The organism is Flexivirga sp. (assembly GCF_035551235.1).
Lineage (GTDB): Bacteria > Actinomycetota > Actinomycetes > Actinomycetales > Dermatophilaceae > Flexivirga.
On record NZ_DASZNO010000037.1, the window covers coordinates 1 to 47,964 of the forward strand.

Below are 47,964 nucleotides of genomic sequence, written 5' to 3' on the forward strand. Positions count from 1 at the left end.
GGCCGGGTCCTACGGCAAGGACACCCGCGGCATCATCCGGGTCCACCAGTTCCACAAGGTCGAGATGTTCACCTACTGCCGCGTCGAGGACGCGGCCTCGGAGCACCAGCGGCTGCTCGGCTGGGAGAAGGAGATGCTGGCCAAGGTTGAGGTGCCGTACCGCGTGATCGACACCGCGGCCGGCGACCTGGGTGGTCCGGCAGCGCGCAAGTACGACTGCGAGGCGTGGGTGCCGACGCAGGGCAAGTACCGCGAACTGACGTCGACCTCGAACTGCACGACCTACCAGGCCCGCCGGCTGAACATCCGGCAGCGGGTCGAGGGCGGCAAGACCGAGTTCGTCGCGACGCTGAACGGCACCATGCTCACCGACACCCGGCCGATCGTCGCGCTGCTGGAGAACCACCAGCAGGCCGACGGGTCCGTCCACGTGCCGGCCGCGCTGCAGCCGTTCGTCGGCACGGACGTCATACGCCCCGCCTGAGCTGCCCACCACCCCCCAGATGCCGAATGACGGCTTCTTCGCCGAGTGACGGTGCAATACGGCCGTCACTCGCCGAAGAAGCCGTCATTCGGCATGTATGACGAACCTCAGTCGCGCAGCGAGTAGGTGAGTATGGCGTTGCCGCTGGACGTGATCTGCGAGTCGACCAGCCGCAGGCGGGTCAGCGGCACAGTCTCGTCGAAGAGTCGCGCGCCGTCCGGAGTGACCACCGGGTGTGTGGTCAGCGTCAGCGCATCCACGACCCCCGCGGTGAAGAGTGACCGGATCGTATTGATGCCGCCGCCGATCGAGATGTCGCCCTCCTCGCCGTTGTCGCGCAACGCCTTCACGTAGTCGACCGGGTCGCCGTCGACCAGCGTGCTGTTCCACGGGAGGTCGCCCGACAGCGTCGAGGAGACGACGTGCTTGCGCAGCGGGTTGATGAAACTCCCGAACGGGTCGTCGTTGCCCGGCCAGTACTGTGACCACTCCTCCCACAGCACGCGGCCGAGCACCATGTCGGTGACCGGCGCGATCGACTTGCCCATTGCTTCGCCCTCCTCCTGCCCGAACGAGTCGAACTGGAAGAGATTGGGTGCCTCGACCACGCCGTTGACCGAGTGGAAGAGATGCGCGGTGACCTTGCGGCTCATGATGAACTCCTGAATAGGTGTGTTTGTCAAAGGGGCGTCGAAGGGTTGGACCACGCAGAGCCCCGGAACTGAGCGCTGTGCGGGCAGATTGCCGGCAGCGAGCCTACAAACGATCTCCGTCCCGCGACGGAGGTAGCACGCCGAACCGCTGGCTACTCTCGCCAGTGTGCGCGACACGTGGCGTCATACCCTCACCGTCGACGACAGCTGGGTGCGCCCGCTGCCGGCGCGCTGGTGGCGTGTCGACGGCCTGGTCGCGCTGCTGTGGTTCGTGGTCGCGGTGGCCAGCACGGAGGGCTACCGGTCGCTCGGCGCGCTCCGGCAGGATCACACCGCGGTCTGGCTGCAGTACCTCTTCCTCGTGGTGCCGTGCGTGGCGCTGGTCCTCCGCCGGCGGTTCCCGCTGTCGACCGTCACGTTCACCACGGCGGCGTGGGTGGTCACGGGCCAGATCGACGCCAAGCTGACGCTGACGCTCGGCATCCAATTCGTCTACATCTTCGCGATCTACTCGGCGACCGCCTGGTGCCGCACCCGCGTCCGCGGCGCCTGGGTCATCGGTGGCTGCCTGCTGGTGCTCTTCGGCTGGGTCGCCTACACCCTGCTCTTCGAGCGGTATGACGCCCCGCCGGTCCCGAACGCCATACCCGAGTGGCTCGGCGCGACCATCGTCACGATCCTGACCAACGTCATCTACCTGGGCGGCGTGGTGCTGCTGGGCATCCTCGAATGGCGCAACCTGCGTCGCCGCAGCCACTTGGAGGACCAGGCGCGCACCATCGACGTCCAGGCCGCCGAGCTGCGCCGTCAGGCGGTCGACGCCGAGCGGCTGCGGATCGCTCGCGAACTGCACGACGTCGTCGCACACCACGTGTCCGTGATCGGCGTGCAGGCCGGCGCGGCCCGCCGGGTGCTGGACAAGCAGCCGGAGGCCGCCCGCGATGCGCTCGCGGGCATCGAGCGGTCGTCGCGCTCGGCGGTGTCCGAGATGCGTGCGCTGCTCGGCAGCCTGCGGCCCACCAACGAACCGGACCGGGCGCCGACGCCGGGCCTGGCCGACATGGGCGCGCTGATCGCCGACTACCGATCCGCAGGTCTCACAGTCGATCTCGACACCGTCGACGGTCTCCCGCCGACCGCGTCCGACGTCCCGCCCGGCGTCGGGCTGGCGATCTACCGGACCGTGCAGGAGGCGCTGGCGAATGTGCAGCGGCACAGCACGGCGACGGCCGCGTCGGTGGTGACCCGCTTCGGCCGGCACGCGGACCGCGGCTGGGCCGAGGTCGAGATCCTCGACAACGGCAGTGCCCGGCCGGCCGGCGCCGGTACCGGGCTCGGCCTGATCGGCATGCGCGAACGGGTCGCGGTGCTCGGCGGTGAGGCCGAGATCGGGCCACGGGAGGCCGGCGGGTTCCGTGTGCGCGTCCGGCTGCCGTTCGACTGATCGCGCCGTGCACGGCCGCGCGCGTGGCTAGAGTTGCCGGACGACGAAACCGTCAGCGTCGCGGTCGTGAATCGGAAATAACGCAGGTTTGCGCGCACAGGGGAGATGAACATGTCGGACAACTCATACAACCCGTATGGCCAGCAGCCGCAGGGGAATCCGCAGCAGCCCCGGTATGGCGCCCGACACCCGCAGTTCCCGGGCGGGCCGCCGCAGCAGTTCGGCCAGCCGCCACACGCGCAGCAGCCCTACCAACAACAGCCGTACGGGCAACAACCGTATGGCGCACCCGCCGCCACCGGCCCCTCGTCGCGGTCGAAGCTCGTCGGCTGGCTGATGGCGCTCTTCGCGGTCATCGCGATCGCATGCTGCTTCGGGCCGTGGGCAGAGGCGAAGGTCTCCAGCACCATGATGCCGATCAGCGCGTCGATGTCGGTCAACGCCTTCAACCACACTTCGTGCTCGGGCCCGGGCGACGCGTGTGACGAGTCGGATTCGGACAGCAGCTCCACCTCGGCCACAGGCATCTCGTCCGACGACGAGGACGGCTCCATCTGGGAGGGCTGGGTGATCGCGGTGATCGGCGCCGCCGTCATCGTGCTCGGTGTGTTGCGCGGCCTCGGCAAGCGGGCGCTGTCGATACCGGCCGCGGTGGCCGGAGCCGTCGGCGGACTCGTCGTGGTCGGCGTGACGGTCTACCGCTGGAGCTGGATCCACGACAAGGCCGGCGAGGCCAATGACGAGCTGAACGCGTCCGGCGGGATGGCCGGCAGCATCGACTTCCACTTCGGCAGTGGCTGGGGCCTGTGGCTGACGCTGGTCGCCGGCGTGCTGCTCCTGCTCGCCGGGGTCGGCGGACTGGTCAAGCGGCAATGACGGTCCAACCGCAGTCGAGCGTTCCGACCCGGGTGGTCGTCGTCGACGACCAGCGACTGGTGCGCAGCAGTTTCGCGATGATGCTGTCGGTCGAGGACGACATCGACGTGGTCGGTGACGCCGCCGACGGCGCGCAGGCGATCGAGGTGGTGCGCCGCGAGCGGCCCGACCTGGTGCTGATGGATGTGCAGATGCCGACCATGGACGGTATCGCGGCGACCGAGCAGATCGTCGCCGACGGCCTGGCGAAGGTCGTGTTGCTCACCACCTTCGATCGCGACGACTACCTCTTCGACGGCCTGCGCGCGGGTGCGAGCGGCTTCCTGCTGAAGAACACCGAGCCGGAGGACCTCGTCGACGCGATCCGGTCGGTCGCGCGCGGACACGCGTTGCTGGCTCCCGAGGTCACCCTCCGGGTGATCGAGCGTATGACGACAACCCCCGACGCACCTCCGGTGGACACGCGTGGCGCCGCTGCCGTGGAGCGACTCACGCCGCGGGAGCGGGAGGTGCTCGAGCTGGTCGGCCGCGGTATGGCGAACGCCGAGATCGCCCGGCAGCTGTTCCTCGGCGAGGCCACCGTGAAGACGCACGTCTCCAGCTGCCTGGCCAAGCTGCACCTGCGCGACCGCGTGCAGGCTGTGGTCTTCGCCTACGAGACGGGGATCCTCCGGCCGGGTGATTGACGCGCCGCGGATCTCCGTCGCGCGCGGGATCCGCTGCGGCGGCGCACGCCATACGGTCGAGGCATGTTGCAGATCGACCGGCTCACCCGCAGGTTCGGCGAAGTGGTCGCCGTCGACGGTGTCAGCTTCGAGGTGGGGGACGGGCAGCTCGTGGGATTCGTCGGTGGAAACGGCGCCGGCAAGACCACGACCATGCGGATGATCATGGGCGTGCTCGCACCCAGCGCAGGCGAGGTGCGCTGGAACGACGCTCCCGTGACGGCGCTGGACCGCCGCGAGTTCGGCTACATGCCCGAGGAACGCGGCCTCTACCCGAAGCAGCCGGTGCTGGAGCAGGTCGCCTATCTTGCGCAACTGCACGGGGTTTCGGCTCGCGACGCACGCGAGCGCGGCCTCGAACTGCTCGACCGGTTCGGGCTCGCCGGGCGCGCCAAGGACAAGCTGGAGTCGTTGTCGCTCGGCAACCAGCAGCGCGTGCAGATCATCACCGCGGTCATCGCACGACCCAGAATGCTGGTGCTCGACGAGCCGTTCTCCGGTCTCGACCCGGGTGCCGTCGACGACATGGTGGGGTTACTGCGCGAATTCACCGCCGGCGGCACCCCGGTGCTCTTCTCCTCCCACCAACTGGACCTCGTCGAGCGGTTGTGCGACCGGATCGTGATCCTCGCGAACGGTCGGGTCGTCGCCAACGGCATCGCCGACGAGCTGCGTCGCAGCGGCCCGATCCGGCACCGGCTGGTCACCGGCGGAGACGTCGGGTGGGTGCGCGACCTCGGCTGGCTGGAGGTGATCGACGTCGCCGGCAACACGGCCGTCATACAGCTGGCCGCCGAGGCGGACACCGACCGGCTGCTGGCCGAATCCATGCGGCGCGGCTCCGTGCGCGAGCTCGCCGAGATCGTCCCGTCCGTCGCCGACATCTACCGTGAGGTCACCTCGTGAGTGCTGAAAACTCAGCAATCTCAACCCGTTCCGTATGGCGCCTCGTCGCCGCCCGGGAGGTGTCGGTCAAGCTGCGCGATCGCAACTTCCTGGTCTCGACGGCGCTGATGCTGGTGCTGGTCGTTGCGGCGATCGCCATACAGTTCATCGCTGCGGGGCACCAGGAGACCAAGCAGATCGCGGTGCAGGACACTGCCGGAACGCAACTGGTGCACTCCGCGGATCGGATGGCGGACGCCGCCGGCGCGAAGGTGAAACTGCAGGCGGTGCAGGTCGATTCGGCCCGGGCGGTCACCACGCAGGTGTCGTCGGGCGGCGTGGACGCCGGGCTGGTGCGTGCGGGGGACGGCTGGCGGCTGGTCGGCAAATCCAGCCGCAACACCGAGCTGGCGAACTACCTCGGCCGTGCCGTCCAGCAGAAGGTGGTGCAGCGCAACGCCGAGCGGGCCGGCGCCACGCTGGCCGAGTTGCAGCAGGGCGCGCAGCTCTCCTACGACCTGTTGTCGCCGAGCGAGGACGACGAGGGCGCCGCCCGCGTCGGTGGTGTCGTCTTCGGCATGCTCTTCTACCTGGCCGCGCTGCTCTTCGGTATGGCGATCGCAAACAGCGTCGTCGAGGAGAAGCAGAACCGCATCGTCGAGATCATCGCGTCGGCGATCCCGTTGCGGCAGTTGCTGATCGGCAAGATCGCCGGCAACACCGTCCTGGCGCTGGCGCAGGTCGTGCTGCTGGCGCTGGTCGGTGTCGGCGGGTTGCTGGTGACCGACAACGCAGACCTGCTGGACCAACTGGCCCCGGGTATGGGCTGGTTCGTGCCGTTCTTCCTGCTCGGTTTCCTGGCGCTCGCCGCCCTGTGGGCCGTGGTCGGCGCGCTCGCGACCCGTTCCGAGGACGTCCAGTCGACGTCCGCGCCGATGACCGCGCTGGTCGCGATCGTCTTCTTCGGCGGCATCCTCGTGTCCGGGACGATGCAGACGGTGCTGTCCTACGTGCCGATCTTCTCGACGATCGCGATGCCGGCGCGGATCCTGACCGGCGCCGCGTCCTGGTGGGAACCGTTGGTGTCGTTGGCGATTGCTCTCGCCGGCGCGTATGCGATCCTGCGGCTGGCCGAGCGGATGTATCGCACGGCCCTGCTGCAGACCTCCCACAAGCTGAGTTTCCGCCAAGCCCTGCGATCGACGCGGGTTGAAAACTGAAGCGGGTTGAGTAGCGGAGGAGCGCAGCGGGGGAGCGTATCGAAACCCCTAGGCTGAAGCCGTGCGAAAGAAACTCGTGGCACTGGACATCGACGGCACCCTGCTGCACTACGACGGCCGGCTGGACGACGCGGTGCGCGATGCCGTGCGTGCCGTGGCCGACGCGGGGCATCATGTGGTGATCGCGACCGGGCGCAGCATCCTCGGTGCCGCGCCCGTGATCGAACTGCTTTCACTCACCGACGGATTCGCGGTCACCTCCAACGGCGCGGTCACGGCGCGACTGCACGGCACCGCATGGGAGATCGTCGACAAGGTCACCTTCGATGCGACACCCGTGCTGGCCGTGCTCAAGGACTCCTGGCCGGACGCCGTCGTCGGTGTCGAGGAGCCCGGGGTCGGCACCAAGGTCAGTGCGCCGTTCCCCGAGGACGAGATCGTCGGGCCGACGAAACTGATGGCCTGGGACGAGCTCGGTGCCGAGCCGACCACCCGGCTCACCTTCCGCTCGCCCAGCGGAACCGCGGAGGACTTCGTCGAGTTGGTCGACCGCCTCGGGCTGCACGGCGTCAACTACGCGGTCGGTTACACCGCGTGGCTCGACATCAATCCGGAGGGAGTGTCGAAAGCGTCCGCGCTGGAGCAGGTTCGCCGTGAGCTGCAGGTCGAGCCGGCCGACACGCTCGCGATCGGCGACCACACCAACGACCTCGAGATGTTGCACTGGGCGGCGCGTGGTGTCGCCATGGGCCAGGCGCCGGACGAGGTGAAGTCCGTCGCCGACGAGGTGACACTCTCGATCGACGAGGCGGGCGCGGCCGTCATACTCCGACAGTTGGTTTGAGATGGCCGAGCACACGATCACCTCGGCCGCCAACCCGCGGCTGAAGGCGCTGGTCGGCCTGCGTCGCCGGCGCCGGCGGGAGGAGGCCGGCCACACACTTCTCGAGGGGTATGACGAACTTGCCCTCGCCCTGGACGCGGGAGTGCGGCCGCTCGAGCTCTACACGTGCGACGACCTGATGGCCGACCCGCGGGTGCAGCACGACGTCGTGCGCCGGGCACGGGACACGGGCGCCGACGTGATCCGGTTGAGCCGCCAGGCTTTCGAGAAGGTCGCCTATCGCGAGGGAGCCGATGGGTTTCTCGCGGTCGTGCCGTCGGTCGGTGCGACGCCACGGGAGCTCCAATTGCCCGACCGCCCGCTCGTGCTGATCGCCGAAGGTGTCGAGAAGCCGGGCAACCTCGGTGCGATGCTACGGACCGCGGACGCGGCCGGTGTCGACGCGGTCGTCGCCTCGAATCCGGTGACGGACTGGGGCAATCCGAATGTCGTGCGCAGTTCGAAGGGGACGGTCTTCTCGGTGCCGGTGGCGACGGCGACAACCGCCGAAACCTTCGCGTGGGCGAGGGAGCGCGGCATCAGGGTCGTGGCCGCGACGCCGGCGGCGACCAGCCTGCACACCGACGTCGATCTCACCGGCCCGGTGGCGATCGCGGTCGGCACCGAGAAGGAGGGCCTGACCGACGAAGCGCTCGACGCGGCGGACGTGCTCATCCGAATCCCTATGAGTGGCAAGGCGAATTCGCTCAACGTCGCGACGTCCGCGGCCATCGTTCTCTACGAAGCGGTACGCCAGCGCTGAGGTCCACGACCGGAGTTCGGTGCTGCGTCATACCCGCCGGTAGTTTTTTGCGGTGGAAGCCGGGTCACGGACCCGCTGCACACGCACACAACACAGGGTGGCACCATCGGTTCATGCGAGTTGATCACCTGGTTTTTGCCGCAGAGCCCGACGGAATGATCGCGACCGCCAAGCGTCTCGGGGCACAGCTGGGGGTGGAGCCGGTCGACGGCGGGTTGCACCCGCGCTTCGGCACGCGCAACTCGATCATCCCGCTGACCGACCGGCGGTTCATCGAGGTCGTCGAGGTGCTCGACCACCCGGCTTCCGACAAGGCACCCTTCGGACAGGCGGTCCGCGCCTGCTCCGCAGCGGGCGGCGGTTGGCTCGGCTGGGTCGTCGAGGTCGAGGACATGTCGATCGCCGAGCGCCTGCTCGGCCGCAGCGCCGTCCCCGGTAATCGGCACCGCCCGGATGGCGTCGAGATCTGCTGGAAGCAGATCGGCATACGTGGCCTGATGGCCGACCCGCAGGTCCCGTTCTTCATCGAATGGCCCGAGGGTCAGGACCACCCGTCGACCGAGGGCGTGTCGACCACCGCGCTGACCGGCCTGCAGATCGCCGGGTCCCCCGATCGCGTTCGCGAGTGGCTCGGCCTCGTCGGCGAGCCGGGTGTGGACCGCGAGGAGTGGGAGCCGGAGATCAAGTTCGATTTCGCGGCGCCGCACGGCACGCCGGGCCTGATGTCGGTGCAGTTCCAGGGCGCCGCCGGCCCGATCACTATCTGATCGGTCAGCGCACCAACTCGTAACCCGCTTCGTCGACCGCGTCGGCGATCGCCTGCGGGTCGAGGTCCGCCTCGCTGGTGATGTGCACCGGTGAGTCGCCGCCCTCGTGCAGGTCGATCTGCACGTCGCTCACACCGTCGATCGTCTTGAGTTCCTCGGTGACTGCGGCAACGCAGTGCCCGCAGGTCATCCCGTGCACGGTGATGTCGGTCTGGGTCATGGTTCTCTCCTCTGTGTCGGTTCGCCGGCCGGTGGGTGTCGGTCGGTAGGTGTCGGTCGGTATGTCGGCCGCGGTCGCGTCAGCTGCGGACCAGGCGCGCGATGGCGTCGGACGCCTCACGCACCTTCGCCTCGGCCGCCTCGTCGGACTCGCGCGCGGCGTCGACTACGCAATGGCCGACGTGATCCTCGAGCAGCCCGAGACTGACCGTCTGCAACGCCTTGGTGATCGCACTGACCTGGGTCAGCACGTCTATGCAGTAGGTGTCCTCCTCGACCATGCGCTGGATGCCGCGCACCTGTCCCTCGATGCGCCGCAACCGCTTGAGGTAGTCGTCCTTGCTGCCGGTGTAGCCCGCCATACCTGCCTCCTGGTGGTGCTGCCGTGTATCCGCTCAACTCAACACCATACCCCACGGGGGTATCGCGCCACCAACGCCACGCCACCGCCCAAGACGCGAATGACGGCTCCCTCGGTGAGTGACGGTCCGATCGGACCGTCACTCACCGAAGAAGCCGTCATTCGGTGGGGTGGTGCGGGTCAGTTGACGGTGAGCTTGCAGAACGAGGCGTAGTCGTCCGCGGTGTAGTACCAGGCGGCGGGGTTGGTCAGCGTGCCGCCACCGGTCACGATCCGGCGCGAGCCGCGGGTCGAGTCGCCCGGGGTCGGCACGGTGTAGAGGTGGTAGTAGCCGGTGTCCTCGGCCGGCAGGATCGCCTCGCGGTTCTCGTAGACGGTGCCGTCCTGGGAGTAGGGGAACGGCCCGTCGTCCTTGATCAGCTGCTCGGTGTCGGCGACCTCGTTCGGCACCGAGGCCGCATCGCAGTCCGCGACGCCACCATCGCCGCCACCGTCGACGCCGGTGATCTTGCAGAACGAGGCGTAGTGGTCGCCGGTGTAATACCAGTTCGGCGGGCTGGTCAGCGGCGTGCCACCGGTGACGATGCGGCGCGTGCCGCGGTCCGGCGAACCCGGTGTGATCACGGTGTATTCGTGGTAGTAGTCGCTCGCCTCCGCGGGCAGGATGCCCTCGCGGTTGGTGAAGACGACGCCGTCGTTGTCCGGGTAGGGGAACGGCCCGCCCTGCTTGATCAGGTTGGCGGTGTCGGTCGCCTCCGGCGGCAGGGACGACAGCGCACAATCGGGTATGGCGGCCGCCGACTGCGCGAGCGAGACGGCATACGTCGGCGAAGCGTGCGCCGTGGTCGGTATGGCGGTGACACCGACGCCGGTTGCCAGGGTGGCGGCAGCGGCGAGGTATCCGAGACGTGGGGTAAGGATTCTCATGCCGCGAGCCTGCCAACGGCACGGAATCCTGCAGGTGACCGCTCGGTCAGGGTTTCGTCAGAAGTTGGTCAAGCAGGGGGTCCAGCGAGGGACGTCGGCCACTGAGTGGATCGCGAATGACGGCTTCTTCGGCGAGTGACGGCCGGATCGCACCGTCACTCGCCGAAGAAGCCGTCACTCGCCGGAGGGGGTGGGGACTCAGTCCTGCAGGAACTTCACCAGCTGCGGAGCCAGACCGACATACGTCGCGGGAGTCATCGTCAGGAAGCGCTGCTCCACCTCGGCCGGCAGGCCGAGCCCACGGACGAACTCGCGCAGGTCGGCCTCGCTGATCCGGCGGCCACGCGTGAGCTCCTTGAGCCGCTCGTAGGGCTGCTCCATCCCGGGCACGCCCTGAGCGCCCAGCGCGCGCATCGCGGACTGGATCGGCTCGCCGAGCACCTCCCAGTTGGCGTCGAGGTCGGCCGCCATCTTCTCCGGCGCCGCGTCGAGCCCGGCGAGGCCGCGGGCGACGTTGTCGATCGCCAGCAGCGAGTGTCCGTATGCCGTGCCGATGTTGCGCTGCATCGAGGAGTCGGTCAGGTCCCGCTGCATCCGCGAGGTGACCAGCGTGCGCGCGAGCACGTCGAGCAGGCCGTTGCTGACCTCGAGGTTGGCCTCGGCGTTCTCGAAGCGGATCGGGTTGACCTTGTGCGGCATCGTGCTCGAGCCGACGGTTCCCTGGCCGCGGGACTGGGCGAAGTAGCCCATCGAGATGTAGGTCCACACGTCGGTGGCGAGGTTGTGCAGGATCGAGTTGAAGCGGGCGATGTCGCTGTAGACCTCGGCCTGCCAGTCGTGGCTCTCGATCTGCGTGGTCAGCGGATTCCACTGCAGCCCAAGGGATTCGACGAAGGACCGGGACAGCGAGACCCAGTCCGTGTCCGGCACGGCGGCGACGTGTGCGCCATACGTGCCGGTCGCGCCGTTGATCTTGCCGAGGTATTCCGCGCCGGCGATCCGGCGCAGCTGGCGTCGCAGCCGGTGGGCGAGGACCGCCAGCTCCTTGCCCATCGTGGTCGGCGTCGCGGGCTGCCCGTGCGTGTGCGCGAGCAGCGGCACATCGGCGAGTTCGGTTGCCATGGCGGCGATCTGGTCGACCAGAGCACTCGCCTTGGGGGACCACACCTGCTGCGTCGCCCCCTGCACCATCAGCGCGTAGGACAGGTTGTTGATGTCCTCGCTGGTGCAGCCGAAGTGCACCAGCTCGGCCAGCCCGGCCGCGTCGTCGGTGCCGACGATCTGCGGCAGCCGGCGCTTCAGGTAGTACTCAACGGCCTTGACGTCGTGCACCGTCTCGCGCTCGATGTCGGCCAGCTCGGCGATGTCCGCGGTGTCGAACTGCGCCGGTATGTCGCGCAACTCGGCGATCTCGCGATCGGTCAGGCCGCGGACCCCGGGAACGGCGTTGTTCGAGGTGAGGTGGATCAGCCACTCGATCTCGACGTGCACCCGCTGCCTGTTCAGCGCGGCCTCGGAGAGGTGGTCGACGAGCGGGGCGACGGCGGCCCGGTAACGCCCGTCCAGGGCGCCGAGCGCGATGGGCGGGTTGGCATCAGCAAGCGAACGCATGCGCCGATTGTCCCAGAGCGGGCGGGTGGCCTGCCCCGTGCGTCCAGGCGTTGATTACGGCGTGGCGAGGGCGGTCCGCATGAGGGCCGCCGACCCGACCCGCGCGAGTTGTGTCGCCGGCACCCGGCGCGCCTGCCAGCGACGCAGGTCGCCACCGGAATTCACGGTGTCCGCGAGCGTCGCCGCATCGACGATCGCGCTGCACGCACCGCGCCCGAGGTTCGGCAGCATGGCGTGGGCGGCGTCGCCGATGACGACGAACCGGCCCCGGGCGTAGGAAGCCAGCCGCGGCGCGACCCACAGCGCGGTGGCGAGTGTGTCCGGCCCGGCCTCATCCAGGAGTCGACGGACGACGGGGGCTGCCGAGGTGAACTGCTCGCGCGCCTCGTCGAGCACCTGCGCCACCTCGAAGGGCTCGGTCAGCGTGCTCCGATGCGTCGTGAACCAGTAGGTCCGATCGCCGGGCATCGGCGCGATGCCGCACAGCCGCCCGCCGCCCCAGTATTCGCCAACCTCGCCGGATCCCGGTGTGCCGCAACGGATTCCGCGCAGCGCAACGTATGACGTGGCCACCCGTTCGGCCGCCGACGGCTCGACCAGGCCACGCACCCGGCTGCGGACCCCGTCCGCACCGACGATCAGGTCGGCGTCCAGCGTCGCAGGGTGGGTGACCTCCTCGGTCAGTCGCCGCACCGACGACGGAACGGCACTCGACAACTGCGCGAGCAGCGTCGGCCGGTCGACCAGCACCGGACCGGGGCCGTGCAGCGAGACCAGGCGACGGCCGTCGAGCCGGTGCAGCGCGCCCGCGGTCGGCCGGAACGAGGTCTCCGGCAGAGCACCGATCCGGCGCAGCACCCTGCGCGCCGCACCCCACAGCCCGAGTGCGCTCCCTGCCACCGCCCGTTCGGGCTGGGCCTCGTGGATCGTCACCTCGAACCGGCTCGGATCGAGCAGGGCAGCCAGCGTCAGCCCGGCGATGCCGCCGCCGACGACGGCGATGCGTTGTGTCACGCGATCAGGCGGTCGCCGTGTCGGTCTCAGTGTCGGACTCCGTGTCCGCCGTCGCGATGACGGCGAAGACCTCACCGTGCTTGCCCTGCAGCAGCGCCTCGGGTCCGAAGGGCGTGTCCATCGTCATCAGGATGGCGGCGCCCAGCTCCTGGGCGATCTGCGCCGACGAGTCCCGGTCGGCGACCGCGAAGTGCACCAGCCACGACGGCGGAGCGTCCTCCGGCAGCTCATTCGCCTGGTGCATGCCGGCAACGGTCTCCCCGGACGGCAGCTTGGCGACGGCATACGCACTGTCCCGCTGGTCGTAGGTGAAGCCGAACACCTTGCTGTAGAACGCTTTCGAGCCCTCCAGGTCGCGCGTCATCAGGTCGTTCCAGACGACCGAACCGGGCTCGTTCACCAGGCCGAAGCCGATCAGCCCCGCGCCCTGCCACAGTCCGAAGAAGGCTCCGGTCGGGTCGGCGCAGTAGGCCGACCGGCCCACGCCCGCGATGTCGATGAGCTCGGTGAGCACCCGGCCGCCCGCGGCGGCCACGGCCTCGCACGTCGCGGTGATGTCATCGGTGGCGAAGTAGGTGGTCCAGAACGGCGGGGCGTCGGAGCCGTTCTTGTGCTCGAGTCCCGCGACCGGTTGGTCGTCCTTGCGGCATACGCGGTAGTCGGCGTGCTCCTCGTCGCGCTGGACGTCCCAGCCGAAGAGCTTCTCGTAGAAGTCCTGTGCGTGCTGCATCCCGCGGTGGGCGGGCTCGAAGGCGCAGTCCACCCAGCAGGGCGTGCCGGTGGGCCACGGAGTGGTTCGCTCGCTCATCGTCCGAGCTTAGGCAACACGTCGTCCGAATGACGTCGGAAGCACCGTATGGCGCACAATCGCGCAGGAAATTGCGGGGTTGTTCAAATCAACTTCAAGGTTTCGCCAACTGGCCCGTAGCACCCACCCGGTCGCCATACCGTGTGCCCATGAACGACAAGAGGGTGGGGAGGTGTCCACAGATGACGGGGGATATGGGCGACTCGATCGCATTTCGGGCATCACGTGAAGCGGCCAGATCGATGATGGGCGACGTGGGCGCACTGCGCTGCCTGCTGCACGTCGTCGACGCGAGGCTGCGTGCTCGCGGGGCCGCGGGTGTGGCCACGCATCTGCATCTGGACATCGCCGAGGCGATCGTCGACGCACACATCGAGGAGCTTGCCGAGCCGGGTCTGACCGCGGGCCGGCTGGCGCAGCTGCGCACCGACCCGCGCTGTCTGGTGGTGGTCGCGGCACTGCATTACGTCACCACCACGCACTGCCCGGCCGCGGTCAACGGCGTGGAGGACCTGGCGGTCCTGCACTGGGCGACCGATGTCGCCCGCTGCCAGCTGCCGGTCAGTTGACGTCGAGCTCGCGCCGCAGCTCTGCGACCAGGCCGCGGCAGGCCGCCTCGACCTCGTCGCGACACCGGTCGAAGTCGCTGGCGTTGCCGAAGTAGGGGTCGTCCAGCTCGAGCTCCCCGGCGGCCATCGCGTCGGCGTCGAACTCGCGTACCAGCCGCGTCTCGGCGCTCGCGCCGTTGCCCTCGCCGAGCTGCAGCAGGTCGTGCAGGTGCCCGCGGTCCGCGGCCAGGATCAGATCGCGCTTCTCCAGGTCCGACGCCTCGAACTGCCGCGCGCGGTGGGCGCTTCCGTCATACCCACCGCGGCTGAGGGCGGCGAGCGTGCGCGGATCGGCGCCCTGCCCGACATGCCAGTCGCCGATGCCGGCGGAGTCCACCTCGACCTGGTCGCCCAGGCCCGCCTCATCGAGCATCGAGCGCAGGATCACCTCGCCCATGGGTGAGCGACAGATGTTTCCCGAGCACACGAAGCACACTGAATACGTCACTCGGTCGACCCTACCTGCGCGGGTTTGCGACCACCCCCACTCGTCACTCGATCCGGGCGGCACCCCCGCTGGCGACGGCCTCGAACACGCTCGGGGTCGGGAAACCACCGTCGGCGGCGGCCGCGACGCAGGCGTCCGCGACGGCCGCGGCATCCTGCTGGTCCACCAGCGCGATCACGCAACCGCCGAAGCCGCCACCCGTCATCCGGGCCCCATGGGCGCCGGCCGCGACTGCCGCCTCCTGCAGCGTGTCGACGCTCGGCACGGTGATCTCGTAGTCGTCACGCATGGACGCGTGGGAGTCGTTGAGCAGCGGGCCGATCCGTCGCAGGTCGTCGCCGGCGAGCAGGAGCTCCGCGGTCCGCTCGACGCGTGCCGAGTCGGTGACGACGTGCCGGGCGCGGCGGCGCAGTAGCGCGGGCAGCTTGTCCAGCGTGGTGGCCAAGCTCTCCAGCGGGACGTCGCGCAACTCGTGGACGCCCAGCCGCAGTGCGGCCTCCTGGGAGGAATGGCGTCGCTCGGCATACTCGCCGTCGGCGTGGGAGTGCTCCGTGTGCGAGTCGATGACCAGCAGCGACAGGCCGGCCGCCGGCAGGTCGAACGGCAGCTGGGTGATCGTCACCGCGCGGGTGTCGATCTGCATCGCGTGCGACTCCTGCCCGCACACCGACGCCAGCTGGTCCATCAGGCCGGTCGGTGCGCCGGCGATCTTGTTCTCGGCGTCACGGCCGAGGTCGGCGACCGTCTCGTCGTCGAGCTGCCAGTCGAGCAGGTCGGACCAGGCGCGCGCGGTCACGCAGGACAATGCCGCAGAGGACGAAAGCCCAGCGCCCACAGGCACATTGGAGTCCAGTGCGATGTCGAGGCCGGTCACCGGCAGGTCGCGCTGCGCAGCAGCCCACCCCACACCCACGACGTATGCCGCCCAGTCGTAATCGCCATCCTCGCGCACGCCGGTGAGGTCCAGGGTGACCACGGCACCGTCGTCGATCGAGGTCGATGCCACGCGCACCACGTTGTCGTCGCGCCGCCGGACGGCGGCGACCGTGTGCTGTGCCAGCGCGATCGGGAGCACGAATCCGCCGTTGTAGTCGGTGTGTTCGCCGATGATGTTGACCCGGCCCGGTGCCGCCCAGACGCCGTCGGGCTCCGCGTCATACAGCGAGCGGAAGCGGGCGACCAGCGCGTCGAAGTCGACCGGGTCCGGAGTGCGAATCACCCCGCCGCTCACGCCGAAACCTCCCGCAATCGCCGCGCCACGTCCTCGGGCAGGCCGTCGTTGACGAACGCGCCCTGGCCGGACTCGGACCCGGCCAGATACTTGACCTTGCCCTCCGCGCGGCGGATCGAGTAGAGCTCCAGGTGCAGCCAGGCAACGTCCCGGTGGGACGAAGCGGGGGCCTGCTGCCAGGCCGCGATGTAGGGGGTCGGCTCGTCATACAGCCGATCGAAGCGCCGCAGCACATCGAGATAGACCGGCACGAAGCCGTCCCGCCCGGCGTCGTCCAGCGCGGGCAGGTCGGGCACCTGGCGCTTGGGGTAGAAGTGCACCTCGATCGGCCAGCGCGCGGCGAACGGCACGAACGCGATCCACTCGTCGTTCTCTGCGACAACCCTTGTGCCTGCTGCGGATTCGCTGGCGATGATCTCGCCGAAGAGGCTCTTGCCGTGCTCGTCCCGGTAGGCCTGTGCATGCTCCAGCTCGGTCGCGGCACGTGGCGGTACGAACGGGTAGCCGTAGATCTGACCGTGCGGGTGCTGCAGGGTGACGCCGATCTCCTTGCCGCGGTTCTCGAACGGGAAGACGTGCTCGACGCCGTCCATCGCGTTCAGGTCCGCGGTCCGGTCGGCCCAGGTGTCGACGACCAGCCGTGCCTGCTGTGGGGTCAACTCGGCGAAGGACGAGTTGTGGTCGCTGGTGAAGCAGACGACCTCGCAGCGGCCGCGTCCGGCGCGGACCTGCTCCAGACCCTCTGTCCTTGTCTCGGGTGCTTCGGCGCTCAATTCGTATGACGGGAAACGGTTCTCGAAGGCGACGGCCTGATACTCGGCCGACGGCACCTCCGACAGGTGGTCGCGCGACGGGCAGAGCGGGCACTCGTCCGCCGGAGGCATGTAGGTGCGGCTCTGCCGGTGCGACGCCACTGCGATCCACTCGCCGGTCAGCGGGTCCAGGCGCAACTCGGACCCGGTGACGGTCGTGGGTAGGTCGCGCTTGTCGGTCGCCGCGGTCCGGGAAGTGCCGTCCGCGTCATACCAAAGGATCTGGCGGCCGTCCGCCAGCCGACCGGTCGTGCGCTCCATCGCGTCTCCGCTCGCAGAAGTGAAATGATCGCAGTTCAACGTTTGAAAATGTTCAGTCCTGTTGTATCACGAACCGGGGTGGAGCCCGGAATGGCGCCGGGATGAGAACGGTTGCCCAGGGGGGATCGTTCGGCGGCGGAAAGAGGAAACCATGCGGATCGCAGTGATCGGGGCCGGCGGGGTCGGCGGCTATTTCGGTGTGCAACTCGCGGCGGCGGGGCACGACGTCGTCTTCGTTGCGCGCGGCCGACAGCTCGCGGCGCTGCGGGAGGGCGGTCTGACCGTGGTCAGCGACGACCATCCGGTGCGGCTGACCGAGGTCGAGGCCACCGACGACGTGCGAGCGATCGGCGATGTCGACCTGGTGCTGATCGCGGTGAAGCTGGGCGAGACCGAGAACGTCGCCCGGCAGCTCGCGCAGCTGCCGACCGGACCCCGAGCGGTGTTGTCGCTGCAGAACGGCGTGCAGAAGGACGAGCTGCTGCGCACCCACCTGCCGGCGACCGAGATCCTCGGCGGGGTCTGCTACATCTCGGCCGCCATCGAGGCGCCCGGCGTCATACGCCACAACGGGTCGCTCGCGCGCATCGTCGTCGGCACGTATGGCGGCCCGCCCAGCGCGACGGTCGACGCCCTGCAACAGGCCCTCGGCGACGCCGGTGTCGAGGTGGAGGTCAGCGACGACATCGACGCCGCCGTATGGCGCAAGTTCGTCTTCCTGGTCGCGCTGTCGTCGGCCACCAGCGCTGCACGGCAGCCGATCGGCGTGCTCCGCGCGAACGACTCGACGCGGCGGCTGCTGCGCGACCTGATGGAGGAGACCGTCGCCGTCGCACGCGCGCGGGGCGTGGTGCTGCCCGCCGACTATGTGGACCGGCAAATGGACTTCATCGACACCCTTCCGGAGCAGATGGGTTCGTCGATGCACTACGACCTGACACACGGCAACGCGCTGGAGCTGCCGTGGCTCGGCGGCGGCGTGGTCACCATGGGTGAGGCGGTCGGTGTGCCGACACCGACGTGCCGGGCGCTGGCGGCCGCCCTTTCGCCATACACGCAGGGCGGGACGCCCGCCTGACCCGCGCACCCGACCCGCACGAAAAGAGCGGCCGCACCCGTGACGGGGTGCGGCCGCTCCTCGCGTGCGACGGGTTGCTCAGGCCTTGTTGCGCTGCGCGATGCGCGCGACGTTGATCGCGAGCTCGAGCGCCAGGCGGACGATCGCGACGATCACGATGAGCCACACCAGGTCCGAGAGCGTGTGCATGATCCCGGAGAAGGTGCTCATGTTCTTGACGTCCTGGCCGCCGAAGTCCTGGCTGCCGAAGTTGTAGGTCAGCTTGCTTATGAAGTTCAGGACCGCCCAGACGATCACGCCCAGGAAGGTCAGGCTGGCGATCTTCTCGGTCAGCGACTTCTTGAACTGCAGGTCCGAGAAGAGGTCTCCGACCCCCTCGCCGGCACCCGACACGACCTGACCCGCGTCGGCGCCGAACTGCTGAGCGCCACCTGCGAAGCCACCGTGCTGGCCCTGCGCGTGCCCAGGGTCGACCTGCTGGCCCTGGTCAACAGGCTGGCCGTAACCCTGTGGCGGCTGCTGGCCGTAGCCCTGCTGTGCGGGCTGGCCGTAACCCTGCTGGGTCTGCTGGCCGAATCCCTGACCCAGGCTCTGTCCCTGGTAACCCTGGCCGGCCTGCGGAGCTCCCTGGCCCGGCTGGCCACCCTGCCCCTGCTGATCGTTGTTCCACGAGCCACCTGCGGGCGTCGACATACGTTCCCTCCTCTGTCGTCCGGGCCCCATCCGGTGCCCTTGTCAGCTCCCATCCAACCTGCTCATCGGCAAGGCGTCCAACGAACCCACCGATGGATCGGGGATCGGTGGCGCTCTCGGACGATCGCCCGGCATCACGCGCGCGCCGCGCGCCGGCATGAGGCGCACATCACATACAGCAAATTTGCACTTTGATGCCGCAAAGGGCAAAACTGGTTCTCATGTTCCACTCGCCCTCGACGAACTCGGCACCGCGGTTGCGCATCGCGGTGCCGATGTCCGCCAAGCGGGCACGGACGACCTACGCCATCACCCGCGCGGCCCGCGAACTCGCGGCCGACAAGGGGTATGACGAGTTCACCCTCGACGAGCTCGCCGAACGCGCGGGCGTCTCGCGACGCACGCTGTTCAACTACTTCGACGGCAAACTCGAGGCCACGCTCGGCGGTGGTCCGCAGCTGACCCAGGACGACATCGACACGTTTCTCGCCGGCGGCCCTACGGGGGAGTTCGTCGACGACGTGGCGGCGCTCGCGCTGGGTGTGCTGCGGGCCAGCACCGACATTCCGTTGCAGCCCGACGACTGGGTCGTGGCGCGCCGCTGTTTCGAGGCCAACCCGAAGCTGATCTTCGCGGCGCAACAGAACTTCGAGGGCTTCGCCGAGGGAATCCTCGAGCTCCTCGCGCGTCGCTCGGGGCGGCCCGCCGACGACCCGGAGAACCACCTCCTCCTCAGCGTGCTCGCCGGGATCTTCAAGATCTCGCTGCACCAGTTCAGCACCGGCCAGGTCAAGCGCGAGATCCCCGACATCTTCCGCGACAACCTGCAGACGGTCCGCCGGTTGCTCGCCTGACCCTCAGCATTTCGCCAAAACCCACAATCCGAAGGATTCTCATGGCATCCCTGCTCTACCGGCTGGGTCACACCGCCTATCGCCGGTGGCCGATGTTCATCGCCGCCTGGGCGATCGTGCTCGTCGGCTTCGGCGCCCTGGCGATCGGCGTCAGCAAGCCGATGGTCGACAAGTTCAGCATTCCGGGCATTCCGTCGCTGCAGGCACAGACCATGCAACAGAAGCTCTTCCCCGGCACCGGCGATGTGCAGGACCAGGCGGCCGCGACGGTCGTGGTCTCGGCGCCGGAGGGTCACACCCTGCAGGAGACCAAGTACAAGAACGCGGTCAATGACCTGATCGCGGACTTGAAGAAGGTCCCGCAGATGCCGACCGACGCCAAGGCCCAGCCGGTCAACCCGGTCGTGGCGGCGAAGGCGCAGAGCCAGCAGATCCTGCAGCAGGCCGGCAAGAGCCCGCAGCAGCAGGCAGCCGCGAAGAAGAACGCCCAGGCCGTCTCACCGCTGTCGAAGGACGGCCGCACCGGCACGATCAGCTGGAACTTCAAGGTCGACACGGTCGCCGACGTCAAGGCAAGCACGCAGGACGACGTCCTCAAGACCCTCGAGACCGCCCGCGCAGACGGACTGCAGACGGAGGCCAACGGCTCCGGCATGCAGGCGATGCCCGAGACCGGCGGCAGCAGCGAGCTGCTCGGCATCATCGTCGCCGCGTTCGTCCTCTTCATCACCTTCGGCTCGCTGGTCGCAGCCGGTATGCCGATCATCTCCGCCGGTGTCGGCGTGATGATGGGCGAGCTCGCCATCCAGTTCGCCACCGGCTTCACGACGATCGGCACGACCACGCCGATCCTGGCCACGATGATCGGCCTCGCCGTCGGCATCGACTACACGCTCTTCATCCTGGCGCGCTACCGGACCGAGCTGCGGGAGACCGACGACCGGGCGCACGCTGCCGGACTCGCCGTCGGAAAGGCAGGCAGCGCAGTCGTTTTCGCCGGCCTGACCGTGCTGATCGCACTCTGCGCGCTGTCCGTGGTCGGCATACCCTTCCTGACCTCGATGGGGCTGGCCGCTGCCGGGTCCGTGTTCTTCGCGGTCTGTGTCGCGCTCACCCTGCTGCCGGCCGTGCTCGGCATGCTGAAGTCGAAGGCGTTCGGTGCGCAGTTGCGCAAGCGCCAGGACAAGGTCGCTGCGGACGGCAGGACCACCAACAACGGTGTCCGCTGGGCCAACCTGCTCGGCAAGAAACCGGCCATCATCGTCGGTCTGGTGATCGTCGTGCTGGGCGGGCTCGCGGTGCCGATGACGAACCTGCACCTCGCCCTGCCGAGCGACTCGACCGCGGCGTCGTCCACGACGCAGCGCAAGGCCGCCGACATGATCACCGAGTCGTTCGGTGCCGGCCGCCAGGCCCCGCTGCTGACCGTCGTCGACGGCAGCAAGATCCACGGCGACCAGCAGCGTATGGCGGCATACGGCCAGGTCATGGGCTGGGCCGGCAGCCAGCAGGATGTGGTCAACGCCCAGATCATCGCCGTCAACAAGGACAAGTCCGGCGCGCAGATCCTCATCACGCCAAAGGGTGGCGCCGACGATCAGTCGACGCTGGACCTGCTGAACAACTTGCGGAACGGCCAATCGAGCATCGAGCAGAAGACCGGCGCACAGGTCGGCGTCACGGGCACCACCGCCGTGCAGACCGACGTGTCCACCCAGCTGACCGATGCACTGCCGAAGTACCTGGCGGTCGTGATCGGCCTGGCGTTCCTGCTGCTGATGATCGTCTTCCGGTCGATCCTCGTGCCGCTCACCGCGACCCTGGGCTTCCTGCTCTCGGTGCTGGCGACGCTCGGCGCGACCGTCGCGGTCTTCCAGGACGGCCTCTTCGGGATCGTCGAGGGGCAGCCGATCGTCAGTTTCATGCCGATCATCCTGATCGGCATCGTCTTCGGGCTCGCGATGGACTACCAGGTCTTCCTGGTCACCCGAATGCGGGAGGCCTACGTGCACGGGGCCGACGCCCGCGCCTCGATCGTCGACGGCTTCCGGCACGGCGCCCGCGTCGTGGCCGCGGCGGCAACGATCATGATCTCGGTCTTCGCCGCGTTCATGCTGCAGAGCAACAGCCTCATCCAGTCGATGGGCTTCGCGCTCGCGGCGGCGGTCTTCTTCGACGCCTTCGTGGTGCGGATGATGCTGATCCCGGCGGTCATGTACCTGCTCGGCGACAAGGCCTGGTGGCTGCCGAAGTGGCTGGACCGGATCCTGCCGCGCGTCGACGTCGAGGGCGAGGGCCTGGCCAAGAAGCTGCAGGCGTCCCAGCCGCGCGACGAGGACGAGGCGCTGGCGAAGGCCTGACCCGAAGACTCGTTCCTCGTCTTCGTGTCAGCTCTCGACTGAGCCGACAACCGTCCTTCGGCCGGAAGGCATAACCTCTCGCCATACACAACGAAGCGGCCCGGTGTGCGTGATGCTCACCGGGCCGCTTCCGTATGTCGATGTGGCTCACTTGGCGCCGGACGGGACCTTGATGGGGTTCGGCGGCGTGTCGACCTTCGGCTGCGCGTCCCAGCCGTCGAGCGTCATCTTGCCCTTCGAGGACGAGGTGCCCTTCTCGCTGTTGACCTCCAGCACGTACTTCTTGTCGGCGCTGATGGTGATGGTGTTGCCCTTGGTGGTCGTGATGACGTAGACGTCCTTGCCGTCGACCGTGGACTTCGCCGTCTTGGCGGTGGCCAGCTTGGCGTCGCTGACCGTCTTCGGGCCCATCACGGAGTCCAGGATCGCCTTGATGCTGAGCTCGTCCAGGCCCTTCGAGGTGCTCGGCGGGGCGACGACCCACTTGTCGGCCAGCAGGCCGGCGGTCGCGGCCGGAGCACCCGAGGACTTCGTCCAGAACGTCTTGTCGCCCTTGATGAAGTTGCTGGTCCGGGTGATGGTGCGGATGGTCGCGGTGCCCTCGTCGGCCGTCGCGATGGTGACCTCCTGGTTGGTGCCGTCGATCGCGCCGTGGATGTCGATGACTTCCTTCTGGCCGGTGTCGGTCATGTCGGCGTGCAGCTTGGCCGACTTCGCCGAGCCGTATGCCGCTCGGGCCTCGTGCACCAGGGTCTTGGCGTCGGGGACACCGGCCTGGTCGCCGCCGGCCGCCGAGGAGGACGCGCCGGCCGAGCTCGTGGCTGAGCTCGTTTCAGGGGACCCGCCGGTCGCCGAACCGGTGGACTGGCTCGCCTTCGAGGCGGCGCCGGCGGACGCGCTGCCACCGGAGCTGGAGCTGGAGCCGCAGGCAGCCAGGGAGAGGCCGAGGGCTGCGGCGACGGTCAACTGGGAGATCTTGGTGACGGTACGCATGGTCTCCAACGTACGTGAAGGTGGGCGGTTGTCCATCGAGGGACCAGCACATGGAAGGCCCTGCCGGCGTATGCCGGCAGGGCCAACCCCCGTGCAACCGTGCGGTCGGTCAGTCGGCGTCGTCAGTCGGCGTCCCCGGTGGGCGGGATCGCCCCGCCGGGCACGGTCCTGGGGGTGTAGATCCGGCTGTCACCCGGGTAGGGCTTGGTCCAGCCGGTGTCCTGGTACCAGACCCAGCGGTTCATCCGCTCCGGGCTCACGAAGTCGGCCCGCGCGTTCCTGCCGGTGAAGTGCTGGTTCCCGCTCCACTTCTGCCACTGCGCGGCGATCGGCTTCATCGACGCGGGCACCGCGGTCCGCTTCGCGGCTGCGGCGTTCACCTTCTTCGCCTCGGCACCGGTCTTGCCGAGCGTGTCCAGACCGCAGGCGGGTGGCGTGGCGACACCCTCGGTCAGCGGCACCTGGTTGGGCACCGCGTTGAACGGCTTGGTGTCGGCCTTCTGCTGGAACGCGTCGAACATCGGGGTGGCGGCAGCCAGCTTCTGGTTCAGCGGCTGCGCACCCAGGATCTGCTCGATGGTGCGGACCATGTTGAGCTGCGAGTAGTAGGTGTTGACCACCGCGCCGTGCTTGGCCCATGGGCTGATGACCTGCACCGGTGCCCGGTGGCCGTCGACGTGATCCGCGCCGTTCTGGCTGTCGTCCTCGACGACGAAGATCGCCGAGTCCTTCCAGTACTTGCTGTGCGAGATCGTGTCGACGATCCGCCCGACGGCCAGGTCGTTGTCGGCGACCTGTGCCCGCGGGTCCGCCGTACCACCGGTGTGGTCGCTGGACAGCCACATCATGTTGAGGCCGGCCGGGCCCTTCTTCTGGAACTCCTGCTTCCAGACCTGGTAGCGGTACTGATCCGGGATGCTGGTGTCGAACGGCGGCGACGTCGGGTTCGTGATCTTGTTGAGGGACGGGATCACCGAGCCGTAGTTGCCCTTCAGCTCCGGCGTGGTCAGCTGACCGGCGTCGCCACCCTCCTCGACCGACTTGGCCGCGCAGTAGTACTGCTGCCAGGTCGAATTCGCGGGCTTGCCCTCGGTGTAGAGGAACTCGCCGAAGTTGCGTGCCGTCTTGCCGGCGTCCTGCACCGCGGTCCAGAGGAAGCCGGAACGCTGGTGACCGAGCACGTCCTCCTCGGTGTCGTAGCTGCGGACGTATTCGCCCGCGCTGGACTGGGTGTACTCGGGGTTGTCGCCCTGCATCATCCAGTTGTGACCCTCGGCCGAGTTGGTGCCGATGTCATAGACGTTGTCGTAGAGGCCGAACTGGTTGGCGAGTGCGTGCTGGTTCGGCGTGACGTTCGCGCCGAACTGGGCGAGGCTCGCGTCCCCGTTGCCCTTGCTGATGTCGCCATACAACTGGTCGTAGGTGCGGTTCTCCTTGACCAGCAGGAAGACGTGCTTGATGGTCGAGGGGTCTCCGACGCGCTTGGGGACCGGCACGGCCTTCACATTCCCCTTGCCGCCCTGCTTGACATCCGCTTTCGCCCAACCGTTTTGTGTCGCAACGGTTTTCGTGTACTTCGCGATCTGGTGGTCGCTGGGCAGCGTGAAGCGGGTGAAGGATCCGGTCGTGCTGTGCGTGCCGTGGCCGGTGGCCGGCGTGGTGCCGGGACCGGCGTTGAAGGTGAGCGCCGGCCCGCGGGCGTCGATGCCGCGGGTGTTGGTCACCAGCACCTTGCCGCCGACACTGTCGACCGCGGCCGGGTAGTAATCGGTCGGCAGCAGGCCGATGTAGCGCGCCGGCTCCTTCGGGTTCTTGCCGACCGCGTAGACCGCCACCGCGTTCGCGCCGCCGAGCGTGACCAGCAGCCGGTCGCCGACGCGCGTCATACCCGTCGGGGCGTAGCCGACGTCCGAGGACGCCCACGGACGCGTCTCGATGGTCTGCACGACCTTGTTCCTGGTCGTGTCGACCACGGAAACGGTGTCACTGTTGGTGTTTGCGACATACAGCGTGGAGCCGGAGAGGTGCAGGTCGGTGGGGTGTAGCCCGACGTCGATGCTGCCCGGCGTGGCCGACGCGTCGGTGGTGTCGATGACGCTGACGGTGCCGGTCGTCGAGGTGCCCTTGTAGCCGTCGGCCGGGACGTCGGTGCCGTATGACGTCATCGTGTCGTCACCTGCTGTGGCGCGGCGGCCGCCCTCGTTGCTGACATAGAGCTTGGAGCCCACCGGCAGGATCTGGCGCGGGGCGATGCCGACGTTCCAGGTCTTGCTGACCGCGCCCGTCTCGGGATCCATTGCGATCACTGTGTTCTGGCCGTTGAGCGGGACGTAGAGCGTTTTGCCGTCGGCCGAGTAGGCGGACTTGCCGGGGAGCGCGGAGTTGCCATCGACCTTCGGGAGCGGGAACGACTTCGGTGTCCCCAGCGTGCCGTCGGCGTTCACCGGGAAGCGGGTCAGCCCGTTGGTCTCCGGCAACCACACGAACTTGCCGTCGGGCGACCAGGTGGGGCCCTCCTGCCCGACGCTCTTGTCGGCCAGCTGCTGGTCGGCGGTGGCGCCCTTGCCGACCTTCCACACGACCTTGTACGTCGACAGGTCGACGATCTGCAGCACGATCGACTTGTCGGTGCTCGAGGCCGCGACGAACCGGCCGTCCGGGCTGACCGTCGAGCCCATGTACTTGCCGTTCTCGGTGACGAGGCGCTCACCGATCGGCTTGATGAACTGGTTGTCCGAGACCAGGAGGCCGTCCCGGTATTCGGTGCCGACCTGCTTGTCGCCGAAAAGCCCTGATGGTGCAGCGGATGCGAGCCCGCCCGTCGCGACCGTCAGGACCGCGGCCCCGGCGATGGCGATGCGGAATTTTCGACGGTCGAGGATGCGTGCCTTGGCGGCACGGTGCTGCCGGGTCACCTGCATGGGGATTGCCTTTCAGGAGTGGGTGGAGAGCAGGTCGACGTTCGCGTCGAACTGCCAGAGGGGATTGGGCACATCGCCGTCCGCGGTGTGCACGAGGAAGTAGCCGTTGACCTGCTTGGGCCCGTCACCGTCGGCCATGAAACGGCCGTCCGGGTGCAGGTCGAGCTGGTAGATGGCCTGACCGACGGCAGTGGAGCCGGGCAGGCGCCAGCTGACGACACAACGCCAGTCGTTGCCGGCACCCTCGGGGGTGATCGTCCCGCCACCGCGGTTGCAGGAGGCGGAGGTCCTCAGCTGCGCCTCGGTCACCGCCGGATAGTGCAACTGGGTCGCCTGCACGCGGTAGAGATGCGCGAAAGCCGTTGCCACCGAACGGTTCACCTTGTGCTGGGTGATGCCGCTCCCGCTGATGGAGCTGTATGGCGCAACGGCCAGCGTGCCGACGACCAGGAGGGCGGCGATCGGCACGAGACCGACCGTGATCGCCCGGCGCCCGGCGGTGTCGTGACCGGTGCCGCTGAAGTCGCGGCGCGCGAAGACGACATACGCGAGCGTCGTGGCGACCAGCGCCCACACGATGCTCACGACAACGCCCGTCAGGATCGGCCCGAGCTGGGCCGGTTCGGTGAACAGGCCGTTCCAGGACAGGAAGGCCGAGCCCGGCAGTGCCAGCCGCACCGCGACCGGCAGGGGGAGCAACTGGGCGAGCTGCATCGCGAAGGCCACGACCGCCGGCAGCAGCAGACCCATCGGCGAGCGACCGAACAGGACCGAGCCGAGCAGCCCGAGTCCGGCCAGCGCCAGCGTCGGCGCCAGCACGCACAACCAGGCCAGGGCGACACGACTGCTTGCCTCGCCGGCGGAGAGGGTGTGGCCGTCCAGCCCGATCAGGGGATTGTTGCCGACCACGAGGACGCCCGCGGCCGAGCTCGACACGGCCAGCCCGGCGACCATCGCCACCAGCACGGTGAGGCTCGACAGTGCCTTGGCGGCGAAGATGCGCCGCGGGGAGCGGACTGCCACGAGCAGGTGCCGCCAGGTGCCGAGCCGGTCCTCGGAGGTGAAGACGTCCCCGGCGACGACGGACGTCAGCAGCGGCAACGCCCAGGTGCCGGAGAAGCCGAGCGTCACCAGCGCTCCCGCCCAACCGGTGTCGTGCATCCACCGGCCGAAGAGCGTGTCCACCGGCAGGCTGCTCTGCTGGCTGACACCGGCGACGAAGAGCGCAGGTGCGATCCAGCAGGCTGCCACGAGGATGCGAATCCGCCACTGGGACAACAGTTTCGTCAGTTCGAAGCGATAGACGCGGGCGGTGGAGGCGGATGGGAAAGCGGATCGAGTCGCGTCGGACTCACCCCCGGACGCGGATCGAGTAGCGCCGGGCTCCTCCCCGGACGCGGATCGGGTCGCGCCGGGCTCGCCCCCGGACGCGGATCGAGTAGCGACGGAGGAGCGTATCGAGATCCCGGTCATTGGCTGACCTCCTCGTTGTCGGTCAGCTTGTCGTCGGTCAGCTTGAGGAAGGCGGCCTCGAGGGGCGAGAGGACAGGTGTGAGCTCGCGCACCGCGACATCACCGGCTGCCAAGCGGATCATCAGGCCGTCCAGGGCAGGGATGGTCGCGCTGAGCAGCAGTGGCCGGTTCGGTGCGCTGCCTCCCGCTCTGCCTTCGGCGCTGCCGCGCAGGTGTATGCCACACGTCGTGGCTGCGATCCGTTGTGCTTTCGTGCGGTCCGAGATGACGAGTCGGTAGTCGAGGGCGTCGTTCTCGGCGGCGAGCTTGGCCAGCGGGCCGGTGAAGGCGACGCGACCGGTCACCAGGATCGTGACCTCGTCGCACAACGCCTCGACGTCATCCATGCGGTGGCTCGACAGGACGACGGTGGTGCCGCGTGCCGCGAGGTCGGTGAGGACACCGTGCACCTGGCGCTTGCCGGCCGGATCGAGACCGTTCGCGGGCTCGTCGAGGACGAGCAGGCGCGGCTCGGCGAGCACTGCAGCAGCCAGCCCGAGCCGCTGTCGCATGCCGAGCGAGAAGCCGCGAACGCGTTCGTGCGCAACGGCGCTCAGCCCGACGGTGTCCAGCATCTCGTCGACGGCGTCGTCGTTCGGCCGATTGCCGGCGAGGGTGAGCGAAGAGGTGAGGTTCTGTCGGGCCGTGAGGGTCGGGTAGAGCCCCGGGCCGTCGAGGAAGCCGGCGACACCGCTCGGCACTGCTCGGGTGCGTGCGAGTCGCTGGTCGAGGACCCGGCCCTCGCCGGACGTCGGCGCGGTGAGGCCGAGCAGCATCCCGAGGAGCGTCGTCTTGCCCGCTCCGTTCGGGCCGACGAGGCCGTGGATCTGACCGGTGGGTATGTCGAGATCGACGTCGTCGAGGGCGATGACATCACCGAAATGCTTGGTGATCGCGCGAATTCGGATGGCGGGGGGTGTGGGCATGTGGGTATCTCTCGGTTCGGAGCCATGCCGAACCTATGGACCTGAGATACCGCGCGGGAGGACGCGACTTGAACACTGCGCGAACCGCAGCGCACAAGTTGCAGTCGCGCCCGAGCCGAATTGCTCAAGCCGAACTGCTCGGAGCCGAACGGGGTTACGGCCGAACGAATTCCGGCGTCAGGCGATGCCGATCGGCTCAGGTCGTCGGGCCGGTGGTGGCATCCGGGCCGGACCCGGGGGACGGGAATGTGACGTAACCCTTGGGGACGTCGACATGGCGCTGGGTGTCCCAGCCGTCGAACTTCGCGGTGCCGTCGGAGCCGTCATCGGACTCGCCCGAGACCTCGGCGACATTGTTGGTGTTGTCGGCGAGGACCTTGAAGGTGTTGACGTCCTCGTCGGGACCGCTGCCGGTCGCGACGAACAGTGACACGCCGTTCTCCGAGGCACGACTGGTGGTCATCGCGGCAAGGTCGCTGTCGGAGAGTGCGTCGTCACCGAGCATCTCGTCGAGCACGGCGCGGATCGTCAGCTTGCTGATGCTGCTGTCCGACTCCATGCCGTGCGGCGCGAGCACCCACTTGTCGGCGAGTAGCGCCGCCGTCGTGGAGTTGGACTTCGTCGCCGACTCCCAGAAGTCCTGATTGCCCTTGATGTAGTACTTGTCGTCCACCGTGCGCAGCGTGGCGTCACCGCTGCTCGGGTCCTTGACGGACAGCTCCTGGTTCGTGCCGTCCATCGTGCCGCGGATGTCGATGGTCTGGGTGACACCGTCCTCGTCGATCGTGGCGTGCACATGTGCCGACTTCGCCGAGCGGTATGCCGAGCGCGCGTCGTCGGCCAGCGTCTTGGCATCGGGGACCGGAGCGTTCGGGTCCACGCTCGCGCTCACGGGCGAGGAGTTGGTCACAGTCGTCACACTGACCGCACGAGTCGATCCGCACGCAACCAGGACAGGGCTGAGCGCAATGGCGAGCGTGCAGACGGTGATGCGAGTGACGGACCGCATGATTCCAGGATAATGCGGAGTGCCGGGATGGCCGCACGGTGCCGATATCGATTCGTCCGGCTTCGGGGCGACGCCCTAATCTAAGCGGCATGACCGATCCCCGTCTTGCCCTCACCACCCGCGTCCAGCAGGCCCTCGCCGAGGCCTTCGGACCGGAATGGCGAGAGGTCGACCCGGTGATCCGCCCGGCCAACAAGCGGCAGACCGATGCCGACTTCCAGGCCAACGCCGCCATGGCGCTGGCCAAGCGCGTGGGCCGGCCGCCCCGGGAGGTTGCGCAGGCGATCGCCGATCGGATCGGCGCCGACGACGGGCTGATCGCCTCGGTCGAGATCGCCGGACCGGGGTTCCTCAACGTCACCCTGCGCACCGAGTGGGTCGCCGCCGCGGCGACCCACCAGCTCGAGGACGACCGGCTCGCCATACCGCTGCCGGAGCACGAGACCGTCGTCATCGACTACTCGTCGGTCAACGCCGCCAAGGAGATGCACGTCGCCCATCTGCGCAGTGCGGTGGTCGGCGACTCGCTGGTGCGCACCCTGGAGGCGCTCGGCCACGACGTCATCCGGCAGAACCACCTCGGCGACTGGGGCACCGCGTTCGGCATGCTGATCGAGCACCTGCTCGAGGTCGGTGAGGGCAGCGACGAGGCCAAGCTGCTCGAGTCCGACCCCAACACCTTCTACCGTGCCGCCCGGGCGAAGTTCGACGCATCGGACAAGGCTCAACCCCCTGGGTCCGCAGGGGATTTCGCGGTTCGCGCGCGTAAGCGGGTGGCGACGCTGCAGGGCGGTGACGCCGAGAGCCTGCGGCTGTGGCGCGAGATCATGGACCTGTCGAAGGTCTACCTCAACAAGGTCTACCGCGAGCTCGGCGTGTTGCTCACCGACGACGACATCCGTGGGGAGTCGTCATACAACGACGAGCTGGCCGAGGTCTGCGACACGTTGGAGGAGAAGGGCATCGCGGTCATGAGCGACGGCGCCCTATGCGTCTTCCAGGACGAGTTCATCGGGCGCGACGACAAGCCGGTGCCGCTCATCATCCGCAAGTCGGATGGCGGATACGGCTATGCCACAACGGATCTCGCGACCATCCGGCACCGCTCACTCGACCTGCACGCGGACCGTGCGCTGTATGTCGTGGGCGCGCCGCAGAACCTGCACTTCCGGATGGTCTGGGCGGCCGCCGACAAGGCCGGCTGGATCAAGGGCACGGAGCCGATCCACGTGCAGATCGGCAATGTCGTCGGCACCGACGGCAAGATCCTGCGCACGCGCTCGGGTGACCTGATCTCCCTGCAGTTCCTGGTGGATTCGGCGCTGGAGCGTGCTGCCGAAGTGGTGGCGGAGTCACGCCCGGACCTGTCGGAGGACGAGCGGGCGACGATCGCGCACCAGGTCGGCATCGGCGCGATCAAGTACGCCGACCTGTCGGTGTCGCACGACTCGGGCTACACCTTCGACCTGGACCGGATGCTCGCGCTGCAGGGCAACACCGGTCCCTACCTGCAGTACGCCACCGCCCGGCTGCGCTCGATCCTGTCGCGGGCGGACGCGGCCGAGTTCGCCGGTTCCATCGTGTTGTCCGAGCCGGCCGAGCGCGCGCTTGCGTTGCGGTTGCTGGACTTCGGCGGTGTCGTCGCCGAAGTCGGCGAGTCGCTCGAGCCGCACCGCCTCGCGGCATACCTCTACGACCTGGCGACCACGTTCACGGCGTTCTACGAGCACTGCCCGGTGCTCAAGGCCGAGGACGCCGCGGTCCGCGACAGTCGCCTGGCGCTCTGTGCCCTCACCCGCAGGGTCCTGGTCAAGGGACTCGAACTCCTCGGCATCCAATCCCCCGACCAGATGTAACGCGGCGACGACGGTCCGCTCATTTGCCGAGAGGACACCCAATGCACCGAGAGGACACCGGATACGGGCGAAATTCGCCTGAATCCCGTGTCCTCTCGGCAATCCGGTGTCCTCTCGGCAAGAAGGGAGTCGAAGCCAGACTACGAATGCGGGCCGCCGAGGATGTCGCCGATCAGCTTCTCCAGCAGCTTCAGCAGGATGTCGCTGACGTCGTCCGACTTGTGCTTCGGCGTCGACTTCTGTGAGTGGTCGAGGCTCGGCTTCGGACCGCTGATCTGCTTGCCGGTCGGGTAAACCCTGTCATCGCCGGGCAGCGGGACGCCCTGGCAGACCGAATCCTGTTTGATTAGTGCGCCATTCATCAGGAAGCCGTATGCCGCGTCGGTGACACAGGTGTTCTTGCTGCCCAGCACCGCACCGTGGTTGCCCTGGTTGTTGACGGTGAGGAGCACCGTGTTGGGTGACGCCTTGTGGGCGGCGACGGCACCTTCGTAGGGCGTCGCCGGGTCGATCGTGGTGTCGACCATCAGGATCTTCGGTGTTTTGGACAGATCGACCTTGCTGTTGGTCGCCTGGTAGGGCCAGTACGCGCACTGGTTGACGACCTGGCCGTAACCGAGCAGCGGGTACTTCGGGCCGAGACTCTTGGCGCGTCCTACGTAGTAGTTCGGGTCCTTCCTCCACGACGTGTCATTGCAGGTGGTGGCCATGAAGGTCGTGCTCTCCCGGTTGTCGGTGTAGCTGTCCGAGCCGTTGCTGAGCAGGCCGAACGCCTGATAGAGCGCGAGCTTGTTCCCGTCACGGGCGTCGTCGAGGTAGCCGAGGAACTTCGCCGCGGTCACCAGGCCGTCGTCGGAGTACATCTGTTGCGCCAGCACGTTGTCGACGACGTTGGCGGAGAAGAAGCCGAGCTTGCCCTCGGCGGCGGCCTTGCGCACCCGGGTGTGGGTGCCCTCGACCTCGGTGGCGGTCGAGCCGATGCCGTAGGAGTCGTTGTGTCGTGCCGCCCACGGCACAAACTGCTTCGAGAAGCGGCGCTGGAAGCCCATCGGCTGGTAGCCGAAGCTGGTCTGGAAGTTCTTGGTGAACGCGGTGTTGCTGTCGAGCACGAAGCGGCCGACGTGCTCGGGGAAGAGCGTCGCGTAGTGCGCGCCGAGCCAGGTACCGGCCGAGACGCCGTAGTAGTCAACGGTTTTCACGCCGAGCAGTTGGCGGACCAGGTCGTGGTCCCGTGCCGTGTTGTCGGTGTTGATGTAGGGCAGGTAGTCGCCGTGCTGCGCGACGCACTTGTCGACGGATGCCTTGACCGCGGTCTGCAGCGCGGTGACGTTCTCGTCGGTCAGCCGGTGGTTGTCGCGGACCTTGGTCCGCGGCGGGTCACAACTGACAGGGGTGCTCTCGCCGGTGCCGCGGGGGTCGACGCCCACGATGGTCTCGGTCCGGCCGAGCGGTGACAGGGCGGCCACGATGGCCGAGAAGCGCGCTGCCGGGCCGCCCGGGCCACCGGGGTTGGTGAAGACGACGCGGTCGGACTTGCCGGCCTGCTCCGGTGTGGTCCGGGTGACCATCAGCTTGATGTCGCCCTTGTCCGGGTGCGCGTAATCCTTCGGTGCAGTGACACGTGCGCACTCCGAACGGTCCGCGGCCTTGCCGAGCTTTCGGACCTCCTGCGGGCACAGCGCGGCGCTCCAGGTGAGCTTCTGCGACGTGTATTTGTCGAGGTTCGCGTGAGTGGGCGACAGGTTGCCCGTCGCCTGTGCGGCGTTGGCAGGGGCCTCGCCCAGCGCATTCCCACCGGCAGCGACCAGCACGGCCAGGGCACTCACGGTGACGACGTGCGATAGGCGACGGCGCATGACTGAACTCCTTCGTTGATTGTCGGTGGGTGGACGCCATGACATTGCTCGATGGTTCCGGTCCCGGTAAAAGTCGCGAAGGTGCAACCGACATACAGCAGCGTGCGTCACACTGGTCTCACGAGTATGACGCTCGGGGGCTTGGAAGGACTGGGAGGGAAACGCCATGTCCGGCAACCCGGACGCATCACACAAGGCGTCCAGCACAGAGCTCTATTTCGTCGTGGAAGGTCGTGTCGGCCGACTCATCATCTGGTCGTGCACCAACCCGATTCCACTGGACTGGCGGGTCGCCTTCGGGCCCGGCACGCACACCCAGTGTGAGGAATACCTGGAGGCGCACCAGCACCTGGCCCACCACTGACAAACCCACCCATCGCGAGTGACGGCTTCTTCGCCGAGTGACGGCGGGATCGCACCGTCACTCGCCGAAGAAGCCGTCACTCGGCAGGGAGGGGTTCGGCGCTATGCGCCCTCGGGGTAACCCTGCGGGTTCTCGGACTGCCACCGCCAGGTGTCGGCACACATGTCGTCGATCGAGCGGGTCGCTCGCCAGCCGAGTTCCTCGTGCGCCCGGGTCGGGTCGGCCCAGTAGGCCGCCAGGTCACCGGCACGGCGCTCGACAACTTCGTAGGGCAACTCGTGTCCGACCGCGCGCTCGAAGGCGTGCAACAGTTCCAGCACCGAAGTGCCTTCTCCGGTGCCGAGATTGAACGCGCGCACCGGCTCGCCCATAGTCGGCAGGTGCTCCAGCGCCGCGACGTGGCCGGCGGCCAGGTCCATGACGTGGATGTAGTCGCGCTCGCCGGTGCCGTCCTCGGTCGGGTAGTCGTCGCCGAAGACGCTCAGTTTGTCGCGACGCCCGACGGCCACCTGCGCGATGAACGGCATCAGATTGTTGGGGATCCCCTGCGGGTCCTCGCCGATCCGGCCCGACGGATGCGCGCCCACCGGGTTGAAGTAGCGCAACAGCGCCACCCGGAAACCGTCGGTGATCGAGGCGACGTCGGTCAGCACGCGCTCGATCATCACCTTCGTCCTGCCGTATGGCGAGGAGGCCGAAAGTGGTTCGTAATCCTCGTGATAGGGCACGGGCGCGTTGTCGCCATACACCGTCGCGGAGGAGGAGAAGACCAGCTTGTCCACGCCGTGCCGGGTCATCGCGCGCAACAGCGAGAACGTGCTGTCGAGATTGTTGCGGTAGTAGTCGAGTGGCTTCGCGACGCTCTCGCCGACCGCTTTGAATCCCGCGAAGTGAATGACCGCATCGATGCGCTCGTGGCTGAAGAGATGCTCGGTCTTGTCGGCATCGGTCAGGTCGAAGGCATGCAACGGGATGGTCTTGCCGGACAGGGCCTCCAGCCGGCCGAGCACCGTCGGCTTGCTGTTGGCGAAGTCGTCGACGATGACCACGTCGTGGCCGCTGTCGAGCAGGGCCAGGACTGTGTGGGATCCGATGTAGCCGGCACCGCCGGAGACGAGTACTCGCATGGTGGATCAGGTTACGGTGCAAGGATGGAGCCCGTGGTGAGGACCCTGTGGACAGCCGATCATATTGCCCGTGTTGAGAAACCGATGCTGACCACTCAGCCTCGGGGTGGATACGTCATGGCCGACGTGCAGCGCCAGCTGGATCGCGTGGTGTCGCTGATGCGTGCGCAGCAGCCCGTTCCGCCGATCGGCACGGTGGGCCTGCGCAATGCGCGATTCCGGGAGGGGTACTCGCCCGAGTCGGTGACCGCCCTTTTCGACAACATCGCCGAGTGGCAGCGCCAGCTGAACATCCAGCATGAGATCCACGAGGTCGAGAGCGGCGAGGCGGCGGCGACGCCCGAGAGCGATCGGCTCAAGTGGTCCCGGCAGCAACAGGTATGGGTCCGCGAGATCACCTTTCATTCCACGCGCTTCGGCCCGGCATACGAGACGGACCAGGTCGACGACTTCCTGGACAACGTCCTGCGCGCCATGGGCAACGGTGAGCGGCTGCCGGACATCAAGTCGGCGCAGTTCCACATGGCACGTGCCGGTCGTGGCGGGTATGACGCCGCCGCCGTCGACCACTTCCTCGACCAGCTCGAGCGCATCCGCCCGCTGTCCTAGCCCCTGGGACGGTTGTCCACGATGCGGCGGGCCTTGCCGACGGATCGCTCGATGCCACCTACCGGTAGCACGTTCACTCGAGCGGACGTGCCGATGCGGTCCTTGATGTCACGGGCCAGATCCGCTTCGACCTGAGCCCAGTGATCGCTGGAGAAGCCTTCTGCCGCTTCGACATTCACGGTCAGCTCGTCGAGTCGCCCGGGTCGGGTCAGCACGCACTGGAAGTATGGCGAGAGCCCGTCATACGCAAGCGCCAGCTCCTCGATCTGGGTCGGGAAGATGTTGACGCCGCGGATGATCATCAGGTCGTCGCTGCGGCCGGTGATCTTCGCCATCCGCCGGAACGACGGTCGGGCCGTGCCCGGCAGCAGCCGTGTCAGGTCCCTGGTGCGGTAGCGCAGCACCGGCATCGCCTGCTTGGTGAGCGAGGTGAAGACCAACTCGCCCTCCTCACCGTCGGCGACCGGCTCGCCGGTGACCGGGTCGATGATCTCGGGCAGGAAGTGGTCCTCCCAGATCGTCGGGCCGTCCTTGGTGGCGGCGCACTCCATGGCGACGCCGGGGCCCATCACCTCGGACAGCCCGTAGATGTCGACCGCGTCGATGCCGGCCCGCTCCTCGATCTCGGTGCGCATTGCGTCGGTCCACGGCTCGGCGCCGAAAACGCCTATTTTCAAAGGTAGTTCGCGCGGATCAATGCCCTGTGCGGTCATCTCGTCCAGGATCGACAGGAAGTATGACGGCGTGACCATGATCGCCCGCGCGCCGAAATCGCGCAGCAGTTGCACCTGCTTGGCGGTCTGCCCGCCCGACATCGGTATGACGGTGCAGCCCAGCCGCTCCGCGCCGTAATGCGCACCGAGGCCGCCGGTGAAGAGCCCGTAGCCGTAGGAGACCTGGCATATGTCGCCGGGCAGTACACCGGCCGCGCGCAGCGACCGGGCCACCAGGTCGGCCCAGGTGTCGATGTCCTGCTGCGTGTAGCCGACCACGGTCGGCATACCGGTCGTGCCGCTCGAGGCATGCACCCGCACGACCTGTGTCCGCGGCACGGCGAACATCCCGAACGGATAGTTGTCCCGCAGGTCGGCCTTGCCGGTGAAGGGCAGCAGCCGCACGTCGGCGAGGTCCTTGATGTCGGCGGGGTGAACACCGCTGGAATCCAAGGCGTTCCGGTAGTGCGGCACGTTCGCGTATGCCGCCGCGACCGTCTCCTGCAGGCGCGCCAGCTGGTGCGCCCGCAACTCGTCCACCGACCACTTCTCGGCCGTGTCCAACTCTGCACCAGCCACCCCACGAAGTTCTCCGCTCGTACCTCGCTCCGATACTTCGCGGGGACCCCGGCTGTTCGGGTTCCCGTCTCTTTCGCCGCCCATCAGCTGATCCTCCTCGACCTGCCACGAAACTCTGCGATCACCACGCCGTCGGACTCGCGGCTTACCGTCACGTCGGTGATGCCGGACCGCCCGTAGGTCACGCGCTCGCTCGCTTCGGCGACCAGCACATCGCCGAGGCGCCCCGCGGTCACGAACGAGATGTCCCCACCGGACGCGACCGTCGTGTGGCCGCTCGCGTTGCACGCGAGGGCGAACGTCGAATCGGCCAGCAGGAAGATGTGCCCGCCGTGGGCGATGTCGTGGCCGTTGACCTGGTGCTCGGTCAGCTGCATCCGGGTGCGGGCATGGCCGCGCCCGTCGTCATACACACCGACATCGACCAGCTCGATCTCCTGCGCGGCGGATGCGCGGTCCTCGCGCCACATCGTCAGCACGTGATCCGTACTTTCCATGCGGCCAGACTGCCACCGGAATCATGCTCGTGGGGCACTTCCGGCCGAATTACTGACCAATCGATCAGTATTTGGACACCGTGGCGATCGGTGGGTATTCGGTGGGCATCGAGTTCGGGATCCGATTGGGCGAACCTCGCGGCGCCCGTGCAGAATGCGATGCAGGGGGCGCACGCTGGTACCGCGCCATTGCTCACCAGTCACTAGAAAGCACAGGTTGTGACCGAACCAGGTAGGCACCGCGTCGGTGCGGGCAATTCGATGCGTCAGGTGGGCACGTCGGTGGCGGGGGTCGTCGTCGGCTTCCTCGTCGTCGCGCTCGTGGTCTTCGTCGGTGTGAAGATCTTCGGCGGTGGCGGCGACGACAAGCCGGCCGCCGCGGCGACGACCTCGGCCGGCCAGTCTCCTTCCGGTTCAAGCGTTTCCGACATACCCGTCCCCAAGGTGTCGCAGTCGGTGCTCGACAAGCTGCCGGTGGCCGACACCGAGGGCAAGGTGGCCAAGGCGCCGATCGACCTGACGACAGGCAGCGGCGGCCTCGCCATACGCGTCGACAAGGCGATGCCGGGCTTCGCGAAACCCGGAGCCGACCCGATCACGCTGATCCCGAAGTCGCAGATCGGCAGCACGACCTGGCTGCCCGTGCTGCGCACCGAGCGCGGCTGGGCGCAGGTGCGACTGCCGGCTCGGCCGAACGGCGCCACCGCGTGGATTCCGGAAGCCGGACTGGACCGTGCGAAGACCACGTGGGCTGTCCGGGTGAAGCTGTCCGAGGGGACGATCGCCATCACCCATGGCGGGAGGTCCGAGGGCACGTGGGACATCGGCCAGGGCAAGGACTCGACACCGACGCCGGTCGGCCAGACCTTCCTTCTGAGCGGCTTCGTCGACCCGAACCAGACGTTCTCGCCGGTCATCTACGCCCTCGGCTCGCACTCCGACACCCTCGACTCGTATGGCGGTGGCCCCGGCACCGTCGCGGTCCACGGCTGGCCGACGAAGCAGGGGCGGGAGGGCAAGATCTCGCACGGCTGCATCCGCGTTCCGGATGCCGCACTGAAGATGTTCGCCAAGCTGCCGACCGGCACACCGGTCGACATCACGCGCTGACAACCAGGGGGTGCGGGCCGTCGGTCCCTGGATACTGGTAAGTAAGTACCCCCTTACGTGATTTTGGGTACTGTGTTATCCGCGCCACACCCTGGCCCCGGTCCGACAGTCCCCTCAGACCTCGGAAACAGGACCAAAAAACAACGGGAGGAAATTGATGAAGCGTCGTCACATAGCGACAGGAGCTGTCGCGCTGACAACGGCCATCGCGATGGCGGGTACAGGTGCCACGATGGCGCACGCCGCCGGCAACGGCAGCGACACTGTGCGGTTGACCAACTCCGGTCGCACCGCTCTGCCCGACCACTCGAACCTGCGCACCCTGGGTGTCGCAGACAACACCACGAACGTCGATCTGTCGATCGCCGTGCCGCTGCGTAACCAGGCGTTGCTCGACTCGTTGCTCGCCAAGGGCACCGTGATCTCGCCGGCGCAGTACAAGCGCCTCTTCGGTGCCTCGCCTGCTTCATTGAAGAAGGTCGCTGACTGGGCCAAGGGGGAGGGACTCAAGGTCACGGCCAAGGATGCTGCCGCCGGTGTCGTGACCGTCGCCGCGCCGGTCCGCACGATCAACAAGGCATTCTCTTTGAAGATGGAGCGCGTCGCGCTCGGCTCGCGCACGGGCCTTGCGCCCAACAACGACCCGCAGCTGCCGAAGTCGCTCGGCGTCGTCAACGTCGCCGGCCTGACCACCGTCAGCTCGCGTCACACGGGACCGATCGACACATTCGGTCCGGAGCGTCCGTTGAAGTCGGCTCCGCGTTCGACCGACCGCACGAACTCGCCGTTCTCCAACTCACGGTCGATGCCCGGCACCAAGGCAACTGCCGCGGCGGTTTCGAATGACTGCGCCAGCTACTGGGGCGAGAACGTCGCGGTCAGCGCTTCGAAGTTCAGCAGCACCTCGAACATGATGTGCGGCTACAGCCCGCAGCAGGCCGTGAGGATGTACAACGCCGGCGGTGCGTCCAAGGTCAAGGCCAACATCGGCATCCTGCTCTGGTGCGCCGACAAGGACGCCAAGGCCAAGGCCAACGCGGTCTCGGACTACTACAAGTACCCCGAGTTGGCGACCTACAACGACCAGTCGGCGCCGGAGAACGCTCAGGACTGCGCCGGTGGCGACGCGTATGGCGAGCAGAACATGGACATCCAGACCTCGCACTACATGTCCCCGCAGTCGGCGATCACCTACTACGGCGCCTCCGGTCCGACCGACTCCGCACTGCTGAGCATCTTCAACAAGGCAGTCACGCAGCACACGGTCACCACCTTGTCGATGTCCTGGGGCGGGGATGAGTCCGGTCAGACAACGAGCTTCAAGCAGCAGTTCGACCGCACCGCCGCCCGCGCGTCGGTGACCGGCATCAGCCTGTTCGCCAGCAGTGGTGACATGGGTGACGGCAGCATCGTCGAGGGTGGGACGGCACCGAGTCGGTCCAAGGAGCCCAGCTACCCTGCCACGTCGCCGTTCTTCACCGCAGTCGGCGGCACCGCCGCCGCGCTGAATGCGTCGGGGGGACGTCAGTTCACCGTCGGCTGGTCAACCAGCCTGTGGGACCAGCCCTCCAAGTCGAGCACGACTGGCATCACTCGGTACCCGTACTTCGGCAACTCGGTCGGTGCCGGTGGCGGTGTCAGCCGTGACTACGCCCAGCCGGCTTGGCAGAAGGGCGTGGTCACCGGTTCGACCACTAAGCGGACCATTCCGGACGTGAGTGCCATCGCGGATCCGGCGACCGGTCTCGGACTGACCTTCGATGGCTTGAACCTCACGACCAGCGGCGGCACCAGCCAGTCCTCTCCTTTGGTCGCTGCGCTCGTTGCGTCGTCGAAGGCGCTCACCGGCCGCCAGGTCGGCAACGCCGCGCCCTACTTCTACAAGCTGAAGGGCACGACGAACATCACCGACGTCAAGGCGGTAACCGCCGGCAAGTACGGCATGGTGTTCGGCCAGGACTCGAAGACCGGGCACTACGTGCTGGAGGGTCTGGCGCAGCCGTCCGACTCGCTGCGCGTCGCTACCGGATGGGACAACGTGACCGGTCTGGGCGAGCCCAGCGGCAGCTTCCTGACGTCGTTCGGCAAGTGACGTTCGCGACGACCTGAGATCGATCCTGTGGCGCGGGTAACTCGCGAGGCGCACACCCGTGCCACCGGGCAACGTACTTTTCGAAAGATGAATTGAAGGGGAGCAAGACCATGAAACGCAACACTGCGTTGTTCGGGGCTTCGCTGGTGGCGGGTGTCGCCGCTGCTTCGGGCCTGATCATGACAAGCACGACCAGTTCGGCCGCGCCCGGTGACACTTTCTATGGTGTCGCTTGGGCCGACGGGACGTCTGGGGAGAGCTCTGGTGGCTGGACGACCGGCGCCTACACCGATCCTTATGGGGTCGAGTTCTCGGGCGCCGCAACTTCGGGTTCCGGCACATTCAAGCTCGACGCCGGCGGCGTTACCGTCACGGTCCGAACCACCTGTGACGCCGGCAAGCCGAGCGTTACGGTGGTTGGCGGCGGGGCTGCCGGCGTTCACACCGGCGGCTCCGTATCTCTGGCGAAGTTCTCCGGCTATAAGAATGCGGTCGGCACGGTGACCTTCGCCTCGACGAAGATCGGTGGGCACGCTGCCGGCGCCTACATCAACTTCGCGCCGGGCCTCGACGGCACCTGGGTCGCGTTGACCGGTGCGGACTGCGCGGCGGCTCCGACGAGCACTCCGCCGACGTCCACCACCAACCCGCCCACGTCCACCACCAACCCGCCCACGTCGACGGCGACGAACCCGCCGACCTCGACCGGCACCAACCCGCCGACGTCCACGGGCACGAACCCGCCGACCTCGACGACGACGAACCCGCCGACCTCGACGCCGCCGACGACGCCGCCTCCCACCACGGAGCCGCCGACGCCGACGCCGACGACCACGACCCTTCCGGTCACCGGCTGATCTCGTTCGCTGCAGCAGCACCCGTTGTGCCCCCATCCGCCCGCCCGGCGGATGGGGGCACAACTCTTTTCCGGAATCTGAAAGGCTGGGCGGTATGACGCAGGCGCCACATCACGCACCGGTCCTCGGCGACGGCCGCGAGTTGCGGCGTCTGGTGTCCGGCACCGTGCCGCGACTGGAACACGACGTGCCCGGCTGGGTGCGCGACGACGGTGTCCACCTCTTCGCCATTGACGACGGCGACGAACGCGCCGGACTCGTGGCGCTGCGATTGCCCGAACACCGAGACGGCGCAGGGCAACTCGCGTGGCAACTGCGTCCTGAATCACGCGGCAGGGGACTGGCCGCGGCTGCCCTGCGAGCTGTCGTCGAGCACGGCTTCACCGATCTCGGGCTGCACCGCGTCGAGGCGTATGTCGCGCGCACCAACCGGCCCGCACTGCGCTCTGCCGCGCTGGCCGGATTGCGCAGCGAGGGTGTGCTGCGTGAGTTCCGGCCCGGTGTCGACGCGCTCGTGCTCGGCCGTCTGGTCGACGACCCGGCGCCCGGCAGCCGGGACGCCTTCACGGCCTGGCTGAACAGCGCGCTGCCCACCAAGCGTGCGATCGCCCAGGCGCTGATCCGGGACGAATCCGGACGGTTGCTGGTCTGCGAGCTGGTCTACAAGAAGCCGTGGGACCTGCCCGGCGGCGTGGTCGACCCGCTGGAGTCACCGGCCGCCGCGGTCGTGCGTGAGCTGCGCGAGGAGCTGGGCGTCACCGCTCGGGTCCGGTCACTCGCCGCGGTCAGCTGGTTGCCCGCGTGGCGGGGCTGGGACGACGCGACGCTGTTCATCTTCGACGTGTCGGTTCCGGCGCAGGAGCTCGGCGCCATACAGCTGGAGGCGCGGGAGATCCGTGCGGTGCACTGGTGCGAGGACGCCGAATTCGCGCAGCACGCAGCCGATTACACGGTGCGCGTCGCGCGGCAAGCGGTCGCCGCACTCGACGCCGGCTCCGGCACGGTCTATCTCGAGGACGGCCACCCGCCAGTCTGGTGACTCGGATCCGGCAACAACGGCCCGATGGTGACAGGCAAGATGTGGCGCGCGAGGACGATCAGCGGGCGCCCGTGAGACGACGACCGGACGTCGCGAACCGCGCCGAGCGAGCGTGCGAGCCGGCCGGGATCGCGACTCCGCGAGGAGTCGAACAAGAAGATTCAGTGCTGTTCGAGGTTGTCGGGTAGGAGCATGTTGACCAGCATGCTCACGAAGGACACGACCAGGGCGCCGAAGATCGCGGCCCAGAAGAAGTGGTCGACGTGGAACGCGAGGTTCAGCGAGTCCGACAGCCAGGACAGGATCTGCAACATCAGCGCGTTGACGACGAAGGTGAAGAGACCCAGCGTCAGCACGATGAGTGGGAACGAGAAGAAGTGCGCGATCGGCTTCACGACCACGTTGATCAGGGCGAATACGAGCGCGACGACGATGATCGACAGCACCTTCGAGCTGGTCGACTTGTCCGACTCGGCCAGGGTGATGCCCGGCACGACGATGGCGGCGATCCAGAGCGCGACGGCGTTGATTCCGGTCTTGATCAGGATGTTCTTCATGACACCAGCTTGGCATGCCGCAGCCGATGGCCGCCCGCAACATGGCCGGGTCACCGCCATACAGTGAGGACTATGACTGAGGCCACACCGGAGCGCACCGTGCGGCTGCGCGCCACGCTCGACTCGATCCCCCGCTACGTCGCCGGCAAGCCGGCCGCCGTGGAGCCGGGCCGGACGACATACAAGATCAGCAGCAACGAGAATCCGTACCCGCCGCTGCCGTCCGTGCTCGAGGTCGTGCAGGACGCGATGCAGACCATGAACCGCTACCCGGACATGGGCACCGTTGCCCTGCGCACCGCGATCGGCGAACACTTCGGCGTCGACGCGGATCAGGTCGCCACCGGCACCGGCAGCGTCGGCCTGCTCGGCACGCTGTTGCAGATCACCTGCGAAGCCGGCGACGAGGTCGTCTACGCGTGGCGCTCGTTCGAGGCATACCCGATCGTCGTGGGGTTGTCCGGCGCGACCGGCGTGCAGGTGCCGCTGGATGACGAGGCGCGACACGACCTTTCGGCGATGGCCGACGCGATCACCGAGCGCACCCGGTTGGTCATCGTCTGCACGCCCAACAACCCGACCGGGCCCGCCGTCCGCGCCGCCGAGCTCGAGGAGTTCCTCGCCCGCGTGCCGGCCGATGTGCTCGTCGTGATCGACGAGGCATACCTGGAGTTCAACCGGGACGACGATGCCGCCGACGCCCTCGCCGTATGGCGCTCCCACCCGAATGTCGCTGTGCTGCGGACGTTTTCGAAGGCTTACGGCCTTGCCGGCCTGCGCGTCGGTTATTGCATCGCGCACGAGCAGGTCGCGTCCGCGCTGCGGACGGCGGCGGTTCCGTTCGGCGTCTCGCACGTCGCGCAGCAGGCCGCGATCGCGAGCCTGGCGGCATACGACGAGCTCGATGAGCGGGTTCAGGCGCTGGTGGCCGAGCGGGACCGGATGCTGATCGGACTGCGTGACCTGGGCTATGCGGTGCCGGACACGCAGGCCAACTTCGTCTGGTTGTCGCTGGGCGACAGGACGCTCGACTTCGCGAAGGCAGCCGAGGCCGCCGGCGTGGTTGTGCGGCCGTTCGCCGGTGATGGCGTCCGGTGCAGCATCGGTGAGGTCGAGGCCACGGATCGCCTGCTGCAGGTGGCGAAAGAGTTCGCCAGCAATGCTGCTACTCGTGGGTAGCGCTCCGGATTCGGTCGGTCGGCATCGCGCGGGTAATCTTCCGGCGTAAGGCAATGTGAGCCGCGTCATACCTCTCGGAACACTTCTTCCAGCTGTATGTCGTGGCCGCTGCGCGCCCGGCCCGGTGACCCCGGGCGGGTGCACGACATGCCGCGGCACACCCAGGTCGCGGCCGCCCGAGAAGGAGAACCCATGCCCGACGACGCAATGGATTCGGCCCCGGTGACGCCGGGCCCCGTGAGACATCACGAGACGGTGGTGACAGGTCCGATGGAGCACGACATCACCGATGGCGGCCCCGACATGGTGCAGTTCGTCGACGGTGACGGCAATCGCCTCCCGACGAATGACGCGAACGCGGATTACGCGCAGATCGTCGAGGACATGACTCCCGAGGACGGCCGCTCGATGTACCGCGACCTGGTGCTCGTGCGCCGGATCGACGCCGAGGGTCACGCGCTGCAGCGCCAGGGTGAGCTCGGCCTGTGGCCGTCGCTGCTCGGCCAGGAGGCCGCGCAGGTCGGAGCCGGCCGCGCGATGCGCCCGCAGGACTACGCCTTCCCGGGTTACCGCGAACACGGTGTCGCCTGGTGCCGCGACGTCCCGCCGGAGAACCTGCTTGGCCTCTTCCGCGGCGTCAATCACGGCGGCTGGGACAGCAACGCCAACAACTTCCACCTCTACACGATCGTCATCGGCAACCAGATGCTGCACGCGACCGGGTATGCCATGGGCATGCAACGCGACGGTGACGTCGGCACCGGCGATCCGGACCGCGACGCCGCGGTCATGGCGTTCACCGGCGACGGCGGCACGGCGCAGGGTGACTTCAACGAGGCACTGGTCTTCGCCGGCGTCGCCAACGCCCCGATGGTCTTCTTCGTCCAGAACAACCAGTGGGCCATCAGCGAGCCCAACTACAAGCAGTTCCGCATCCCGCCATACCAGCGCGCACGTGGCTTCGGCTTCCCCGGCGTTCGCGTCGACGGCAACGACGTGCTGGCCGTGTATGCCGTGACGAAGGCCGCCATGGACGCGGCGCGTGCCGGGCAGGGCCCGACGCTGATCGAGGCGTTCACCTACCGGATGGGCGCGCACACCACGTCGGACGACCCGACCAAATATCGCATCGCGGCCGAGGTCGACATCTGGCGCGAGAAGGACCCGATCACCCGCATGCGCGGCTTCCTGGCGAGCAAGGGGTATGCCGACGACGCGTTCTTCGACGGGGTCGACAAGGAGGCCGACGAGCTCGCGGCCCGGATCCGCAAGGCCTGCCAGGAGATGCCCGATCCGCCCAAGCCGGCGATGTTCGACGACATCTATGTCGACCCGCACCCGGTCGTGGAGCGGGAGAAGGCGGAGTTCATCGCCTACCAGGCATCGTTCGAGGGGGGCAACTGATGACCGCTCAGAACGCTCCGGCCGAAGGACGGGCCATGTCACAAAAAGCTGCTGAGGCGAGGGCGAGGAACGAGCCCACGCGTCAGAAGCTTTCTCTGGCAAAGGGATTGAACGCCGGCATGCGCAAGGCCATGGAGGACGACCCGAAGGTCGTGCTCATGGGCGAGGACGTCGGCAAGCTCGGCGGCGTGTTCCGCATCACCGAGGGCCTGCAGAAGGACTTCGGTGAGGACCGGGTCATCGACACGCCGCTCGCGGAGTCGGGCATCGTGGGCACCGCGATCGGTCTGGCGCTGCGCGGCTACCGCCCGGTGGTGGAGATCCAGTTCGACGGGTTCATCTACCCGGCGTTCGACCAGATCATCAGCCAGGTCGCCAAGATGCACGCCCGGTCGCTCGGCCATCTGCGGCTGCCGATAGTCATCCGCGTCCCGTTCGGGGGTGGCATCGGTGCGGTCGAGCACCACTCGGAGTCCAACGAGGCCTACTTCGCGCACACCGCCGGCCTGCGGACCGTGAGCTGCGCCGACCCGGCCGATGCCTACTGGATGATCCAGCAGGCGATCGCGTCCGACGACCCGGTGATGTTCTACGAGCCGAAGCGTCGCTACCACGAGCGTGCCGAGGTCGAGCTCGACGAGGCAGCGGGTGCGCCGTTGCCGTTGCACAGCGCGCGGGTCGCGCGTCCGGGGGACGACGTCACGCTGCTGGCCTACGGGCCGATGGTCAAGACCTGCCTCGACGCCGCGGGCGCTGCTCAGGGCGAGGGCAAGTCGCTGGAGGTCATCGACCTGCGGTCGCTGTCGCCGCTGGACACCGAGACCATCTTCGCGTCGGTCAGGAAGACCGGCCGTTGCGTCGTGGTGCACGAGGCGTCGACGTTCCTCGGCATGGGCGCCGAGCTGGCCGCGCAGGTGCAGCGCGAGTGCTTCTACTCCCTCGAAGCGCCGGTCATGCGCGTCGGCGGCTACAACATCCCTTACCCGCCGTCCCGCTACGAGGAGGACTTCCTGCCCGATCTGGACCGGATCCTCGACAGCGTCGACCAAGCGCTCAGCTTCTAAGGAGTTCACAACATGGGCGTGAAGCAGTTCAAGCTGCCCGACCCCGGTGAGGGTCTGGTCGAGGCCGACATCGTCACCTGGAAGATCAAGCCGGGCGACACGGTCAAGGTCAACGACGTGGTGGTCGAGATCGAGACCGCGAAATCACTCGTGGAGTTGCCGATCCCGTGGGAGGGCATGGTCGTCGAGTTGCTCGTCGCGGAGGGCGACACCGTCGAGGTCGGTGCTCCGATCGTGTCGGTCGACGTCGCCGGCGCCGAGGACGACGCACCGGCCGCGGCTCCTGCGCCGGCTGCCGACTCCGACGATTCGGGCGAGCGCGTCGCCAACCTCGTCGGGTATGGCGCCGTCGAGGGCGCGACCAAGCGTCGCGCCCGCCGTGCGTTCGAGGGTCTCCATGGTCCGGGTAGCCAGGGCGACCCGCTGCCGGCTCCGGATCTGCACAAGCATGTCGCGACCGACGCCGTGCCCAGCGCGCCGGTGCCCCGCGAGGACGCTCCGGCTCCGACGCGGGCCCGTAGTGGCGGCGCCGCACCGAACCGCTCCGGTGGGAAGGTCCTCGCGAAGCCTCCGGTGCGAAAGTTCGCCAAGGACAAGGGAATCGACCTGTCGCTCGTGCAGTCGACCCGCGACGACGGCGTGATCAGCCGCGCCGATGTCGAGGCGTTCGTCGCCGGCGGCGGCACGGCTGCGGCCGCTGCTGCTCCCGCTGCGGCGCCGAGCGGTGTCCGCGAGACACGGATCCCGGTCAAGGGCGTCCGCAAGATGACCGCGCAGGCGATGGTCGGGTCGGCGTTCACCGCGCCGCACGTGACCGAGTTCGTCACGATCGACATGACGCGCACCATGGAGCTGGTCGAGCGGCTGAAGTCCGACCGGGACTTCCGGGACCTGAAGGTGACGCCGCTGCTGGTGCTGGCCAAGGCGCTTCTCGTTGCGATCAAACGCAATCCGGAGGTCAACGCGGCCTGGGACGAGGCCGCCCAGGAGATCGTGGTCAAGCACTACGTCAACCTCGGCATCGCTGCCGCGACACCGCGTGGGCTGGTCGTCCCGAACATCAAGGACGCCGACCGGATGTCGATGCGTGAGCTCGGCGAGGCGCTCGGTGCGCTGGTCGGGACCGCGCGCGAGGGCCGCACTCCGCCGGCCGACATGTCCGGCGGCACGATCACCATCACCAACGTCGGAGTCTTCGGCGTCGACACCGGCACCCCGATCATCAACCCCGGTGAGTCGGCGATCCTGTGCTTCGGGCAGGTTCGCAAGATGCCGTGGGTCGTGACCGACGAGGACGGCGTCGACCAGATCGTGCCGCGTCAGGTGACGCAGCTCGGCCTGTCCTTCGACCACCGGTTGATCGACGGCGACCTGGGTTCACGCTTCCTCGCCGACATCGCGGCTCTGCTCGAGGACCCGGCGAAGGCGCTGGTCTGGGGCTGACCTCCCGGCATACGCCCCGAGCCATCGTTCGGCACTGCAGAAGGTGCGCTGCGCTTCGCCGCACTTTCTGCAGGGCCGCGGGTTTGTGGTGCGCTTGCAGCCGTTTGGGACCAGCAGGAGGTGCGGCCCACCGCACTGTGATGTCTCAGGACATCGGTAACACTTATGTCTCAGGACTTCGGTAACGCTACTGGTGGGGCCTGGTTACGTGCTTGGTAGCGGCGGCGGGCGACGGTCAGGGTGAATTCGGCGATCAGCTGGTTGCGGTCGAA

45 protein-coding genes are annotated in these 47,964 nt (G+C 68.1%); 23 read left to right on the top strand and 22 right to left on the bottom strand.

Annotation, left to right across the window (positions count from 1 at the left end; genetic code table 11):
* Positions 1–484 (top strand): aminoacyl--tRNA ligase-related protein (locus VG502_RS12590; RefSeq protein ID WP_325550410.1); only part of this gene is annotated, 484 nt, incomplete at its 5' end.
* A 107-nt stretch (positions 485–591) separates the two neighbouring features.
* On the opposite strand, the gene VG502_RS12595 is transcribed toward VG502_RS12590, so the two are convergent.
* Positions 592–1,137, bottom strand: a complete 546-nt coding sequence (locus tag VG502_RS12595) for a dihydrofolate reductase family protein (protein WP_325550411.1) — start codon at positions 1,135–1,137, stop codon at positions 592–594.
* A gap of 166 nt (positions 1,138–1,303) precedes the next feature.
* On the opposite strand from VG502_RS12595, the gene VG502_RS12600 reads away from it, so the two are divergent.
* From VG502_RS12600 to VG502_RS12635, 8 genes are all read left to right on the top strand, one after another.
* On the top strand, positions 1,304–2,581 hold the full coding sequence (locus VG502_RS12600) for a sensor histidine kinase (protein WP_325550412.1): 1,278 nt from the start codon (positions 1,304–1,306) through the stop codon (positions 2,579–2,581).
* A gap of 111 nt (positions 2,582–2,692) precedes the next feature.
* On the top strand, positions 2,693–3,457 hold the full coding sequence (locus VG502_RS12605) for a hypothetical protein (protein ID WP_325550413.1): 765 nt from the start codon (positions 2,693–2,695) through the stop codon (positions 3,455–3,457).
* Positions 3,454–4,143 (top strand): response regulator transcription factor, encoded by a 690-nt coding sequence (locus VG502_RS12610; protein WP_325550414.1) that lies wholly within the window; start codon positions 3,454–3,456, stop codon positions 4,141–4,143. The genes VG502_RS12605 and VG502_RS12610 overlap by 4 nt, the downstream gene beginning before the upstream one ends.
* A 63-nt stretch (positions 4,144–4,206) precedes the next feature.
* Positions 4,207–5,088 carry an ABC transporter ATP-binding protein gene (locus tag VG502_RS12615; protein ID WP_325550415.1) on the top strand — a complete coding sequence of 294 codons (882 nt, stop codon included), beginning with the start codon at positions 4,207–4,209 and terminating at the stop codon, positions 5,086–5,088.
* Positions 5,085–6,287, top strand: a complete 1,203-nt coding sequence (locus VG502_RS12620) for an ABC transporter permease (protein ID WP_325550416.1) — start codon at positions 5,085–5,087, stop codon at positions 6,285–6,287. Before VG502_RS12615 ends, VG502_RS12620 begins: the two co-directional genes overlap by 4 nt.
* A gap of 61 nt (positions 6,288–6,348) precedes the next feature.
* Positions 6,349–7,131: an HAD family hydrolase gene (locus tag VG502_RS12625; protein ID WP_325550417.1), complete on the top strand. Its 783-nt coding sequence runs from the start codon at positions 6,349–6,351 to the stop codon at positions 7,129–7,131.
* A gap of 1 nt (position 7,132) precedes the next feature.
* A complete protein-coding gene (locus VG502_RS12630; protein WP_325550418.1) occupies positions 7,133–7,933 on the top strand; it encodes a TrmH family RNA methyltransferase in 801 nt (266 codons plus the stop codon).
* A gap of 113 nt (positions 7,934–8,046) precedes the next feature.
* Positions 8,047–8,700 carry a VOC family protein gene (locus tag VG502_RS12635; RefSeq protein ID WP_325550419.1) on the top strand — a complete coding sequence of 218 codons (654 nt, stop codon included), beginning with the start codon at positions 8,047–8,049 and terminating at the stop codon, positions 8,698–8,700.
* 4 nt (positions 8,701–8,704) lie between these two features.
* Here VG502_RS12635 and VG502_RS12640 read toward each other — a convergent pair whose 3' ends face one another.
* The 6 genes from VG502_RS12640 to VG502_RS12665 all read right to left on the bottom strand — a co-directional run bounded on the left by VG502_RS12640 (position 8,705) and on the right by VG502_RS12665 (position 13,640).
* The gene (locus tag VG502_RS12640; protein WP_325550420.1) at positions 8,705–8,920 is read right to left on the bottom strand and encodes a heavy-metal-associated domain-containing protein; all 216 of its coding nucleotides are present in this window, start codon (positions 8,918–8,920) and stop codon (positions 8,705–8,707) included.
* 79 nt (positions 8,921–8,999) lie between these two features.
* Positions 9,000–9,281, bottom strand: a complete 282-nt coding sequence (locus tag VG502_RS12645) for a metal-sensitive transcriptional regulator (protein ID WP_325550421.1) — start codon at positions 9,279–9,281, stop codon at positions 9,000–9,002.
* A gap of 179 nt (positions 9,282–9,460) precedes the next feature.
* Positions 9,461–10,207, bottom strand: coding sequence for a guanyl-specific ribonuclease (locus tag VG502_RS12650; protein WP_325550422.1), 747 nt, complete (start codon positions 10,205–10,207; stop codon positions 9,461–9,463).
* 198 nt (positions 10,208–10,405) lie between these two features.
* Positions 10,406–11,818 (bottom strand): adenylosuccinate lyase, encoded by a 1,413-nt coding sequence (gene purB, locus VG502_RS12655; protein WP_325550423.1) that lies wholly within the window; start codon positions 11,816–11,818, stop codon positions 10,406–10,408.
* A 54-nt stretch (positions 11,819–11,872) separates the two neighbouring features.
* Complete coding sequence (locus tag VG502_RS12660) at positions 11,873–12,832, bottom strand: NAD(P)/FAD-dependent oxidoreductase (RefSeq protein ID WP_325550424.1); 960 nt, start codon at positions 12,830–12,832, stop codon at positions 11,873–11,875.
* A 4-nt stretch (positions 12,833–12,836) separates the two neighbouring features.
* Positions 12,837–13,640, bottom strand: coding sequence for a VOC family protein (locus VG502_RS12665; protein ID WP_325550425.1), 804 nt, complete (start codon positions 13,638–13,640; stop codon positions 12,837–12,839).
* A gap of 182 nt (positions 13,641–13,822) precedes the next feature.
* Here VG502_RS12665 and VG502_RS12670 point away from each other — a divergent pair, with 182 nt between their 5' ends.
* Entirely contained in the window at positions 13,823–14,209 is a 387-nt protein-coding gene (locus VG502_RS12670) for a hypothetical protein (protein WP_325550426.1), read from the top strand.
* On the opposite strand, the gene VG502_RS12675 is transcribed toward VG502_RS12670, so the two are convergent.
* Genes VG502_RS12675 through galT form a run of 3 tightly spaced genes read right to left on the bottom strand, consistent with a single transcriptional unit; the run spans position 14,202 to position 17,000 of the window.
* Positions 14,202–14,696, bottom strand: coding sequence for a low molecular weight protein-tyrosine-phosphatase (locus tag VG502_RS12675; RefSeq protein WP_325550427.1), 495 nt, complete (start codon positions 14,694–14,696; stop codon positions 14,202–14,204). The genes VG502_RS12670 and VG502_RS12675 overlap by 8 nt on opposite strands.
* Positions 14,697–14,739: 43 nt before the next feature.
* The gene (gene galK / locus VG502_RS12680; RefSeq protein ID WP_325550428.1) at positions 14,740–15,927 is read right to left on the bottom strand and encodes a galactokinase; all 1,188 of its coding nucleotides are present in this window, start codon (positions 15,925–15,927) and stop codon (positions 14,740–14,742) included.
* A complete protein-coding gene (gene galT / locus VG502_RS12685; protein ID WP_325550429.1) occupies positions 15,924–17,000 on the bottom strand; it encodes a galactose-1-phosphate uridylyltransferase in 1,077 nt (358 codons plus the stop codon). Before galT ends, galK begins: the two co-directional genes overlap by 4 nt.
* A gap of 151 nt (positions 17,001–17,151) precedes the next feature.
* Here galT and VG502_RS12690 point away from each other — a divergent pair, with 151 nt between their 5' ends.
* Positions 17,152–18,078: a 2-dehydropantoate 2-reductase gene (locus VG502_RS12690; RefSeq protein WP_325550430.1), complete on the top strand. Its 927-nt coding sequence runs from the start codon at positions 17,152–17,154 to the stop codon at positions 18,076–18,078.
* Between the two features lie 78 nt (positions 18,079–18,156).
* Here VG502_RS12690 and VG502_RS12695 read toward each other — a convergent pair whose 3' ends face one another.
* Complete coding sequence (locus tag VG502_RS12695) at positions 18,157–18,771, bottom strand: DUF4282 domain-containing protein (protein WP_325550431.1); 615 nt, start codon at positions 18,769–18,771, stop codon at positions 18,157–18,159.
* Between the two features lie 221 nt (positions 18,772–18,992).
* Between VG502_RS12695 and VG502_RS12700 the strand changes: the two genes are divergently transcribed.
* Both VG502_RS12700 and VG502_RS12705 read left to right on the top strand, forming a co-directional pair.
* Positions 18,993–19,625: a TetR/AcrR family transcriptional regulator gene (locus tag VG502_RS12700; protein ID WP_325550432.1), complete on the top strand. Its 633-nt coding sequence runs from the start codon at positions 18,993–18,995 to the stop codon at positions 19,623–19,625.
* A 41-nt stretch (positions 19,626–19,666) separates the two neighbouring features.
* Complete coding sequence (locus VG502_RS12705) at positions 19,667–21,985, top strand: MMPL family transporter (protein ID WP_325550433.1); 2,319 nt, start codon at positions 19,667–19,669, stop codon at positions 21,983–21,985.
* Positions 21,986–22,132: 147 nt separating this feature from the next.
* Here VG502_RS12705 and VG502_RS12710 read toward each other — a convergent pair whose 3' ends face one another.
* From VG502_RS12710 to VG502_RS12730, 5 genes are all read right to left on the bottom strand, one after another.
* Positions 22,133–22,978, bottom strand: a complete 846-nt coding sequence (locus tag VG502_RS12710) for a hypothetical protein (RefSeq protein WP_325550434.1) — start codon at positions 22,976–22,978, stop codon at positions 22,133–22,135.
* Positions 22,979–23,100: 122 nt separating this feature from the next.
* On the bottom strand, positions 23,101–25,899 hold the full coding sequence (locus VG502_RS12715; RefSeq protein ID WP_325550435.1) for a bifunctional YncE family protein/alkaline phosphatase family protein: 2,799 nt from the start codon (positions 25,897–25,899) through the stop codon (positions 23,101–23,103).
* A 12-nt stretch (positions 25,900–25,911) separates the two neighbouring features.
* The gene (locus tag VG502_RS12720) at positions 25,912–27,372 is read right to left on the bottom strand and encodes an ABC transporter permease (protein WP_325550436.1); all 1,461 of its coding nucleotides are present in this window, start codon (positions 27,370–27,372) and stop codon (positions 25,912–25,914) included.
* Positions 27,369–28,337, bottom strand: coding sequence for an ABC transporter ATP-binding protein (locus VG502_RS12725; protein ID WP_325550437.1), 969 nt, complete (start codon positions 28,335–28,337; stop codon positions 27,369–27,371). The genes VG502_RS12720 and VG502_RS12725 overlap by 4 nt, the downstream gene beginning before the upstream one ends.
* Positions 28,338–28,533: 196 nt before the next feature.
* On the bottom strand, positions 28,534–29,346 hold the full coding sequence (locus VG502_RS12730; protein WP_325550438.1) for a hypothetical protein: 813 nt from the start codon (positions 29,344–29,346) through the stop codon (positions 28,534–28,536).
* An 89-nt stretch (positions 29,347–29,435) separates the two neighbouring features.
* Between VG502_RS12730 and argS the strand changes: the two genes are divergently transcribed.
* Complete coding sequence (gene argS / locus VG502_RS12735) at positions 29,436–31,202, top strand: arginine--tRNA ligase (protein ID WP_325550439.1); 1,767 nt, start codon at positions 29,436–29,438, stop codon at positions 31,200–31,202.
* 140 nt (positions 31,203–31,342) lie between these two features.
* Here the strand turns inward: argS and VG502_RS12740 are convergent, their stop codons facing one another.
* Positions 31,343–33,058 (bottom strand): alpha/beta hydrolase, encoded by a 1,716-nt coding sequence (locus VG502_RS12740; RefSeq protein WP_325550440.1) that lies wholly within the window; start codon positions 33,056–33,058, stop codon positions 31,343–31,345.
* A 166-nt stretch (positions 33,059–33,224) separates the two neighbouring features.
* Here VG502_RS12740 and VG502_RS12745 point away from each other — a divergent pair, with 166 nt between their 5' ends.
* Complete coding sequence (locus VG502_RS12745) at positions 33,225–33,422, top strand: hypothetical protein (RefSeq protein WP_325550441.1); 198 nt, start codon at positions 33,225–33,227, stop codon at positions 33,420–33,422.
* 101 nt (positions 33,423–33,523) lie between these two features.
* Here VG502_RS12745 and galE read toward each other — a convergent pair whose 3' ends face one another.
* On the bottom strand, positions 33,524–34,549 hold the full coding sequence (galE, locus tag VG502_RS12750) for a UDP-glucose 4-epimerase GalE (RefSeq protein ID WP_325550442.1): 1,026 nt from the start codon (positions 34,547–34,549) through the stop codon (positions 33,524–33,526).
* Between the two features lie 117 nt (positions 34,550–34,666).
* Between galE and VG502_RS12755 the strand changes: the two genes are divergently transcribed.
* Positions 34,667–35,158, top strand: a complete 492-nt coding sequence (locus tag VG502_RS12755) for a DivIVA domain-containing protein (protein WP_325550443.1) — start codon at positions 34,667–34,669, stop codon at positions 35,156–35,158.
* Here the strand turns inward: VG502_RS12755 and paaK are convergent.
* Both paaK and paaI read right to left on the bottom strand, forming a co-directional pair.
* Positions 35,155–36,450: a phenylacetate--CoA ligase PaaK gene (gene paaK / locus VG502_RS12760; protein ID WP_325550444.1), complete on the bottom strand. Its 1,296-nt coding sequence runs from the start codon at positions 36,448–36,450 to the stop codon at positions 35,155–35,157. The genes VG502_RS12755 and paaK overlap by 4 nt on opposite strands.
* Positions 36,451–36,533: 83 nt before the next feature.
* Positions 36,534–36,947, bottom strand: coding sequence for a hydroxyphenylacetyl-CoA thioesterase PaaI (gene paaI / locus VG502_RS12765; protein WP_325550445.1), 414 nt, complete (start codon positions 36,945–36,947; stop codon positions 36,534–36,536).
* Positions 36,948–37,166: 219 nt separating this feature from the next.
* Here paaI and VG502_RS12770 point away from each other — a divergent pair, with 219 nt between their 5' ends.
* Both VG502_RS12770 and VG502_RS12775 read left to right on the top strand, forming a co-directional pair.
* Positions 37,167–38,057 (top strand): L,D-transpeptidase, encoded by an 891-nt coding sequence (locus tag VG502_RS12770; RefSeq protein WP_325550446.1) that lies wholly within the window; start codon positions 37,167–37,169, stop codon positions 38,055–38,057.
* 232 nt (positions 38,058–38,289) lie between these two features.
* The gene (locus tag VG502_RS12775) at positions 38,290–40,149 is read left to right on the top strand and encodes a S53 family peptidase (RefSeq protein ID WP_325550447.1); all 1,860 of its coding nucleotides are present in this window, start codon (positions 38,290–38,292) and stop codon (positions 40,147–40,149) included.
* Positions 40,150–40,693: 544 nt separating this feature from the next.
* On the opposite strand, the gene VG502_RS12780 is transcribed toward VG502_RS12775, so the two are convergent.
* Positions 40,694–40,999 (bottom strand): hypothetical protein, encoded by a 306-nt coding sequence (locus VG502_RS12780; RefSeq protein ID WP_325550448.1) that lies wholly within the window; start codon positions 40,997–40,999, stop codon positions 40,694–40,696.
* Between the two features lie 101 nt (positions 41,000–41,100).
* On the opposite strand from VG502_RS12780, the gene VG502_RS12785 reads away from it, so the two are divergent.
* The gene (locus tag VG502_RS12785; protein ID WP_325550449.1) at positions 41,101–42,045 is read left to right on the top strand and encodes an NUDIX hydrolase; all 945 of its coding nucleotides are present in this window, start codon (positions 41,101–41,103) and stop codon (positions 42,043–42,045) included.
* A 161-nt stretch (positions 42,046–42,206) separates the two neighbouring features.
* On the opposite strand, the gene VG502_RS12790 is transcribed toward VG502_RS12785, so the two are convergent.
* Positions 42,207–42,602, bottom strand: coding sequence for a phage holin family protein (locus VG502_RS12790; RefSeq protein ID WP_325550450.1), 396 nt, complete (start codon positions 42,600–42,602; stop codon positions 42,207–42,209).
* 72 nt (positions 42,603–42,674) lie between these two features.
* Here VG502_RS12790 and hisC point away from each other — a divergent pair, with 72 nt between their 5' ends.
* From hisC to VG502_RS12810, 4 genes are all read left to right on the top strand, one after another.
* On the top strand, positions 42,675–43,781 hold the full coding sequence (gene hisC, locus VG502_RS12795; protein ID WP_325550451.1) for a histidinol-phosphate transaminase: 1,107 nt from the start codon (positions 42,675–42,677) through the stop codon (positions 43,779–43,781).
* A gap of 192 nt (positions 43,782–43,973) precedes the next feature.
* A complete protein-coding gene (gene pdhA / locus VG502_RS12800) occupies positions 43,974–45,185 on the top strand; it encodes a pyruvate dehydrogenase (acetyl-transferring) E1 component subunit alpha (RefSeq protein ID WP_325550452.1) in 1,212 nt (403 codons plus the stop codon).
* A 35-nt stretch (positions 45,186–45,220) separates the two neighbouring features.
* Positions 45,221–46,249, top strand: a complete 1,029-nt coding sequence (locus tag VG502_RS12805) for an alpha-ketoacid dehydrogenase subunit beta (protein ID WP_325550453.1) — start codon at positions 45,221–45,223, stop codon at positions 46,247–46,249.
* A 12-nt stretch (positions 46,250–46,261) separates the two neighbouring features.
* Positions 46,262–47,692 carry a dihydrolipoamide acetyltransferase family protein gene (locus VG502_RS12810; protein WP_325550454.1) on the top strand — a complete coding sequence of 477 codons (1,431 nt, stop codon included), beginning with the start codon at positions 46,262–46,264 and terminating at the stop codon, positions 47,690–47,692.
* Positions 47,693–47,964 lie beyond the last annotated feature (272 nt).

What these genes read in the sequence shown, in the direction of transcription:
- VG502_RS12690 (WP_325550430.1), top strand. Translation starts at nt 17,152, where the DNA reads ATGCGGATCGCAGTGATCGGGGCCGGCGGGGTCGGCGGCTATTTCGGT.
- VG502_RS12715 (WP_325550435.1), bottom strand. Translation starts at nt 25,899, where the DNA reads ATGCAGGTGACCCGGCAGCACCGTGCCGCCAAGGCACGCATCCTCGAC.
- VG502_RS12595 (WP_325550411.1), bottom strand. Translation starts at nt 1,137, where the DNA reads ATGAGCCGCAAGGTCACCGCGCATCTCTTCCACTCGGTCAACGGCGTG.
- paaI (WP_325550445.1), bottom strand. Translation starts at nt 36,947, where the DNA reads ATGGAAAGTACGGATCACGTGCTGACGATGTGGCGCGAGGACCGCGCA.
- VG502_RS12605 (WP_325550413.1), top strand. Translation starts at nt 2,693, where the DNA reads ATGTCGGACAACTCATACAACCCGTATGGCCAGCAGCCGCAGGGGAAT.
- VG502_RS12705 (WP_325550433.1), top strand. Translation starts at nt 19,667, where the DNA reads ATGGCATCCCTGCTCTACCGGCTGGGTCACACCGCCTATCGCCGGTGG.
- VG502_RS12610 (WP_325550414.1), top strand. Translation starts at nt 3,454, where the DNA reads ATGACGGTCCAACCGCAGTCGAGCGTTCCGACCCGGGTGGTCGTCGTC.
- VG502_RS12630 (WP_325550418.1), top strand. Translation starts at nt 7,133, where the DNA reads ATGGCCGAGCACACGATCACCTCGGCCGCCAACCCGCGGCTGAAGGCG.
- VG502_RS12615 (WP_325550415.1), top strand. Translation starts at nt 4,207, where the DNA reads ATGTTGCAGATCGACCGGCTCACCCGCAGGTTCGGCGAAGTGGTCGCC.
- VG502_RS12650 (WP_325550422.1), bottom strand. Translation starts at nt 10,207, where the DNA reads ATGAGAATCCTTACCCCACGTCTCGGATACCTCGCCGCTGCCGCCACC.
- VG502_RS12775 (WP_325550447.1), top strand. Translation starts at nt 38,290, where the DNA reads ATGGCGCACGCCGCCGGCAACGGCAGCGACACTGTGCGGTTGACCAAC.
- argS (WP_325550439.1), top strand. Translation starts at nt 29,436, where the DNA reads ATGACCGATCCCCGTCTTGCCCTCACCACCCGCGTCCAGCAGGCCCTC.
- VG502_RS12695 (WP_325550431.1), bottom strand. Translation starts at nt 18,771, where the DNA reads ATGTCGACGCCCGCAGGTGGCTCGTGGAACAACGATCAGCAGGGGCAG.
- VG502_RS12720 (WP_325550436.1), bottom strand. Translation starts at nt 27,372, where the DNA reads ATGACCGGGATCTCGATACGCTCCTCCGTCGCTACTCGATCCGCGTCC.
- VG502_RS12700 (WP_325550432.1), top strand. Translation starts at nt 18,993, where the DNA reads ATGTTCCACTCGCCCTCGACGAACTCGGCACCGCGGTTGCGCATCGCG.
- VG502_RS12790 (WP_325550450.1), bottom strand. Translation starts at nt 42,602, where the DNA reads ATGAAGAACATCCTGATCAAGACCGGAATCAACGCCGTCGCGCTCTGG.
- galT (WP_325550429.1), bottom strand. Translation starts at nt 17,000, where the DNA reads ATGGAGCGCACGACCGGTCGGCTGGCGGACGGCCGCCAGATCCTTTGG.
- VG502_RS12640 (WP_325550420.1), bottom strand. Translation starts at nt 8,920, where the DNA reads ATGACCCAGACCGACATCACCGTGCACGGGATGACCTGCGGGCACTGC.
- VG502_RS12755 (WP_325550443.1), top strand. Translation starts at nt 34,667, where the DNA reads ATGGCCGACGTGCAGCGCCAGCTGGATCGCGTGGTGTCGCTGATGCGT.
- VG502_RS12725 (WP_325550437.1), bottom strand. Translation starts at nt 28,337, where the DNA reads ATGCCCACACCCCCCGCCATCCGAATTCGCGCGATCACCAAGCATTTC.
- VG502_RS12645 (WP_325550421.1), bottom strand. Translation starts at nt 9,281, where the DNA reads ATGGCGGGCTACACCGGCAGCAAGGACGACTACCTCAAGCGGTTGCGG.
- VG502_RS12805 (WP_325550453.1), top strand. Translation starts at nt 45,221, where the DNA reads ATGTCACAAAAAGCTGCTGAGGCGAGGGCGAGGAACGAGCCCACGCGT.
- VG502_RS12710 (WP_325550434.1), bottom strand. Translation starts at nt 22,978, where the DNA reads ATGCGTACCGTCACCAAGATCTCCCAGTTGACCGTCGCCGCAGCCCTC.
- VG502_RS12785 (WP_325550449.1), top strand. Translation starts at nt 41,101, where the DNA reads ATGACGCAGGCGCCACATCACGCACCGGTCCTCGGCGACGGCCGCGAG.
- VG502_RS12635 (WP_325550419.1), top strand. Translation starts at nt 8,047, where the DNA reads ATGCGAGTTGATCACCTGGTTTTTGCCGCAGAGCCCGACGGAATGATC.
- VG502_RS12670 (WP_325550426.1), top strand. Translation starts at nt 13,823, where the DNA reads ATGACGGGGGATATGGGCGACTCGATCGCATTTCGGGCATCACGTGAA.
- VG502_RS12730 (WP_325550438.1), bottom strand. Translation starts at nt 29,346, where the DNA reads ATGCGGTCCGTCACTCGCATCACCGTCTGCACGCTCGCCATTGCGCTC.
- VG502_RS12810 (WP_325550454.1), top strand. Translation starts at nt 46,262, where the DNA reads ATGGGCGTGAAGCAGTTCAAGCTGCCCGACCCCGGTGAGGGTCTGGTC.
- pdhA (WP_325550452.1), top strand. Translation starts at nt 43,974, where the DNA reads ATGCCCGACGACGCAATGGATTCGGCCCCGGTGACGCCGGGCCCCGTG.
- galE (WP_325550442.1), bottom strand. Translation starts at nt 34,549, where the DNA reads ATGCGAGTACTCGTCTCCGGCGGTGCCGGCTACATCGGATCCCACACA.
- VG502_RS12665 (WP_325550425.1), bottom strand. Translation starts at nt 13,640, where the DNA reads ATGAGCGAGCGAACCACTCCGTGGCCCACCGGCACGCCCTGCTGGGTG.
- hisC (WP_325550451.1), top strand. Translation starts at nt 42,675, where the DNA reads ATGACTGAGGCCACACCGGAGCGCACCGTGCGGCTGCGCGCCACGCTC.
- VG502_RS12740 (WP_325550440.1), bottom strand. Translation starts at nt 33,058, where the DNA reads ATGCGCCGTCGCCTATCGCACGTCGTCACCGTGAGTGCCCTGGCCGTG.
- purB (WP_325550423.1), bottom strand. Translation starts at nt 11,818, where the DNA reads ATGCGTTCGCTTGCTGATGCCAACCCGCCCATCGCGCTCGGCGCCCTG.
- VG502_RS12745 (WP_325550441.1), top strand. Translation starts at nt 33,225, where the DNA reads ATGTCCGGCAACCCGGACGCATCACACAAGGCGTCCAGCACAGAGCTC.